The sequence below is a fragment of the Agarilytica rhodophyticola genome, assembly GCF_002157225.2.
GTDB classification, from domain to species: domain Bacteria; phylum Pseudomonadota; class Gammaproteobacteria; order Pseudomonadales; family Cellvibrionaceae; genus Agarilytica; species Agarilytica rhodophyticola.
In genome coordinates this window covers 2,745,514-2,803,184 of record NZ_CP020038.1, presented here as the reverse complement: position 1 = coordinate 2,803,184, position 57,671 = coordinate 2,745,514, and the positions used below count along the sequence as shown (strand labels likewise).

Here is a 57,671-nt window from a genome sequence, read left to right as displayed (position 1 = left end):
GGCTCACCTCCAGGATACGTAGGTTATGGTGAAGGAGGTGTACTGACAGAAGCGGTTAGACGTAAACCCTATAGCGTTGTACTGCTCGATGAAATGGAGAAGGCTCATCCAGGTGTGCAAGATGTTTTCTACAACCTGTTGGACAAGGGTACCATTAAAGATGGAGAGGGACGAGATATCGACTTTAAGAACACCGTTATCATTATGACCTCCAATGCCGGTGAAGAACATATCCGTGCAATGATTGCCGCTTCCGAAGAAAGGCCTGACCCTGAAACCTTGTTGGAAAACTTCCGTCCACAATTGCTGAAGTACTTCAAACCTGCATTTTTAGGCAGAACCACTATCATCCCCTACTACCCACTGGATGACGAAAATCTGCTCAAGATTTGCCAGATTAATATGAATAAAATCAGCAAACGGGTACGTGAGCACTACGACGCGGAATTCACCTACGATGAAGATGTGATGCTGCATATTGTTGCCCGTAGCCAAGAAGTGGATACCGGTGCCCGTAATATCGAAAATATTCTTACTCGCACCATGCTGCCCGCCCTCGCCTCCGAATGCCTATCAAAAATGGCAGAGGGAGACGATATTAATAAAGTCCATATTGGTGTTGATGAGGAAGGACAGTTTACCTATAGCGTGGCGTAATTCAGCCTAGTGTTATCAGGTAAAACCTGAAGATAGGCTACTTTTCTTGCTTTGTAGAAAGAAAAGTAGCCAGCAAGAGCGCCCCATCAAACAACACAAGCTGAAGAACACAAACCTGTCATTTTAGAAGTCTGTATCGCTGATAAGATACAGCATATAAGTCACTTTTTTTCCTAATCGGATAACAAATTCTCTACCCAGTTACTGCCGTGATACACAGCAATGAGATACAGTAGACGATATTGCCATGCGGTGGTAAATTATCGCCAGAATCGATGAATTAGGAGAGAATTCTGACGGAAAATGTTAGCAAAGTGATCAGCCCACAGAAAATCCTGTTTTCCCATATAAGGCAGGCAGCAGCTAACTTTTGAGCTAGGCCACTCAAATAAGACAAATTAAGTCAACGACTTAGGTAATTATATAAGTAAGTGGTTAGGTAAAGAAGCCGTTAGGTAAAAAGGCAGTTAAGTAAAGAAGTAAAAAGTGGCGAGCTTAATTGTGACTATGAATATCGATTTTAGAAATACCCTCTGTTAATGTGGAAATAGCACATTAACAATATTAATTAAACAAGGGAATATTGTTAGTGCACGTCTATTAATGGTCAAAACCAGTTAATAATATTATTAATTTTAATAGTAGAAGTGCCCAATAAAAACTTATCTCAAATATTATGGTATTACCTTAGGATGAGACTGTTGATGCATTATTACTGTTTTATTTTTTCTTGCTTTTTTTTGCTTATTAGCTCGGCGTCTGTAGCGAATCAAACAGCAAATACAAAGCAAGCGCTTTACACACAATATTCTGACACGGTAGAAAGCTACTACCGCGAAATTGCAGAAGCTCAGAAAAAACAAATCGCCAAACAAGACGATATCACTAAGCTCAAAACCTACTTTGTTCTCCTTAGAAATAGTGGTCACGAAGATACGGCGATTGCGGCATTAATTAACCATACATCACTAATACTCGACGAGATCGATTCTGACAGTAGCTTATATTTGCTCGATCTACTCTTCAGCTACAATATAAAACAAAGCGCCTTTGTTATTGCCCAGTACGCTATAGATAATGGTAGTCCATTTATCGCATCAAATGCCCGTTATTTATTAAGCTTATATTACTTTAAGCAAAATAATTTTGTAAAAACTTTCCAAAATCTAAGTGCTATTGAAACCAGTGATGCTCTTAGCCCAGAGAGACGAGACTACGCTACTTTAATGTTCGGTATAGCACTGCAAAAGACAAAAAAACATCGCCAAGCTATCGATATTTACCAGAGGGTACCTATCGATTCTGATTACTATATAGAAGCTCAGCTCAATATGGCAGTGGCGAATATTCGCCAAGGCTGGTGGACAGATGCACATATTGCGGTTAAAAATGCGATTGAGCACGCAGATACTAGAGACATGAAGGAAAGTCACAACCGCTCACTTATGGTATTAGCCTACTCACAATTGCAAAACGAGTTTTATCGCAATGCCAGAAATAGCTTCCGAGCACTTAGCCTTGACAGTGCTTACGTGAACCAAGCCTTACTTGGGATCGGTTTGTGTGCGATGTATCAAAAAGACTATAACGGCGCCCTAAATGCTTTCTCTCGTTTGCAAAAAGTAGACAGTGATGAGCTGGCTGTTTTAGAGTCTTACCTATTATTACCCTATACCTATGAGCGTATGGGAGAATTGGATGAAGCATCTTTACTCTATTCTCAAGCTATTGCCTATTATGGCAAGAAAAAGCTGTATTTGGAAAATCAGTTGGCAAAACAGCAAGCTACAGATTTTACTATCAGCCAGCAAACACTTAGGCAGGTTAGCACAGGCTTAATGGAACGTTACCAGCGTCTGCTCCGACTCAACACATCTGCGCGTAGTAGTAAATTGAAAAAGCGCATTCAATCGCTGACACGCACTTTTGAAAACACCATTATTAGCGAACTCAATTCTCAGACTGAAGAGAAAATAACAAAAGTTCAAAGTTATTTGAGCCAAACTCAATATGGTTTAGCCAAGCTTTATGACAATCAATAACATGTTGAAGGATCTATTTAACCCACGTACCAACGCGTATCTGCGGCCTAGCGTCCTTACTGGAATTCTTAAAGTTAACTCTCTTGGATTTAAGACTGTTGGATGTAGAGCTATTGGTATAGCTACAGTAATAACGACGATTACTGCATGTAGCCATATAGATCGCGAGCCACCAGCCCCCACTTTGGCTGACATCGATATATCGCAGCAAGATACTGCAAAAGGAAAGAGTGGTATTGAAAAAAAATCGCAACAGGAAATTAGAAAAGCCTATCGAACTTATGTTAAAAATGCACCAGCCCATGATAGTTCCCGACAAAAAGCTCTGACACGTCTTGCTCAATTAGAACTGGAGTTGAGTAATTCGTTATTGAAAGACGATCGTACATTTGCCAATCAATCTGCCGATGTCACACAGTCGCTAAACAGAACCATAAGCTTGTTAGAAACGACTCTCAAGGACTACCCTAAAGCAGAGGGTAATGACAAGGTGCTTTATCAGTTAGCGCAAGCCTATGAGCGGGCCGACCGTTATCAGCAATCCATCGCTACACTCAATGACCTTGTTACCCGTTATCCCAAATCGCCACTATACACTGAGGCACAATTCCGTCTCGGCGAAAGCGCCTTTGCCCAGGGTAACTATATTACGGCAGAAGATGCCTATACCGAGGTCATTCTTACCCCAGGAAGCGATAAGTTTTACACCAAATCCCTGTTTAAACGAGGATGGTCACGCTATAAGCAACAACTCTACACAGAAGCTACTGATGATTATATCGATGCGTTAACCTACCAAGAACTTGGCGAGTACGCATCCCTTAACGACGCTGACAAAGCCCAGTTAGATGAATACCTGCGAGCTATTGGTCTAGCTTTTTCTTATCAAAGCGGCGCAGGCAGAATAGGTGAGTATTTCGCACAACGGGATGAGTTTCGTTATCTTTACGAAATACACACATCTGTCAGCGACATCTTTTTAAAACAAGAGCGCTTTTCCGACGCGGCTACTGTTCTAGAGGAATACACCCAAGCAAACCGGCAATCGTTAAATACTCCTAAAGCTGAATTAAAAATTATTGCCGCCTGGCGCGAAGGTAAATTTACCTCACGCTTGTATAGCGCTATCGAGCGATTCTACAAGTATTACCAACCTAAAGCAGATTTTTGGCAACAACATAACGATGAAGCCACATATAAACTCGCTTATGAGAATTTGCGTACCTATATCACTCAAGTCAGCTCTTACTTTCACAAGCGTTATCAAGATAAAAATAAAAATGAAGATTTTAAGCAAGCGAGCTTGTGGTATAAGCGCTACCTTGAGCATTATAGCGCTCACGCCCATAAGGATAATATCTACTCTTTATATGGAGAGTTATTGTTAGCGGCTAAACAACAGCAAAATGCTTTAGAATATTTTTCATTAGCAGCCTATGATGGTAATTTAATTTTGGATAAAAAGGCGGCTTTTGCCACCATTAGCATTTCAAACCAATTATTTGAAAATACTAGGGATGAAAAAAGTAAACAACAGTGGCTAGATCAGCACCTTGTATTCGCAGAGCGGTTTGTCGAACTTTACCCCAAAGATAGTCTCACCAATAATATTGCGTTAAATGCATCTGAACACGCATTTAACGCTAAGCGTTACAACAAAGTCATTGATATTTCAAACTATATTGCCGACTCTGCGCAAGAAAAAATACATTTTAATGCGAATTCATTAAAAGCTCGTGCTTACCTAGAGCTCAAGCAATTTGGTGACGCTGAAGCGGTATACTTGGAGCTGGCAGACTCTCGCTACACTTCCAGAAAAGCGAGAAAGGATATTGATAATAGTCTAGGCCTAGCGATTTATCGACAAGCGGAACAAGCACAAAATAACAAGCAATTAGATTTAGCGCTGAATCATTTTGTTCGCATTAGTCGTGTCGCACCCAAGTCATCATTAGCGGCAACGGGCTTATATGATGCTATTGCACTGACTATTCAAAATGAGCGCTGGCAGCAATCTATTGCTTTAAGTGAAGAGTTTAAACGCCTATATCCTAAACACAAGCGCAACGCTGAGGTCACTCAAAAATTATCTGTGGCTTACTTAAAATCGGATCAAAAAGGCAAAGCAGCCCAAGAATTTGAGCGTATTGCAAAATTTGAAAATAACCTTGATGTAAAAATTGCAGCGCAATGGCAAGCAGCAGAGCTTTATGAAGCTAAAAATAATATTCAAGCAGCAATTCGTGCTTATCGTGATTATGCTCACAACTACAAAAAACCCTACGCACAAAATATGGAAGCAATGTACAAACTGTCGAGCCTTTACCAAAAAACAGGCGAGTCTCAGAAGCGTTATTTTTGGCAAAACAATATTCGCAAAGCAGATCAAAAAGCCACAAAAAGTAGTAAAACCGAGCGCACCACTTTTATAGCATCTAGTACCACTCTCGACCTCGCTCGACAAAAACAAAAAGAGTTTTCTCGCACAAAATTAGTCGAGCCGATTGCTAAAAACTTAAAACGTAAAAAATCTGCTATGCAAGAGTCCGTTAAATTATATGGTCAAGCCTCCGCCTATGGTATTCAAGATATAACAACTGAAGCTACTGCTAATATTGGCGATATTTATTTAGATTTTAGTGAAGCTTTACTGGAGTCGGAAAGGCCTAGCAACTTAAGTCAAGATGAGCTGGAGCAGTACGAGATTTTATTAGAGGATCAAGCATTTCCTTTTGAAGAAAAAGCCATTGAGTTCTATGAGGTAAATCTTGCAAGAACTAAAGATGGTACTTACGATAAATGGATACAGCAAAGCTTTGATAAGCTGGTTACTCTTTTCCCGGTAAGATATAGTCGAAAAGGCAAAATTCATGCACTCAAACCTTAACGCTTGTAGTCGTAAACCTGCAGTATATCGATGGGGACGCTTAGCTCTGGCTATAGGCGCTTGTCTATGCCTACTCAGCGCTTGTGAGACATCGACCAACACAGTAGGGCCGACTGTGACTACGGATACCCGTGCAGATGCAAGCGGCGATAATAATACTTCTACTCCAAACCAAGAACTCAGTGAATTAAGTAAAAGCCAATACCATACAGCATTTGAACAAATGCAAAAGCAAGAATACAAAGTGGCACAAAAGATACTGCGTAAGCTAGCGTCTCAGTATTCCCAAAATCTTGCTATTAAAACTAACCTAGCCACCGTCTATTTTAAACAAGGCAATATTAAAGAAGCTGAACAAATATGCCAGCAGGCCCTGAGTAAAGGCGCAAAAATAGAAGAGTTATATAATCTTTTAGGCTTAATTTCTGTTGAGAACAAGAAATTTCAAGATGCTGAAAACTATTATCGTAAGGCATTAAGCTTAAATAAAAACTACGCAGACGCCCATCATAACCTCGCGCTGCTCTATGATGTTTACTACCAAGATATTAATAACGCTTACCAGCACTACGCCAAATATTTATCCCTCGCACCGGAAGATGAGGAAGTAAAACAATGGCTTGAACAGCTGAAGTATTCTCTTGATCAGGAGTAGATTGTTATGTATACCAAGCTAATATTACTTGTATTATTTATTTCGTCATCGGCCTTTGCACAAGATAGGATAGAACTGGAAACGACAACCATTAAAGGTAATACTGAATTACCTAAAATCTTATATGTTGTCCCCTGGCAAGATACCTCTAAAACTAAAGATAACCAGCAAAAACTTACCTTGCACAGTCTTTTTGGCGATTTCTTTGAGCCCGTAACCCCAAAGGAACCAACAAGTCCTTAGATTCTGTTTCATAGCTGGCGAACGCCAGCGAGACAAAGAAAAATAACCGAAAGAACGAAATATATATGAAGTAAATGAGCATTTTGATGGTATTTTTAGCGCAGCATCGGCGAGTGCAGCAGATATGAAATAGCTTCTAGAGTTTTATGCTCCTGATTGACTGATATTACTCCTATAGCGTATCCCGGCCAATTCTTGCTATCGAGAATGTCTTCTTCTGTTCTATACAGCTATCGAGTTATAACCGCCACTTATAACTTAAAATCCAAATAACAGATATATCCCAAACTAAAACATCCGTTGTTTCCAATGACAACTGCTATTCTTAATAATGGGTAGAGGTCACCCCTAAAGTATCAGAGGTGGAACCTTTGAAAGGCATGATGTAGCGAGCGCCGGGAAAATGAAAAAAAATACCACATTGGATATTTGGACTAATACATGTGATACCTTATTTGCCAGCAAAGAGGAAAATAAATCCCAACTCTCCATACACCCCCTACATACCTGTGTTATTGAACAGGAAAGGCATTATATTCATGCACCGGACTTAGAACAAAAAGATCCTGTGTACTTTGCCAGACTGCAGCGGTTTGCCAGCAAACACAGAATAAAACTAAAAGCTGATCGTCGTATTGAGAACCAGAACAAAACCCATGGCAGAAGAAAAAAGCTCCTACCCATGATATTCTTGGCTCTCAGTGTTAATACCGATCTGGCAATGGCCCAGCAACAAGAGGAACAAAAGCAACAGGAACAAAAAGAGCCACAAGAAACCACAACACTCAATCTATTTTCCATTAACAACCCCTATGAACTTGAAGAGCAAACCATATCCAACCAGCGACTACAAGGAGATGAAAGGGTAGAACTATATGCGGATAAAACCACGATCGACGATATCAATAATATTTTGCTAACTCATTTAGTACCTCAGGAAGATGATCCTAAGTCAATGGTCGGAGATATTCAAGAGCTTGCGGCTTATTATGCAAGACACCCTGAAGCAGTTTCATTGATAAAGTCTATTGAAAACGAAGACTGGCAATTGAGATATGCGCCGTATACCTTTCAAACAGACGTCAATGGCTCGCAGCTTAAAATTGAGGATGTGGTGGTTTACTTCGATCCAAGATCCGCAGCAAAACTTAAGTTTTACGATAAGTGCTCCCATAAAAAGCCTTTTTGCGTAGCGTCACCCGCCGACGCCTTACTTCATGAATTATTACATGTACAAACGATTGTTAAAGATACTCACGCATTTATTGCTCAGGGAGGTATGGGCAAGTACCTATATCCAGCCGAGCATGAACGCTTAACCATATTAAAAGAGAATATTCTTTATAAATCGATGTCCATACGAGACAAACATCCGCGCCCTATTCGCAGCGAGCATACCGGTCGACACGTCCTTGTCTCATGCGTTACTTGTATAGAGTAGTGAAAGTATGAGGTCTGAATAGGCTGAACCAAACCTTAGCTCTGAATTTTTTCTGTATCTGCCACCAATAGATATATGCTTTCCCAACTTTTGCATGATGGGCACAACCAATGAACATAACTTCCATCAAACCCACATTTTGAACATTGATACTTTTTCACAGGTTTTAATAAGGTATCCAACACGGGCTTAAAATGAAGATATAGACTGTTCATTTTATTTTCTTCATTAGTAATAACTTCTACCAACTGCTGAGCAGCATCTACATCAACAAAGCGCGGAATTATATCCGCTAATAGTTGTATAAACTCTTTATATCCTTCATGCTTAACCATGGACTCTGCTAAACAATTGAGTGCAGATAAATCCTGATGATTTTCAAGATAAATTAACAACTCTTTTTTTAATTCGACAGGCGAATTTAATTGTTGATAACACTCGCATAAAGGCTGAATCATTTCCGAAGCAAAGTGCGGATTCTGTGTAGCAATTTTTTTAAGAGATACGATTGCAGCAGTATAATTGTTGTCATCCATATTGAGTTGCGCTTGCAATAAGCTAGCGCGAACGCAGTTTTTGTTGTAGCGCAGCGCTGCATTAATCCATTTACGTGTTTGTAGCCAATCTTTTGCATTCCTCGCCTGCTCGGCAAGCTCACAACAATAGTGTGCTTGAGCTTGTTTCCATTGATCAAGTCGACTAGAAAACTTATTTGTAGTTAATTGATCCGCTATATCGATAGCCTTAAGCCACTCGAGAGTATCTTGGTATATTTCCACAAGGGCAATGAGCACTGATTGCCGTAATTCAAGACTAATCCCTCCCTGCTCATTTAGCTCACATAACAAAATTTCCGCACGATCAAGTAGGCCAGAAGAAATATAGTCTTTTGCCAATTCAAATTGCACAAAGTGTAATTGTTGTTGAACGAGATTAGGGTGAGAAAGTAGGTTTTGGTGCACCTTGACCGCTCGGGCTATCTCGCCCTTTTTGCGCAAAAGATTGCCAAGGGAAAGGTGCACTTCAAGAGTATCGGCATTAACTGCCATGTGCGAAATAAAATGATCTACCGCTTCATCCGCCTGCTCATTAAGTAGATATGTGAGTCCTTCAATGTAACGCTCTTGCACCCAAGGAGATTGTGAAGATAGAAAAATTTTTCTATCTTCATTACGACCTAAAAAAAAACTACGGCTTAAAATAAGGCCCGTCGCTACCAATACAATAACAATCAGCAGCCAAATGCTGATCATTACTAAGTTTGTTCCTGCAAGCTCTTAAGTTTTTCAACTTCTTTACTCGCTTTTTTATAACGACGCTTATGACCATAGCTTTTACTACCGAACATAATCGTACTTGTTAACCAACCCAGTAATGCACCTAGCAATAACATTCCACACATCAGGTGCCCAAGGGCCAAATCTTTAAATGCAAAAATAATAAATGAAGCATTCACTTTGCCAGGGTTTTCGGCAAAAATCCAAAACCCAACGACCAACATAAGGCAAAGCCAAAGCGATAAAACAATACGTTTCGACCATTTTAACATGAGGTTTTTCCAGTATATTTTTTTTCAATTTCGGCCAGAATAAAAGTCGTCACTTCATCGATTGTCATGTTTGTGGAATCCACTTCAATTGCATCTTCAGCTGGCACTAGCGGTGCACTCTTACGCGAGCGATCGTTCTTATCTCGCGCTTCGATATCCGCAAGTACCGATGCGAAATCTGGCGTCTGGCCAAGCTCAAGCAATTGTTTACAACGACGTTGCGCTCGCTCGTGAGCGCTCGCAGTTAGAAATATTTTGACACCTGCATTAGGGAATACCACTGTCCCCATATCACGACCATCGGCGACCAAGCCCGGCGCCAGGCAAAAATCCCTTTGTCGCTGCAACAAAGCCTCACGCACTTTAGGATAAGCGGCTACTTTGGACGCAACCATTCCCACATTTTCAGTGCGAATAGCTTTCGACACATCACTGCCTTCTAATATAATTGAAGTGCTATCACCACTGACATTAAATTGCACATCCAGTTGTTGTGCACACATAGCCACTGCCGGCTGATCAGCAAGATCTATATTGTGATTGATACAGGCCAGTGCAGTTAAGCGATAAAGTGCTCCGCTATCGAGTAGTAAAAAGCCTGTTTTATTGGCAACACGTCGGCACACCGTGCCTTTACCTGCGCCGCTTGGGCCATCAATTGTAACTACCGGTATCATTAAAAACTTGTCATCCTCTATAAACGATTAATTGCTTGCGTAATATTTTTAACCGCATCGATTGGCGATGTCGCTTGTGTAATAGGACGTCCAATGACCAAGTAGTCGCTACCATTTTGTAAAGCTTTTTCCGGGGTCATAATACGCTGTTGGTCACCACGGTCGCTCCCTAAGGGCCTAATACCTGGTGTGATACAGGAAAAAGAATCACCACAGTGATGTTTAATCCGATTCGCTTCAAGTGCCGAGCAAACAACACCATCCAGTTCACAATCTGCAGCTAATGCCGCTAACTTAAGCACTTGGTTCTGAGCATTATCGACAATACCAATAGCTTGTAAGTCCTGATCATTCATGCTCGTCAGGACAGTAACAGCGATCAATAATGGTGCTTGCTGGTAGGATGCAAGAGCTTCCTTGGCAGCTTCCATCATAGCGATACCACCTGATGCGTGGACATTGACCATCCACACCCCCATCGAAGCTGCAGCCGAAATCGCTTTATTTACCGTATTAGGAATATCGTGAAATTTAAGATCTAGAAAAACGTGAAAACCATAATGGTGCAACTCGTCGATTAAACTAGGCCCAAATAAGGTAAACATTTCTTTACCTACTTTTAGGCGGCAGAGAGAAGGATCTAATTGTTTAACCAAATCGATGCAGGCATCTCGATGATCAAAATCCAAAGCAACTATTATTTTTGGGTCTGACATTTGAGAGTCAGCAGTTTTTGAGCGAGAGGGGGATGGATGTGGTGAAGAGGTCGACTTATGCACAAAAAATACTCTCCAGATCAGGCAATATCGATGTAATGTTGGCTATTATTCTACACCAAAGCAAAAGCATTGGCATAAACCATTTTGCAAACTAGGGTGGAGTGCCGATGACTCAAAAGATCTGCATAAAAACTAAAAATTCTAGCTAAATTGCATATTAGTACCGCTAATTTTGCTTTGATTCATTATCTGAGTTTTGCCTGCATACGCCTACCTTGAGCCCCTGAAAAATTTCAGGATAAATTTTTCAGGGCCTTACAATAGTTCGCAAACGAGTATACTACAGACTAATTAACTCTCTATTTTTATTCAAAATAGCTTCACCAATGCCTTTAACCTCCGTAAGCTCGTCAATATCTGCAAAACTTCCATGATTGTTGCGATACTCAACAATTGCAGCAGCTTTCTTCTCGCCAATTCCTTTTAGGCTCATCAAATCCTCAATGCTGGCTTGATTAATATTAACTAAGGTAATCACCTGCTCGGCAGCCACTTGTGGTGCCTTGCTCATATTTTCTTGCGCCATTGCCAGCGGAGAAACAGCTACGGCGGAGCCTAATGCAAGTGTTACTAGTGCTGGAAATAGATTGTTTTTAATACGTTGATGAAGAGTTTTAGTGATATTTTTCATGTTTCATTTCCTTTGAAGATAGTTACAAAAACGTCTGTCACACCATGTGAAGACAGGAGCTATAATAACCTTGCGTTGAAAAAGGCGACAGAGGAATATCACCATAATCCGCGTAGGACATATCTTACACAAAAAGAGCAATATTCGATCAAATGAATAAACCCTCACTCCTACTGAAAAGAAGTCTTGGCAGGATCTCTTTATTATTAAAGTAAAATAAGCCTGATGAAAATCAGCTAGAAGCGATAATCAGCATTAATACCAACACTGGTAAAAGAATCATTCTCGGTATCAACCAAAGTCTTTACCTCAAAATTTAAGTTCATACGCTCATCTAACCAGAGACCAAAACCTGCGCCATAAGACCACCCCGATTCACTGGCCTCAAACGCAGGAGTAGTGCCATCTTCAAAGCGCACACGGGTAGAGATAGTGGATTGCCCTAATAGTAAATACAATTTGGCAATTTCGTTGGAGAGTTCCGCTCGGTAGTAAACACTAGCATAGTTTTCGATATCAGATTCGGCCGAGTCTCTAGAGCGGGTAGTATTAGTCAGGGCAATACGCTCATCGCTAAGACTACCACCCCCACGTACTTCTATACCTAAATAGCTATTGTATTTGTAGCCGAGAATAATTTCTCCCGCTTTAAAGTTTACATCCTTGCTAAATGGATCTTGAATGCCTACGTTGATAATGGTGATGCCTCCGCCAACATAAACGCCTTTATCTTTAGATGCATAAACATTGGTAACAACAAAAATACTCAGTATGGCAATCAAAAATCTCTTCATATTCCACTTACTTTTTAATGATCTGACTCAAATCTTTACTTTCCCAATGAGGGAAATGCTTACGTATCAAAGCGTTTAATTCTAATTCAAACGCCGAGAAATCGCTGTGCGTTGTGTCGCTTTCATCCATTTCCCTCCGCTCGAGTACCTGCTCAACCATTCCGGCGGCCACGGTAATATTACTGATACGATCAATAACAATAAATGCCCCAGTTTCCCTGTTACTGCGATAAGGGTCAACCACTACTTGCTGCTCAAGCTCAAGCTCTACCACATCAATGTCATTAAGCTCCGCCTGATCAGCCGCTTGTTTCTCAAAAGTGTTAACATCCACTCTATGGTCGATCTTTTGTACCACTCCCGGTGTTGTTTTACTGGCAAATTTAAACCAGTACTGCTTGCTTGTTTGCAAAGGTGTTTCTGACATCCATACCATGTGAGCCTTGATATGTTTAGAAAAACTCACTTCAGCCTGTTGATGAACAATCATATCGCCGCGGCTAATATCAACTTCATCTTCCAATGTTAGGGTGATCGCCTGCCCAGGAAAAGCCTCCTGTAGCTGCCCATCATAGGTTTCGATGGATTTAACGCGGCTGGTTTTTTCAGACGGAAGGACTTTTATTTCATCTCCCACCTTAACAAGACCAGACGCTACGGTGCCACAAAAGCCGCGAAAATTTAGATGGGGCCGATTAACATACTGCACAGAAAAACGGAAATCAGTGAGATTTTTATCGTCGGAGATTTTCACCGTCTCTAAAATTTCCATCAAAGACTGGCCGTCATACCAAGGGGTATTTTCGCTTCGGTTAACCACATTGTCGCCATCTAGAGCAGACATGGGAACATAATAAGCCTCACCCTTGTGGTTAAGAGTTCGCAACAACTCGGCATAATCGTTTTTAATCTTATCGAAGGTGTCTTCTTTAAAGTCTACTAAATCCATTTTATTAATGGCGACCACAAGATGCTTAATTCCCAACAATGAAGCGATATAACTATGGCGACGGGTTTGTACCTGCACACCGTAACGTGCGTCGATAAGAATGACTGCCAAGTCACAAGTAGAAGCTCCGGTTGCCATATTGCGCGTATATTGCTCATGTCCTGGGGTATCAGCAATGATAAATTTACGCTTGGTAGTAGAAAAATAACGATACGCCACATCGATGGTTATGCCCTGCTCTCGCTCTGCTTGCAAACCATCAACCAGTAGCGCCAAGTCTACTTTTTCACCTGTGGTACCATGCTTAGTAGTATCAGACTTAACCGCTTCCAGTTGATCTTCGTAGATCATTTTGGAATCGTGGAGTAAACGGCCAATTAAGGTGGATTTGCCATCGTCAACACTGCCGCAGGTAAGAAAACGTAATAACTCTTTTCGTTCATGTTGCTTAAGATATTCATCGATATCAGTTTCTATTAAGTCTGATTGGTGAGACATTATTTTTCTCGCTCTCTCAACCGAGCACAACACTGCTCGCTATACTAAAGAATATGTGGATGTTTTAGGGTTGTTAAAAAAAACAGTGATAACTTAAAAGTAACCTTCTTGCTTTTTCTTCTCCATAGAACCTGAGCTATCGTGATCGATAACCCTACCCTGACGTTCCGATGTTTTAGTCAACAACATCTCTTGAATAATTTCTGGCAAAGTAGTCGCATTCGAATCGACGGCACCCGTTAAGGGATAACAACCAAGTGTTCTAAACCTCACCATCTTATCTTCAACCACATCCTCCTCAGTAAGGGGCATACGGTCATCATCTACCATAATCATCACACCATCACGCTCCACCACGGGTCGCGGTGCAGCAAAATATAAAGGAACAATGGGTATACTCTCCAGGTGAATATATTGCCAAATATCTAATTCGGTCCAGTTAGAGAGAGGAAAAACTCGAATACTTTCACCTTTATCCACTTTACCGTTGTATATATTCCACAACTCTGGACGCTGACTTTTCGGATCCCATCGATGATTTTTATCACGAAAAGAATACACTCTTTCTTTCGCTCGCGACTTTTCTTCATCGCGACGGGCACCACCAAAGGCTGCATCAAAACCGTATTTATTGAGTGCCTGTTTAAGTGCCTGGGTTTTCATAATGTCAGTATGCTTGGCACTGCCATGGGTGAAAGGGCCAACTCCCATGTCGATACCTTCTTGGTTCTTATGAACGATAAGGTCAAAGCCTTTATCTTTTGCCATCTGGTCTCGAAAGGTAATCATCTCTTTAAACTTCCATGTGGTATCCACATGCATCAAAGGGAATGGCAACTTACCCGGCGCAAATGCTTTTAGAGCAAGATGTAACATTACTGCGGAGTCTTTCCCAACGGAATAAAGCATGACTGGATTGTCAAATTCAGCCGCTACTTCACGAATAATATGAATACTCTCGGCTTCTAATTGCTTAAGGTGGGTCATTGTGTAATTTGATGCCATTGGATTTTTAACACCTAAGGATTATGGAAAAGAATATGATTTCGGGCTTTATAAAAAGATGTGATGCGCCCGCAGTAAGACCTAAAACGTCTTACGCGGGCTGAAGTATAGCGATTTCAACTATAAAACTTAAACATCAATAACGTCTAAGCTTATGCCAATTTGGCCTGCAAGATCTGTGAAGTTAGGGAACGAGGTAGCTACGTTGGCGCAGTTTTTAACTGTAATCTCACCCGTGGCCCTTAGAGCAGCGATAGTAAATGACATAGCAATACGGTGATCACCGAAGCTTTCAACTTCTCCACCAAGAATTTCACCACCGTGGATCACTGCGCCATCGGCAGTAGGCTCGCAAGAAATGCCTAAGGTGCTAAGGCCTTCGGCCATAGCTTGAATACGATCCGTTTCTTTTACTCTAAGTTCTTCCGCTCCGGTCAATACCGTAACACCATCAGCGCAGGCTGCGGCAACAAAAATGGCCGGGAACTCATCGATCGCCAGTGGCACTTGTTCTTCTGGAATCTCGACACCTTGAAGCGGCGCATAACGAATGCGGATATCGGCAACAGGCTCACCACCTACTTCACGCTGATTTTGCAACTCTATATCAGCCCCCATGAGGCGTAGGATATTGATTACTCCAATACGCGTCGGATTAATGCCCACGTGAGTCAGAGTGATATCTGAGTCAGGAGTAATAGCAGCAGCTACCATGAAGAATGTGGCTGAAGAGATATCCGCAGGAACCTCGATATCGCACGCTTTTAGTGTACCTCCTGACTGCAAGGACACAGTACTGCCTTCCCTTTTGAGCTGATAGCCAAACCCCTGCAACATTCTTTCAGTATGATCGCGGGTAGGTGCAGGCTCAGTGACAGTGGTTTCACCCTCGGCATACAAACCAGCCAGTAGCAAGCATGATTTAACCTGAGCGCTGGCCATGGGCAGGACATAATTAATACCATGAAGTTTTTGCCCACCGGCTATTTTTACCGGTGGTCGACCTGACTCATCGGTTTCGATACTTGCTCCCATATCACGCAAGGGGTTGGCAACACGATTCATTGGTCGTTTCGAGAGCGACTCGTCGCCGGTTAAGGTGGAATCAAAAGTTTGACCGGCGAGAAGCCCGGATAAAAGGCGCATTGATGTCCCGGAGTTGCCAACATATAGCGCACTTGAAGGTGCTTTAAGGCCATGCAAACCCACACCGTGAACGGTAACACGACCATTGTCAGGGCCCTCAATAACAACACCCAGGTCACGAAAAGTTTGCAAGGTTGCCAATGCATCTTCACCTTCAAGAAAGCCTTGAATGTTGGTGACACCCTCTGCTAAAGAGCCCAACATGATAGACCGATGAGAGATAGACTTATCCCCTGGAACACGTATCGTACCGCGGGCATTTCCGCCTGGAGATACTTTATAGGTAATCTGTTTTTCTTCTATATTTTTCATTTTTGAGCTGTATGATTGATTCATTAACATGAGAGTGAAGCGATCACGCGCTGCTTTCGCACGAGTAAACACTCCGGTAAGTTGTGTTGCATCTTCATTTTCAATAGTGGTTTTTAAACGACTTAAATTCCTACTAAAAAGGTCGATAGAACTTAGGATAGCCTCCTTGTTGGCTAGCATAATATCTCGCCACATCACAGCATCACTAGAAGCGATACGAGTGAAGTCCCTAAAACCTCCCGCGGCATAGCGAAAGATATTTTCGTTATGAGTGTCATTGGCTAAGGTATCTACCAAAGAAAAGGCAATAACATGGGGCAAGTGGCTAGTGGCAGCCAAAATAACATCATGCTGATCGATATCCATCTCTATAACGTTAGCATCAACCGCTTGCCATACATTACGAACTTTCGTTACGTGTCGACGAGCTACCTCGTCGGAAGCATAATCCTTAAAGGGCGTCAAAATAACACGGTGATTCTCATACAGGCTCGCATCAGCAGCATCGACTCCGCTCTTTTCTCCACCGGCAATAGGATGTCCAAGTACGACATTAACAGGTTCAGCCCCGAAGACATCCAGTACATCTCGATAAACACTACCTTTAACACTGGCGCCATCAGTAATGGTCACATTATCAGCAACACAGGATTTGATTTGTATCAGAACAGACTTAATGGCAAGCGTTGGAACAGCAATAAAAACGAGGTCATCTTCGCCTAACTCATGGCAAATATCACTTATTTGAGTGTAGGCTCTATCGACAACGCCTCGCTCCTCAGCCCGTGAGCAGGTCTCTTGAGTTTGAGCAATACCGATGATTTCTTCACATTGCCCTCGTTTTCTCAGTGCAGCTGCTAAGCTGCCGCCAATTAAGCCGATTCCAACGACAACTAGTTTTTTAATAAGCATTATGTTATCGGCATACGCCCAGAGTATTTAAAAATTTAATTGTTAATAGTATCTCAACACAAAATGATACTTTATATCATAAACACGCATAAAAGATACTTCATATCCTCATCTAGAAGTATATAGAAACGCCAATGTAATTAATCACAATAAATAATCAACGCTATAACAGGCAGTCATTAACAAAATTTATTGACTAATGCCTACTCAAAAAAAACAGGCTATTTAAAAAAGCGCTCTATGTGAGAAAGCGCATCCTGCGCTTATTTCATGCATGACAAGAACATACTAAAGAACACCAATAGGGTAAGAGCCGAGAATTTTTAAATCCGCCACTCGTTCTCTAATTTGACTTAAAGCAGAAGCAATGTTCTCGTTGCTCACGTGTCCGTACATGTCAATGAAAAACACATAATTCCATGTACCTGATGCAGAGGGTCGAGTCTCTACGCGGGTAAGATCAACATTATATGTATGAAATGGCTCAAGCAAATTATGAAGTGCGCCAGGCTCATTCTTAGTGGAGACAACAATCGAAGTTTTATCATCGCCACTTGCACCCACGTCATCACGCCCAATAATTAAAAAGCGTGTTGAATTATCTGGACGATCTTCGATATTTTTTGAATGACTGGTAAGTCCATAAACATTGGCCGCAATTTCACCAGCAATAGCTGCAGAATTCCATTCGCCTTTTATACGTTTAGCCGCTTCGGAATTACTGCTCACAGCAATACGCTCTGCATTAGGGTAATGTTCGTCCAACCATTTGCGACATTGTGCCAACGACTGAGAATGAGAGTAAATGCGAGTAATATTTTCTAGTTTAGTCACATCAGACACTAATAAATGCTGATGAATTCGCAGCACCACTTCACCACAGATTTTCGCATTGCTATCTATAAAATTATCCAGAGTGTGGGTGACAACCCCTTCTGTAGAATTTTCTACCGGCACTACACCGTAGTGAACAGCACCGGAAGCTACTTCGCGAAAAACTGCATCGATGGCCGACATTGATTCAGTAACAGCAGAGTGACCAAAATGTTTTAAAGCTGCCGCTTGAGTAAATGTGCCCTCAGGGCCTAGATAAGCGACACGAATAGGGTTTTCCAAGGCCAAACAGGCGGACATTAATTCACGAAATAAACGCCCCATTTCTTCATTTTTTAAAGGGCCTTGATTGCGCTCCATTGCCCGGTGAAGGACTTGAGCTTCACGCTCAGGTCTATAAAATGTCGACATTTTTTCTTGCGAAAAAGAACTTTTAACAGTGGCAACATCGAGAGCACATTGTGCACGAGCACTTATTAACTCTCCTATCTGCGCATCAATGTTGTCGATTTTATCTCTTAGCTCAGCCAATAGCTGGGCTTCATTTTTCTCTGGTTTTGCTTGTTGCGAATCATCAGGCATGTTGGGGCTTTCCATTTAACCATTTTAAGCATTTAACCATTTAGCATCTAACTTTTACCACGTACTACGATCCTTATTGAATGTCTTTCCAAATCGCTTGTTTAAGTACTACAAAAAGCAACTCATCATTTGCGACTCAACCCTACACTCAGTAAAAATCATCTTAAGTAAGTCATATGATAAACACATTAAATTGCGTTAAAAGTTGCACTAAAAATAGGTGCGAAAATAAAGGCAGTGACAAACACTGCCTTTGAGATATTACTCATCATCTTGTCCATCAGCAACATCATCATCAGGCACGTCATCTGTGCCATCATTATTGTCACCTTGATTTTCAATTACTGCACCATTGCCGTCTTCTGCGCCATCTTCTGAGCTTGTTGTTTGTTCACCATTGCGGTTTTCATCAAAGTTTTCTTCAATGCGCTCAATACCAACAATGTGCTCCCCTGCTTTCACTTTAATCAGCCTTACACCTTGGGTATTGCGCCCCAGAACAGAAACTTCATCCACGCGGGTACGAACCAATGTGCCCTGATCGGAAATAAGCATAATTTCTTCACCGTCGAGCACTTGCACTGCCCCCACTAGCTTGCCATTTCTATCACTAGTTTGCATTGCGATAACACCTTGAGAACCGCGTCCTTTGGTCGGAAAATCATTGACATCTGTGCGCTTACCAAAGCCATTCTCACTAACGGTTAACACCTTGCCATTAGCAGCCGGAACCACCATCGAAATCACGGAATGGCCTTCTTGTAATTTAATACCGCGAACACCTCGAGAAACACGCCCCATGGAACGCACTTGCTGCTCCTCAAAACGCGCCGCCTTGCCATTGGAAGAAAACAGTACGATATCTTGCTCGCCATCGGTAATAGTAGTACCCACCAGATGATCCCCTTCGACCAATTCAATCGCGCGCAAGCCAACAGATCGCGGACGGGAGAATTGTGTCAGTGGTGTTTTCTTAACCGTGCCGTTGGCTGTTGCCATAAAGATATAGTGGTCTTCATCAAATTCACGCACAGGCAACATTGAGGTAATACGCTCACCCTCTTCCAGTGGTAATAAATTGACCACCGGACGGCCTCGAGATTGTCTTCCAGCAACAGGTATTTGATACACCTTCAACCAAAATACTTTACCTGCATTGGTAAAACATAAAATATAGTCATGAGTACAAGCAATCAGTAAGTGCTCGACAAAATCTTCATCTTTAACAGAAGTTGCCGCCTTACCCATACCTCCTCGACGTTGCGCTTGGTAGGCATCGAGGGGCTGACTCTTAGCGTAGCCGCCGTGAGAAATAGTGACGACACGATCTTCTTCAGTAATAAGATCTTCAACAGTAAGATCTTCTTGCGAATTACGAATTTCAGTGCGGCGCTCATCGCCATATTCTTCAAGAATTTTTTCAAGTTCTTCGCGAATAACTTCCATCAAACGCTCTGAATTACCGAGGATATTTAAATATTCTCGAATAAGCGCTAAACGCTCTTCATACTCTTTAAGGATTTTATCGTGTTCCATGCCAGTAAGACGATGCAAGCGTAATTCTAAAATCGCTTGTACTTGCACAGGAGACAGATAATATTTTCCGTCATCTCTAACACCAAAACTCGCATCCAGATCGTCAGGCTTACAGCCATTTGGGCCTGCGCGCGTCAACAACTCGGCAATATCGCCCATATCCCAACCACGGGATAAAAGCGCCTCTTTTGCTTCTGCCGGTGTAGATGAGGCTTTAATCAATTCAATAACATGATCAATATTAGCAATAGCAACTGCATAGCCTTCTAAAACATGACCACGTTCGCGAGCCTTACGCAGCAAATAAATCGTGCGCCTGGTAACAACTTCTCGGCGGTGCTTAATAAAATGCTCGAGTATTTGTTTTAAGTTGAGCAGTTTAGGTTGGCCATCAACCAAGGCCACCATGTTGATGCCAAATACATTTTGCATCTGGGTTTGGGCATAAAGATTATTGAGCACCACATCGCCCACTTCACCGCGCTTAAGCTCGATGGCTATGCGCAAGCCATCTTTATCAGACTCATCGCGAATTTCTGAAATCCCTTCAAGTTTTTTATCCTTGACTAGCTCTGCTATTTTCTCAATTAAGCGTGCTTTATTTACTTGATAAGGCAGTTCATCAACAATAATAGATTCGCGATTGGTTTTTTCGTTGACCACAACTTCCGCTTTTGCACGCACATAAAGACGGCCACGACCTGTACGATATGCTTGCAAGATACCGGCCCGACCATTAATGATGCCGGCCGTTGGGAAATCAGGGCCTGGGATGATATCCATCAACTCGTCGATATCAGCCTCGGGGGAATCGATAATATGAATACACCCTTTGACAATCTCACTGAGATTGTGAGGAGGAATATTCGTGGCCATTCCCACCGCGATGCCAGAAGAACCATTGACCAATAAACTAGGAACGCGCGCAGGCAAGACATCGGGAATGCGCTCGGTATCATCGTAGTTGGGAATGAAGTCAACGGTTTCCTTGTCGAGATCCGCGAGCAACTCGTGGGCAATTTTTGCCATACGCACTTCGGTGTATCGCATCGCTGCTGCACTATCGCCATCGACAGAACCGAAGTTGCCCTGCCCATCTACCAGCATGTAACGCATGGAAAAGGGCTGCGCCATCCTGACGATGGTATCGTATACCGCAGAATCGCCGTGAGGGTGATATTTACCTATCACATCTCCAACCACACGGGCAGATTTTTTATAGGGTTTATTCCAGTCATTGTTAAGCTCATTCATAGCGTATAAAACGCGTCTGTGCACTGGCTTAAGGCCATCTCGCACATCGGGTAACGCCCTGCCAACAATAACGCTCATGGCGTAATCGAGATAGGATTTTTTAATTTCGTCTTCGATACTTACCGGAAGGATTTCTTTTGCAATCTCACCCATGCAACTATGGTGTTCCTGTGTCGTTGTAATTTTGATTTATCGTTCTGTGACAGCTCGGCGAAGCAGTAGTTGAAAGTAGCAAGAATGACAATTAAGTCACTCGGTTATTTTGCCCCTATCATTTTGTCAAAGCGCCAGAGTTGTACATCCCAAACACAAGCTATTGTGCTTGCTTTACAAGCAACTTTGTGATGGGTAGGCCAAAGGCCTGCATACGCATACTAAAACGCCAAATACTACCATAAAATCAGTGGTATAGGCAGTTTATAGGGCCACTAACTTTATCCTTTTTAGATTTTAATTTGGCGTTATACTGGCGCTTATTCATCAGTCTTACCAGCAAGAGCAAAAACAAAACAATTCGAACATATTATGAGCCAAAAAACTGAAATCGACCTCATCGTTAGCGCTTCTTGGGTGATTCCTGTTGTTCCCAGAAATTGTGTTTTAGAAAATTATTCTGTGGCGATTGATCAGGAGCGAATAGTCGCCATAGAGCCGTCAGGTGAATTACACAAGAGCTATCAACCTAAGCAGCATCTAAACCTTGAAGGACATGCCATTATCCCAGGCTTAATTAATGCCCACGGTCACGCAGCTATGTCGCTTATGCGCGGTTATGCTGATGATAAGCCCTTGATGGAATGGCTTGAGCAACATATATGGCCGGCAGAGCAGAAGTGGGTATCGGAGCAATTTATTATTGATGGTGTGCAACTGGCTATGGCAGAAATGATTGCTACTGGCACTACCTGCTTTTCCGATATGTATTTTTATCCGGAGCACACAGCTGCAGAGGCAAACAAAGCCGGTATGCGTGCACAGGTAAATTTCCCCGTACTAGACTTTCCGACTATGTGGGCAAGTGGCCCTGATGAATACATTAGTAAAGGACTTCAATTAGCTGAGGATTATGCTTGCGAGCCGCGTATTAATATCGGCTTTGGTCCACACGCCCCCTATACAGTGGCTGATGAGCCGCTGCAAAAAATCGCCGAATTCGCCAAGGCTAAGCAGGCACCAGTGCAGATTCATTTGCACGAAACCGCTTACGAAGTCTCTGCTGCCATAGAATCAACCGGTCGTCGGCCAAGTCAGAGGTTACATGACTTAGGGGTGTTATCAGAGCGCACTCAATGTGTTCACATGACACAAGTTGATGATGAGGATATTGTACTCTTACAGCAATCAGGCGCGCATGTTGTGCACTGCCCCGAGTCGAATTTAAAACTCGCAAGCGGCCTGTGTCCAACTGAAAAATTAATACAAGCAGGCATTAATGTTTGCCTAGGCACAGATGGCGCAGCGAGTAATAACGACTTAGATTTGTTTGCTGAAATGCGCAGTGCTGCCCTAATTGGAAAAATTACCGCTAACGACGCCGCCGCTATTGATGCGATGACTGCATTGGAAATGGCTACGATTAATGGTGCTAAAGCAATGGCCATCGATACGTTGGTCGGCTCTATCGAGGTCAATAAACAAGCTGACTTAGTGGCGATCGACCTATCGGGCATCGAACATCAACCTATGTATGCCCCCATTAGCCAATTGGTGTACACCCAAGTGGGACATAAAGTATCTCATGTTTGGGTGAACGGCGAACTGCTATTCAAAAATGGGCAGCATCAAACACTCGACATCGAATCTCTTCGTATAAAGGCGATAGAATGGCAACAAAAACTTAAAGCCCGCTAGCTTAGACTGTATGGCTTAAGTTTTATCATGACGACGGATTTTATTATGACAGCACACACAGAAAACGTAGATCCTAACGAAATCGCAAAGTTTGAACGCATGGCGAATCGCTGGTGGGATACAGAAGGCGAATTTAAGCCCTTGCATGATATCAACCCAATTCGCTCCAACTATATCGACCAAAGAGCTTCAGTAGCGGATAAAAGCCTACTAGATATTGGTTGTGGCGGCGGTATTTTATGTGAAGCCATGGCACAACGCGGCGCTTTGGTAAGCGGTATCGATATGGGTAAGGCGCCTCTTGAAATTGCTAATTTGCACAAGCTTGAAAGCGGTCTTGAAATCGATTATCAACAAAGTACGGCCGAAGAGCTTGCTGAAAAAAAAGCCTCCGCCTTTGATATTGTGACTTGTTTAGAAATGTTGGAACATGTACCCAACCCGCAGGCTATTGTGGAGTCTTGCGCTAAGTTAGCCAAGCCTGGTGGTGATATTTTTTTCTCGACAATAAATCGCAACCCCAAATCTTACGCCATGACTATTTTGGGTGCTGAATACCTGCTTAAGCTGCTACCTAAAGGCACCCACGAGTACAAAAATTTTATCCGCCCTTCAGAGCTCAGCATGTGGCTGCGTAATGCAGGGCTAGAAATCATGGATATTAGTGGAATTAGCTACAACCCTTTAAGTCGTAGTTTTTATTTAAATCCTAATGATGTGGATGTTAACTACTTAGTCCATGCAAAAGCCAATTGTTAACAATCAAAAATAAGAGAAACCACGGTAACTTTATGTCTTTACGCGCTGTTTTTTTTGATCTGGATGGTACACTTCTGGATACTGCACCGGATCTTGCAAATGCTTTAAACCGTTTGTTGATATCGGAAAGCCAAGCTCCCTTAACAGAACAACAAGTGCGAGAAGTGGTTTCCGCCGGAGCATATGCGATGTTAAAGCTGGCTTTTAATGTGGAACGAGATGATCCTCAGACGGCAAGCTTACGGCAACGGCTTTTAGATTTTTATTTGCAAGACCTGAGCACGCATACGCGAGCTTTTGATGGTATAGAGACTTTAATTGAAAATTTACACCAAGCCGATATTGATTGGGGAATTGTCACAAACAAACCTGAAGCCTATGCCACGCCATTAATGGAGCGCTTCACATTTGCTCGTCGTCCTCTTTGTGTACTCTGTCCCGAACATGTTACCCACCCCAAACCTCATGGTGAACCTCTTGAACTTGCATGTCAGCATGCCAAGTGTGCGGTGAATGAAGCTATTTATATCGGTGACCATCAACGAGATATTCAATCCGGTATTAATGCCGGCATGAAAACTATCGCAGTCAATTATGGCTACATACCCAACGGCGAGACAGCCCATCAATGGCAAGCAGATTATGTCGCCGAAACGGGCCACGATATTTGGCCTATTATTGAAACTTTTATCACACGCTAACTGTTAGCGTCTGCCAAAACTTAGGTAAAGAAAATGTTCGATAAGGAATTTTTTAATAATTATTCCCCAGCTAAAGACTTATTGAAAGATAAGGTGATTTTAATTACAGGCGCCGGTGCAGGTATAGGTAAAGCTGCTGCTTTAACATTTGCACAATACGGCGCAACCGTTATTTTGCTTGGCCGCACTCTACAAAAATTAGAAGAAGTATACGATGAAATCGAGCGTCAAGGACTGGCTCAACCTGCCATATTCCCTATGAATTTAGAAAGCGCAAGCGATCACGATTATCAGGCTATGCATGACAGTATTAACGAAGAGTTTGGTCGCCTGGATGGCCTATTGCACAATGCCAGCGAACTAGGCCCAAGAACGCCTCTGACAAACTACCCCTCAGAGCAGTGGCAAAAATTGTTGCAGGTAAATTTAACCGCACCTTTTATCATGACCAAATCCCTTGTTCCACTATTGAGCAAGTCACAAAATGCCAGTATCGTTTTCACAGGCTCATCTGTTGGGATAAAAGGAAGAGCTTTCTGGGGCGCTTACGCGGTGACTAAGGCTGGCTGTGAGAATATGGTAGAAATACTCGCCGACGAATTTGATGGCACTAATAATATTCGCGTAAATTCCATCAATCCAGGTGGTACTCGCACACGTATGCGCGCCAGTGCTTATCCTGCTGAAAATCCAAGTTCTGTACCTCCCGCAGAAGATATAATGAAGCCTTATTTATTTTTGTTAGGTGATGATAGCAAAGATGTTAATGGCACTCAGCTTAATGCCCAACCCAAAAATTAGTTATTATTAAGTTTGAAAGCAAATATGTATTGAGTTGATAGATTCTGTCCCGCTAATTAAGACGGGACGATATCAATCTTATTATTTTTATATCGCTATTTATTTTGAGCGCTCTTATCTTTTTTCATATTTTGCTTTTCCATTTGACTATCTTTCATTAATTCCTTGTCGTTTGAACTTACCGTCTCATCTAAATCTTTAGTAGTGACTGTGTTATCAACCGTCATAGATGGCTTTTGCGCTGAAGATATGTCGACAGAATCTTGCTTAGCCAATGCAGCTTGAATAGGCGTCATTTTTTCTACTGGCTTTTGCTCAGGCTTACCTTTAAATAGCCATTTTTTTAATGAGGGCAGGCGCCATGCTGAGCGATTTTTTCTGAGTTTAGATTTTTCTTGGCTCTGCAAGCGATGAGTAACAATTTTTTGTAGGTGCTTACGCATTCCTAGCTGAGCTCGAGGATATTTATCAATCCAGGATTTTCGTACAATATTTTCGTCAAAAGCTACATGATAATATTCAACATCATCTTTACGACCGGCGGCATTAAAAAAAAAGAGAGCATGACCTGAACGAATTTGCGAACGAGTAAAACGATAGGTGTAGACCTCAAACAAGGTTAAAGGTGTTGTTACCTCGCCCATATTCTTGGCCATACTTTTATCCATCATAGCTTTTTCCATTACAGCTTTGTCCATCATACCACTGTGCATGCGATTATTCATGGGCATAGAGTCTTCATTATGAGCAGCGTCTGTGTAGGTTTCGACTCTATCAATAGTATAAGGCTGTCCAAAACGAGCAACTATCCATGCTTTATCAGTTTTATTTTTCTTAACTTTCTTTAATAGCTTATTGGGAATAAGGCCTTCATCATCTTGATAAGTGATTCTCTCACTGACAGAACATCCACTGAAACAACACAGACAGAAGCTGATAAAAATAATCCGCCTCAATGTAAAGCTGCTACTATACACGGGCACAACCATCAGAGTGATGTTGATGTAATAAGCGCATTAAGTTTATTTCGGATGCCGATAACCCGCTGTTAGCAGCAATTGCTCGGCTATCCATTCCTTGCGCAATAAGCTTTTGTGCTTGCGTGTAAGAAAAATCCACGTCGCTGACCTTCATTTCATTTTGAGCATGACGCAAATTGGAAACTTTTTTCTCTAGTGTTAGCATTTTCTGCCCCATGCCTAAAGAGCCAGATGTCATAATATTAACAGTAGATTCAATTTTTTTTATTTGGCTCTGACAGGCATGTCGATATTGATTCAACATAACAAAACAGGCAGTTAATCCAAGCACAATGCCAGCACTAACACAGATTAATAAAATAATGATAAATTCCATTGTTGAGATATCCATTTCTTACACCTTCGATATCACTTTTGCCACAGCCACATGTATCATCAGTAATACAGTGAGGATGTGGGATTAATGTTTCTATTTAATGTATTTTGGTATTAATATAGATTTGTCGATTTGGTTTCGCTCAGACAAACCCGTATCACATCGATCATTTAAAACATTGCCATTTCGGCCCATTCTTCATCTGTCAATAATTTATCCAGTTCAATTAAAATCAACAGTTCATCATTTTTGTGGCAGACACCCTGGATGAATTTGGCACTTTCATCATTGCCCAAGCTCGGCGCGGTTTCCATCTCTGACTGTCTTAGATAAACCACCTCTGCGACGCTGTCTACAAGGATGCCAATAACATGATCTTCAGCTTCAATTACCACAATACGACTGTTATCCGTCACCTCAGCACTGGGCAGCATGAAGCGCGTGCGAATATCTACCACTGTCACCACTTTGCCACGTAGATTAATAATGCCCAACACGTAGTCAGGAGCGCCAGGTACGGGTGCTATCTCCGAATAGCGCAGAACTTCTTGCACCTGCATGACATTGATGCCATATTTTTCACCCGCAAGTTTGAAGGTCACCCACTGCAACATGGGATCTTCACCTGCCTTCTTACTTTTTAAATTAACTGTCATGAATGCCTTCCAAGAATCGCTATAAAATCAAATAAACCATTATTAGTGTCCGTAACAGCACATAGGTTTATCGTCAAAATTTAGTCGCTATATTCTTTAATATAGTTAATTGCAGCATCTGTGCCAGTGGTTATGAAGGTTTTTCAGTAGCGCAGTACTCATAGAGCTTCAGGCGTCTCTATTTTTGTCACACTGTTCAAGTAGTAACGCCATTTGTGGAATGTCAATTAGTGCGCACATATGAGACTTTACGGTGCCAGCCAACCAAGGCCGCTTGGTTCTCTGATTTCGCCACTTAACATCATTAGGTGAGAGTTTGATCGGCTGATTAACGGCATCTACCGCCAAGCCCCATGGCATGCCATCAATGGTAACCACATATTTTGCTTTGTCCTCATCTCCGTCCTTGTGCCGTTCGGGCATAACAAAAAGTGAGGTGTTAACAGTACGAATGTCTCCCACATGTGAAGGTAAGATTCCCATAAACCATTTTGATTGGCCAGTAAGGCTGGTCAGCTTATCATCTATTGGCACAATTTGCCCTAGGGCCACCAAAGGAACAGCTAAGGATAAGCCCGACACCTCAAACAACAGCACTTCAAAATCCTCTTGTGCCCATGAGGGACGAACAGCAATCTGTGCTTGCTTAACATTACTCGATATCTTATCGTCAAGAAGATGATCCTTTTTAGTGGGTATATCAGTGTTGGCATTACTTTGATCTAGCGTTTTCTCCTCAGTTGTTAATGCATGGTCGACGGCGGGCGCTTCAACTTCTATAGACGTCGGCATCAACTCTGTCATAGTTTGCCGATCAAGAAGCTGTTGTAATTTTTCACGCCTATCGCTTTCTAAAAGCGTTTGTGTAGGATGCTCACACTGACGTTGCTTCTCTTTAATAGTATGATTTGCCGGCGGCGGCTTAACACCATCGTTTGCCGGCGGCAACATCGCTTTTTTTAATTCAGCTCTTTTTTGCTCTAGGGTAAGGGTGTTTTGTTGTTGCTCAGGCGATGATGCTGGTGGCGAAGTATCTGCTTTTTTTGCGATGACATGATCTGTTATATAGCCGTCAACATCTTTTTCTTTTGTCACGGGACGGCGTTGACTATCATTATCATGTTGCCCAGCAGCGTTGCTGTCCTTACTATTAATATGGCTTCTTTTCTCTAAATCTACCTCAGGTATCTTTTTAGTATCAGCCTCTTTCTTCACAGGCGAAGGCACACACTTAAGCCTTGGACGTGATTTATTTTCAGTGACGACAATAGGTGAATGACGTTTTTGCTTCGTAGCTAAGGAAGACTGCGATGATTCATCTTCTCTGTCTTCGCCAAGGAGGTCATTAAAGTATACCTGCAAAACATCGTCTATCGGTCGATCTACCACATCAAGCTCCCTGATGCTGCATCGCTAGCGTGTTTCTCGCACGCTGGTTAAGGTAGTTATATAAGCTACGGTAAGCTTCAACCCCACGGCCAGCACTGTCGTACTGACTAGGAGGAAGCCCTTCCCTGCTGGCATCACGAAATTTAGTATCAATCGGGATTTTACCTGGCCAAACGGCTTCACCGTAACCATTGCGAATAGCCCTTAGGCTGCCAACAGAAGCTTGTGTGCGACGATCATACATAGTCGGCACAATAATGTAATCGAGTGTTTGTTTACGTGAATGGCTCAACATATTCAGGGTATGTAAAATACGCTCAAGCCCTTTTATCGCTAAAAACTCCGTCTGTACAGGAATAATAAGTTCTTCACAGGCCACCAAGGCATTTACCATCAGCACGCCCAGTTGTGGCGGACAATCGATAATGACGAGATCAAAGTCGTAAGCAACGAAAGAAAGCACCTTACTTATTACCAACCCCATTCCATCTCCGATACCCTGCCGTTCAAGTGTTGCTAAAGGTGTAGTGGCAGGTAACAGGCTTATATCCTGGTGAGGAGTAGAAAGAATAAGACCACTAATAATACTGTGCGACAGTTTTTTTCTCTCGGTAAATAAAGTATATACACCCTGGCTTAAACTATCGGGGTCATGCCGAAAGTAGGAAGTTAGCGAGCCGTGAGGGTCTAGGTCTATAAGCAAGACGCGCAGGCCAGACTCAGCAGCAATACCACCTAAAGCTACGGTCGTCGTGGTCTTGCCAACACCACCTTTTTGATTTGAGACTGTCCACACTTGCACGCGATTTACCTATTGAGTGCTTATCCTATTAACACAATAAATTACTACCAAGACACTTGGGAAGAATACACACCATTACCATACTCGCGGTGAATACATCCATGTACGCTCTGCGTTGGTCTGCCTTCAAGCGGCATCAAGATACCGTCAGCAGCATCAAGATACCTTCAAGCGGCAATGAGGTCTTGCCTCCGAAGGTCTGGTATTGATGTGTTCTCTTTATTTCTGCCACATTAGTATATAGCGTCCCTCATCTAGACCTATATCTATGGGCCACCTTCACACCCCAAAGCCTTGCTATCATTTTAGAATCTACTTTCAATTATAGAACTCCAGATAAGCTGGGGATACCAATAAAAATTTTAATTAAGTGCATATGCTCTTAAAGACTAAGCATATACTCTTAGTTAGAACCTGTTTTCATGTCTTTTCTTCTCTTGTTATCGGCGTTTACGCGACTTGCTGTAGACAAAGATTAAAAAAGACATCTGGCAAAATAATAACAGCGGCAAGCTTTTTCCTCAGAACAACTAATATATCAAGCTGTTACGCAGTTTTTTAAATAAAAAGAACTTAAAGGTTTTTATTTATAATAAAAAGTACTATCCACTATTATTAAGTTCCATTGCAATAATTGTTAAGCATTTCTTAGACCAATTGTGACTTTATTCTACAGGAGGATTATTACGAGGAAGATTAGGGTCGCGGCTAAAGAGCAATCCACCGCCTTTTAACCTTACAGGTTTAACAGCATTTTCTGAGGCAGTTGGACGCGGTCTAGGTGTGACACTTTCACGCCTTTCAGAGGGTAGTTCAAGTGTGATTTTTTTCTGAGCTCCACCTTTATCAGTATCATCATGTTGTGCATTAACATAATGCTCTAACGGCAAGATATTAGTGGTTGCGGCATCACGTCCCACCCTTAATACCACACGACGATTTTGTATACGGCCCTGGGCAGTATCGTTACTTACGATGGGTCGGTACTCGCCGTAACCCACCGCCGACAAACGCTCAGGATTTATCCCCTGAAAAGACATAAGATTAACGACGGAAACCGCTCTTGCTGATGATAATGCCCAATTATTTTGAAAACGCGTATTACTTATAGGTAAATTATCTGTATGACCGGCAATAGCAATGGCATTGTCATAGGGAACTAATATATCAGCCACAGATGTCAAAAGCTTTTTGGCATCTTTAGCTAACTCTGCATTGCCACTAGTAAATAGGATATTAGCATTCAATGTTATTTCTACCCACTCCTCATTGGCAAAAACACTTACCGCATCATCATCAATAAGGGAGGATAGTGATTCTTTTAGCCGCTCTGATAATTCGGTTAATTCAGCTAAATTACTATTGTTGTTAAAGCCTTCAATATCATTTGAGTCAGTGTCTTTTATACCACTATCAACAATATTAGAAAATGTAGACTCTAATGTATCCGACAATACTTTATACTTATTTTCATTAACTTGTGAAATAGAATACATCACCACAAAGAAACCAAATAATAAGGTGATAAAATCAGCGTAAGATATCAACCATCGCTCATGATTAACTTTGGTCTCAATTGGGCTGCGGCGAATCATTAATAGGCACCTCTAATGCAAATACCCACTCAACTTCATTTCGATAGATTTGGGGTTTTCACCATCAGCAATAGCAATAATGCCCTCGATAATTAACTCACGATACTGGGATTGCTGTTTAATACAAGCTCTGAGTTTATTAGCTATTGGCAATAAAAAAAGATTAGCTAAAGCAACACCGTAAATAGTGGCAACAAATGCTACTGCTATACCGGGTCCAAGCTGTGAAGGATCGGCTAAATGACGCATCACATGGATTAAACCCATAACAGCACCGATAATACCAATAGTCGGCGCATAGCCTCCCATGCTTTCATAAAATTGTACCGCGTCGTTATCTCTCTGCTCGGCAACAATAAGATCGGTTTCCATAACATGGCGAATAACATCGGGCTCACTACCATCAACTAATAGCTGCAAGCCTTTGCGTGAAAAACGATCCTTTTCCTTCTCTGAAATATTTTCTAAGCCCAATAGGCCATCTCGCCTAGCAGCAATGGCCCATGACACAACATGTTTAATGCCTTGCTTAAACTTTTGATGAGGAGGCTTTACGATCCATTTAAATAAGGATAACGCTCGTTTTAAACCGCTAACAGGTGTTTGTAGTATCGCCGCACCAAGGGTCCCGCCAAAAACAATAATCGCCGCAGGGCCATTTACCAGGGAAGACCATGAGCCCCCCTCTAGGAAATTTCCACCAAGAAGTGCAGCAAAACCAATAATAACACCAATAAAACTCAACACATCCACAGTTGTATATTCCGCCCGCGAGGAAGTAATATAGGGAACCTTTTGTTAATTAAGACGACTTAATTACAAAATTCTCGTGCGAAAATTAATTCCGCTGTACGTTAAGAGATGACAGACGAGTATGTCGACAAGGCATATTCGTCAGCTGGGTTAACATTTATTATAGAAGTTTAATTGAAAAATAACATGTTAAAGGAACCTCTGATTAACCACGAATGATTTCTGCGTGAGTCTAAAATGTGTTTAGGCAAGGCGGGCTTCGCCGCTAATGGCCGTAGCCCTTAGCAAGAAGTCCAACACAGCATAAACACATTTTAGCCACGCCCTACGGGGCTTGCAGGCGTTACCGATCTCTGTGTTGCCTCTTTTGCCAAGGTCTAGACATTGCCTGCAAGAGGCGCCTTGATCTCGGCAACGCCTGTAAGCCAGAAACTATACGAGGTTAATCAGAGGTTCCTAAACACTATCCACTATTTTCTGGGCAATATCTTTCAAGGGCAAAATGCAACTGGAAATATTAGACTTCGCCACCGCCGCCGGCATTCCGTATACAACGCAGCTGTCTTCATCTTGACTCCATATAGTTGAGCCTTTATCTTTTAACAAGCGCGCCCCTTCACAACCATCAGATCCCATACCGGTCAACACAATTCCCAGCACAGCGCTGCCATAGGCAATTGCCGCAGATGCAAAGGTAATATCAACACAAGGCTTATAGTTAACACGATTATCACCGGCGACAATTTTAATAGAGTTACCAGAACGATCGACCATCAATTGCTTACCTCCTGGCGCTACTAATACATGACCTTTTTTTAACATATCGCCATTTTCAGCTTCTTTGACCGTGAGTGGAGTCGACCTGTCAAGACGCTCAGCAAAGGCACGAGTAAAATTCTCCGGCATGTGTTGAATAATAAGAATCGGTATTGAAACCTTACCTTTTAAGCCTGTGACAATATCAGCTACTGCTACCGGCCCTCCTGTTGATGCACCTATTGCTATGAGTTTAATTTTACCTTTTAAACGCTTGCTATCATTTCTTACAATAGATCGTGTGGAGGTATCAACAAGAGGCGGTGTTCTTGGAGCAGTAATAAAAGAAGACGAACGACTAGGGGATTTTTTATACCCTCTTTGCGCAAAAACAATGAGCTTTTCGTGAAATTTTTTCTTAAAAATTGCCGAGTTTGATGACACTTCAGCAAAATTTTTATTCATAAAGTCAACGGCACCAGCATCTAGAGCGTCGAGAGTAATTTTAGCACCTTCGTAAGTCATTGAGGAAAACATAATTATCGGTGTCGGTATTTCTGCCATAATAGCTTTAACCGCAGATATGCCGTCTAAAAAAGGCATTTCGTAGTCCATCGATATTACATCAGGTTTTAGCTTTGCCGTCATATCAATCGCTTCTTGTCCGTTAGTGGCAACACCAACCACGTTCAGATCTTTGTGCTCATTGATAATATCTTTCAATCTCATTTGAAAAAAATGAGAGTCATCGACGACTAAAACACTGTATGGCACCATTTCTCCTAGGTTTAACAGTTAAGGAGTTTATCTATATGATTACTACCTATCTACTTAGAACCTATTAACAAGCCTTAAGCGGCACTGCCAACATATTCTTTTAACATACTTGGTACATCCAAAATAAGTGCTATGGTACCGTCTCCAGTAATGGTTGCTCCGGCCATTCCAGGAGTTCCCTGCAACATACGTCCAAGAGGTTTAATCACAACTTCTTCTTGACCAATAAGCTGGTCGACGACAAAACCTACTCGTTGAGTTCCAACCGAAACAATAACAACATGTCCTTCCATATCCTCAACTTGCTGTATGAAATTATTTTTCACCAACCAATTTTTCAAGTAAAACATGGGGATGGCCTTCTCACGAATGGTGATACATTCTTGCCCATCGACAATATTACTTTTCGCCAGATCCATATTAAAAATTTCGTTGACACTCACCAAGGGTAACGCAAATGTTTGATTCCCAAGCTGAATCATTAAGGTGGGCATAATTGCCAATGTCAGTGGCACTTTAATAACAAAGCGTGTGCCCTCACCTATTTTAGAACTAATCTCAATTGAGCCATTAAGCTGGGTAATTTTAGTTTTCACAACGTCCATGCCAACACCGCGACCGGAGACATCGGAAATTTCAGTTTTGGTAGAAAAGCCTGGAGCAAAAATTAAATTATAGGCCTCTACATCTGTCAGACGAGCGGCGGCATCCGAATCTAAAACACCTTTTTCTACAGCTTTATTGCGCAATGCATCCGGATCCATACCTGCACCGTCGTCGGTAATCGATAGTAAGATATGGTCACCTTCTTGTTCTGCAGCAAGCACCACTTTACCTTCTCGCGGCTTGCCTTTTTCTTCCCGGATAGTAGGTAACTCAATACCGTGATCCACAGAGTTTCTCACCAAGTGGACTAGAGGATCTGCCAATGCCTCAACGAGGTTTTTATCCAGATCCGTTTCTTCACCTTGCAACTCTAAACTAATTTCTTTTTTAAGATTACGGGCCAAGTCTCTTACAACTCTCGGAAAGCGTCCAAAGACTTTTTTGATCGGCTGCATACGTGTTTTCATGACGGCCGATTGTAGATCTCCAGTGACCACATCTAAGTTGGCAACCGCTTTTTGCATTGGTTCATCAGGACTCTCAAGTCCTAGTCGAACAAGTCGATTACGCACCAATACTAACTCACCGACCATATTCATAATATCGTCTAGGCGCTGGGTATCGACCCTAACGGTCGTTTCTGCTGGCGCTGCATTATTTTGCCCGCCTCCAGCTGGCTCCCGCTTGGGTGGTTCAGGCTTGGCCGCGGGCTCAGGAGGTTTGGCAGCCTTAGGGGGCGCTGCAACTATTTTATCTTTCTTAGCAGCAGCATCGGGCTTTGATTTGGCCGCAGGTTTAGGCTTAGCAGCAGTTTCAGGGCCTTTGCCTTTACCATGTAGCTGATCTAATAAGTCTTCGAATTCGGAGTCTGTAATAAGGTTATCGTCGCCAGATTGCTTACCAGCACCATTATTATCAGCAGAAGGCGCACTTTCAGTTTCACTCGCAGAGGGTGCAGAAGGCGCTTTACCGCTGCCATGTAACTTATCAAGTAAATCTTCAAATTCATCTTCAGTAATATCTTTATTACCATCAGCAGATGATGAGGTAGCAGGTTTATCCGCTTGAGAGGCACCTGGGCTGCCACTGCCGTGTAATTTATCGAGTAGAGCCTCGAACTCATCTTCTGAAATATCGTCGTTATCAGAATCGGCCGTTTGCGAGCTGGCTTGCGCATTTGCTCCTTCTTTTTCATCGATAGCATCGAGATATTCTTCGAATTCATCATCAGTGATATTAATTTTATCATCACTAGCAGGCTCTGCTTGCGAGCCTGCCTCAGGAGCAGGTGGCGCAGATTCCTCGTCACCGCCACCGTCATCACCATTGAGATCTTCTAAGGATACTAGACGCTCTAACTGCTTAATCAATGCCGGGTCTGCTGGTGAAGGTTCTTCACGATTGGTAATCTGTGAGAATTGGTTCGTTACCGTATCCAGCGCTTGTAACACCACATCCATTAATTCTGGTGTTACCGCCCGTTTGCCATTGCGTAAAATATCGAATAGGTTTTCTGTGATATGACAACAGTCTACCATCGCGTTCAACTGCAAAAATCCTGCACCACCTTTAACTGTGTGAAACCCGCGAAATATTGCGTTAAGTAGATCGATATCATCTGGTCGTTGTTCAAGATCGACAAGTTGCTCGGAAAGCAACTCGATTATTTCCCCCGCTTCAACTAAGAAGTCTTGAAGGATCTCTTCATCATCGCCAAAACTCATTCAGCGCTCCTCAAAACCCTAAACTAGAAAGCAAATCATCAACTTCATCTTGGCTGGACGCAACGTCCGACAACTTATCCGCATGAATTTGCGGCCCAACCCCCTCGCCAGCAGCTCGACTGTGCACATTTTCTGGCTCTAGCTTTTCGTTATCAGCAAGGCCCGTCACTTCTTCTACCTGGCATGCAATTCTCATCAGGTTAACAAGCTCTTTTTCAACATCACTTACCAGGCCAATAACTTTTTTCAATACCTGACCTGTCAAATCCTGAAAGCCTTGCTCAAGAATAATGTCTTGTAAATGTTTATTAAGTTCTTCGGTACCATCTCCCATCTTATCTAGAAATCCATCGATGCGGTCGTACAATACCTTAAATTCATCTTTATCTATTTCGCGACGCTTTAAACGCTTCCACTCTTCTTTTAATTTTGCCGACTCCTCACCTAGGTTCATTGCAATAGGAGCAGCAGCTTCTACCTTATCCATGGTTTTATCGGCAGCATCTTGAGTTAAGTTCATCACGTACTGTAAGCGGTCAGATGCATCGCTAATTTCAACATCGCTGCCTGAACCCGATGGCTGATCAAGTTCGGAGTCGACATGAAAGTTTACGATAGCGTCGTGTAAGCCTCGTGTAAGCTGTCCGACTGAGCGAAAAATATGGCTGTTACGTGCTTCAACGAGGTTGTGAATCAGCTCCGAAGCCTCGTCGTAATTATCTGCTTGTAGCTTTTCAACCAGCTGATTTGCACAATCTTGAAGACTAGCTACAAACTGCTGATCATCTTGCAATGGTTCAGTGTTTTCCATTAAGCAACCTATATGTAGTAGTTGTTAACCATCGACTCGTTCAAAAATCTTGTCGATTTTCTCTTTCAACACCTGAGCAGTAAAAGGTTTCACAACATACCCATTTACCCCAGCTTGTGCCGCCTCAATAATTTGGTCACGTTTGGCTTCCGCTGTTACCATAAGCACAGGCAACGACACGAGCTTGCCGTCAGCTCGTACCTCTTTGAGCAATTCTATCCCGGTCATGCCAGGCATATTCCAGTCGGTGACTAGAAAATCGAAATCTCCACCCCGCAACATAGGCAAAGCAGTTGAGCCATCATCTGCTTCCTGAGTATTAGTAAAGCCAAGGTCTCGCAACAAGTTTTTGATGATGCGACGCATTGTCGAAAAGTCATCAACAATGAGAATTTTCATATTTTTATCCAACACAACCTCCAAATTTCTGCTACCAGGATTTTGTCGAACAGTTCTACAATAAATGACTGCTCGTATAGGCCAGATCCCTTTACAAAAAACCAACGGCTTAGCAGACATTGATTTGCAGTTCAACGCTGTTCCTCATATCAAGTCTAGCTGCTTGTAGCCAGTCATCCAGTTTTTTAATTTGGAAATGACTTTTAGTTCCTATATAAACATCTCTCAACTTCTTATTACCCCAAAAGTTTGCACATCATTGGCGTAATATTTAAAATTTTGGGAAAGGGTTTTAATGCAGTTAAATACCTTGAAGGGAGATATGCTGATGTGTGATGATGCTATGATATCCAGTCTTTTAGTCTCGCCCGTAGACGAGCCGCAGCTTGGCTGTGTATCTGACTAATACGAGATTCTGAAACTTCAAGCACCATGCCTATTTCTTTCAAATTTAGCTCTTGTTCGTAGTATAAAGACAATACCAGCTTTTCTCGCTCGGGCAGCCCATCTATCGCCATCACTAGCGCTTCTCGCATAGCTCGCTGATGAACCTTTTCTGAGGGACCGTCAAGGGCTTCATTGTCAGAGTGCAGGATTTTACTTTCATCCTCTTCATAGGCTTCGTCAAAGCTAAACAAACGCGTAGACACGCTATCTTTGGCTATTTCATAGTACTCGTCTAAAGAGACATGCATTTCTTCGGCAATTTCAGTATCACTAGCATCACGTCCCGTTCGCTTTTCAATTGAATTAATGGCGTCTGCAACGCGTCGACTGTTACGATGCACAGAGCGCGGCGCCCAGTCCCCTCGCCTCATCTCATCCACAATCGCACCGCGAATACGAATACCTGCGTAGGTCTCAAAACTGGCGCCCTTACTACCATCATACTTCTGTGACGCTTCAATTAAGCCAATCATTCCAGCTTGTATTAAATCATCCACTTGTACCGACGAAGGCATTCGAGCCATCATGTGGTGGGCAATACGTTTTACCAGTGGCGCATACTCCTCAACCTGGATATTCGACGACCTGCTTTTGGTCTGCTCGTATACCATTAAGTTTTCAGCTGTATACCCTGTCATTAATACGCCTCAACTACATGCCGCTAGCATTCGAAGTTTGTAAAAGCCGCTCAATAAAGAACTCTAAGTGCCCACGAGGCAGCGTTTGCACTGGCCAGTCATCAACTTTTTGGGCAAGGGTTTTAATTGCACTTGCCGCCTTACTGCGGGGCGCAAACTGAATGATAGGCTGACGTTTCTGAATAGCCTTGCGGACATTTTCATCAAAGGGAATATTGCCCATGTACTGCAAAGAAGCATCGATAAAACGCTCACAAACGGTATTCAGTTTAGAAAATAGGTTTATACCTTCCTGATTACTGCGCGTCATATTAGCAACGACACGAAAGCGAAAGATATCGTATTCAGCATTGAGCAATTTTATTAATGCATATGCGTCTGTAATCGATGAGGGCTCGTCACAGACAACGACGATCACCTCCTGCGCGGCACTAACAAAACTTACTACGGTATCGGATATACCAGCGGCAGTATCGATAATCAGAGCATCTAACTGATCACTGAGTTCGCTGAAAGCATGGATTAGCGCAGCATGCTCCTGAGGAGTTAAACTCGCCATTTGCTGAATACCCGACGATGCAGGCACTACTTTTATGCCTCCAGGGCCATTGATCATAACATCTCGTAAACTATGGCTACCATCTAACACATCAGCAATCGTATGTTGAGCTTGTAAACCGAGTAAGACATCGACATTAGCTAAACCCAAGTCAGCATCCATAAGCACGACACGACGACGTAATTGCGCCAAAGCAATACTTAAATTAACAGATAAATTAGTTTTACCAACGCCACCTTTACCACCAGTAACAGCGATAACTTTGATTGGGTGATGTAATGTCATATACGGCTCACAATAGAATGTATTTTCTATAACTATTTAAACTATCATTTTATAAAAAATGTATTTTCAACTATTAAAATCACTTTTTTAGATCTTGATAATTTTTATCTTTTAATGTTTATAATAAAATATATTTAGATAATGCTGATGCAGTTTCATCGTTTGGGTATGGCGCCCCACACAACAAAAAAAACGCAAACTGATTTCTTAATTTTAGCAAAACTCGCCACTTTTTCTCCCTCGTCTTTATAGCTTTCCTCTGTATGGATAAGGTCAAGCAGAATGTTCGCCAGATAATGCCTGGGTTTTAACAACTTTAATTGCCTTTGCCACTAACCCATGGGCGCTAGCTTGCGTAATATCTTTTGGAATATTCTGTCCATCGGTAGTGTAAGCAATGGGAAGATTCTCTTTAATAACAACACTTAATGCTTCACCGATACTTGCCGACTCATCAAGTTTTGTTAACACACAGGCGTATAAGCCACGGGAACCTTTATGAGCATGAAGTGATGCTTTCATGGTGGCAGTTTGACTGTTACATGACACAACTAATACACGATGGATACTCGGGCTTGATTCTAATTGTGCAAGTTGAGATTTTAAAAGTGGATCACCTAGACGAAAACCTGCTGTATCAATCAGTATGAGTGGGAACTGCCGTAAAGATGCTAATACCGAGAGTAAGCTATTTTCCGAATCCACGACTTTAACAGGAACATTAAGAATCTTTCCCATAGTACGTAGTTGGTCAAATGCGCCCACTCGATAAGTATCGGTAGTAACAAGAGCCACTTTGCCCGCACCGTGACGCAACACATATTGTGCCGCAAGCTTAGCAATAGTAGTGGTCTTGCCGACACCAGTCTGCCCTAAAAAAGCGTAGATACCAGGGCGATCCAGAATACTTTGTTGACAGATCGGCAAACGCTTAGATAACAAGCCCACACATTCTCGCCACGCTTGGTTTGCCCTTAATTGATGTCCAATTCCTGCTACCAGTTCATCCACTAATTCTTCACTCAAACCTAACTTGCTTAAATGTTTTGTCACTACAGTAAAATGGTTGGGCAATGTCACTTGTTGCGGGGCGTAAACCGTTGTTAGTTGTTGGCGGTTATCTGACATTTGCCAGAGTTGCTGCTCTAACAACATACGCATATCTGCAATATCATTTTTTAACGACTCTAATTGTTGTTTTTCTTCTTGGGTCACAGTGCTTAGAGTTTCAGAGAAGCTTTCACGTCCGTTAACAGACGCTGTACTATTTGTCAGCGGCTCAAACGACAGTGTTGGTTTTGTCGCACTTTGAGCATGAAGATTTTGATTAATATCTACCTGCTGTTGGGCCTGCTGCTGAGCTTTTCTTTTTGCAGCAAACATTTTCTCGCGCGCTATTTCTATCTCTTTTGCTAGTTGCTCAGGCGACTTAGATGAGAACTGTTCAGCATTATGCTCAGTGGTACCGCCATAAAATGCCGCAGCTTTTTCTATACCAGCTTGCTCTTGCCATGCTTCGTCACTGGAGAAAGCAGTGTCAACGTCTGCGTCAAATTTCTGACCAAACTGGCGACGAGATTCGATTCCTCTGGTAGGTAAATCTGGCTCTAAGGATGTGACAATTTCTACACCTTTACTCAAGCGCTTACTGGATAGAATAACAGCTTCAGGCCCTAACTCTTGCTGCACTAATTCCAGTGCTCGAGTCATTGTTGGAGCAACAAATCGCTTAACAAGTTTATTTGTATTATCTGTCTTCATCCATATACTCCCACGTTGTTCATGTAGGCCCAGTTATTGGGTATTAGCTTATTGAGTGTCAACGCGATGGTTTAGTATTTAAAACTTCGTCACCAACACTTGCTTCAATGGTAATTTGCTTGTTGTCCGGCACTTCGTTATATGCCAATACATGCATATCTCGAATATTGAATTGCACAAACTGATATAACAAATGACGTATTGGTGCGGATACTAACAACACAATTACTTTACCCTTGATTTCTTGTTGCTTAGCCGCATTTACCAAAGCATTATTTAATCGCTCTGCCAACTGCGGTTCGATAAATGCATTTTCACCCGCGCCAGCTTTTTGTGCTTGCTGTACTGACTGAAGCAACAACTGTTCCAGCGCGGAATCCAAAGTAATAACTGGTAAGTTATTTTCTTGTCCTACAATGTTCTGAACAATCTGACGGGAAAGTGCGGCACGAGCAATCGCGGTAAGAGTATTAATATCAGAGTTTTTACTTGCATTAGCTGCCAACGCTTCGGCAATAGTGCGCATGTCACGAATGGGAACTTGTTCTTTTAACAATGACTGTAAGGTTTTAAGTAACTGATTAATACCAATAGTATTGGGTATTAACTCTTCCACCAACTTAGGCGATTTTTCCGCGAGTAAATCCAACCATTTTTGCACTTCTTCATGGCCGAGTAACTCATGGGTATGTGCCTGAATAATTTGGTTAAGATGGGTAGCAACAACAGTACTGGGATCAACCACAGTATAACCTAGGGTTTGTGCCTGATCTTTCTTACTCTCATCAATCCATACCGCTTCCAAACCAAACGCAGGATCAACAGTCTTAACACCATCGAGCTTACCAAATACCTGCCCTGGATTAATCGCTAAAAATTTATCGGGAAAAACCTCTCCTTCTCCCACCATCACCCCCATCAAAGTAATGCCATAAGCGCTTGGGAGCAGGTCTAGGTTATCGCGGATATGGACGGCTGGAATAAGAAAACCCAGATCCTGCGACAGTTTTTTACGAACGCCCTTAATGCGCCCTAATAGCTCGCCATTTTGTGATTTATCTACCAAAGGGATAAGACGGTAACCGACCTCCAGACCAATGATGTCAACTGGCTGAACATCATTCCAACTCACTTCACTTTGCTCCGCAGGCGCTGGACTCGCGTGGTTTTCAAGTGCTGGTGCAGGGCTGACATTGCCACCAATGTCTTTAGCATGTGGTTCGCCACCTATTTTTTTACCAACAAAGCCTCCTTCTTCAACCACCTCTACTTGCTTACGGTAATGGATGTAGTAAGCCAAAAAAGCACAGATAATTGCTAATCCTAAGAAAGGAATATGGGGCATTCCTGGAATAATCCCCATTAAAAATAAGATCGCAGCGGCTACCGCTAGAGCTTTCGGAGATTCAAACATCTGCGAAAGTACTTGGCGATTCATATCTTCAGAGCTGTTAACACGGGTTACCATAATTGCCGCCGCGACAGACAGCAAAAGGGAAGGAATTTGAGCTACTAATCCATCACCAATAGTTAACAGCACGTATTTTTGCGTAGCATCGGCAAACTCGAGGTCGTGCTGCGCCATACCCACAGCAAGTCCACCGACAATATTGATAATAAGAATTAAAATACCGGCAATAGAGTCACCGCGCACAAATTTACTTGCGCCATCCATAGCACCGTAAAAATCAGCTTCTGCCGCCACATCAGCGCGGCGAGTTCTGGCTTCATCTTGATCGATAATACCAGCATTGAGGTCGGCATCTATAGCCATCTGCTTGCCAGGCATGGCATCCAGAGTAAAACGCGCACTCACCTCTGAAATCCGCCCAGCACCTTTAGTTACGACAACAAAGTTGATAATAATGAGGATAATAAACACCACTAGACCTACCGCATAATTACCACCAATCACAACTTCACCAAAAGCTTGTATAACCTTGCCAGCAGCGTCACCACCTTCATGCCCACGCAGTAACACCACCCTGGTGGAGGCAACGTTTAAAGCCAAACGCAGTAAGGTAGCAATTAGCAAAATGGTAGGAAATACAGCAAAATCTAGTGGACGCAAGGCGTACACAGCTACTAAAAGAACAACTATAGATAAAGCAATATTAAAAGAAAAAAATGCATCCAACATGAAAGGAGGCAGAGGTAACATCATCATACCAAGCAGCATTAATAGCAGTATTGGTACACTCAAATTACCTCGGCTTAAACCTTTAACATTTTGCCAAGCATTGTCTGCGGACATGCTTGCAGGTAAGGATTTTAAATGTTGGAAAAAAGGTTCAGCCATATCTTTCTCTGTAAAAGTCATTTTATTGACGCATACGGGCGGTATTCCCTACTTTTACAAAACCTATCGCAAAATCTATACCTGACTTTTTATTTATTATGACCAAAGGCTTCCTGCCTTTGGGTCATAAGTCATCGCCAAATGCTTTACGCAAAAGTGTGATTTTGCTGGCATTGGACGATTCGCATTGGCCTAAGGCCAATGAGCAAGCCATCCCTGGCTTGCATTTTTATTTATTATGACGAAAAGCTTCATGCTCCTACCTCAACCGCAACTCAAGTTATCGCGATGTTATTGATTGCTGATATGAAAAAACGAATAGTTAAGTGCAACTAATTGGGTGCGACAAAAGTCTATAAATTGAGGTAAACTACGACAACAAGAGATAGATATAACAGGCTATATAATATATATCTATGTCAGCACAGGGTTACGCTCAAAAAAATTATAAACCTGGAGGTGATAGCCATGTCTTATGTAAAATTCACACCGGTGGTGAGTTTGTTACTGCTGATGGCGACTCAAGTGGTAGCGGTAAACATCGAAGAGCCTCTACCCGATCAAAATCAAAATATTATCGTGGAAGATGTCGATGTATTGGCATTAAATAGTGAAATTAAAACGCTCCTCGATGAAAAAATTAAAGTTCTCCCCAGCAAAAGACAACGCCTCCTAGCTCTACACACTCTCCTCTATGATCCCGCCCAATACAATATTCGATATAATGCATATTTCACAGCGTCAGCCATAGAAACATTCTATAACGGTTCTGGCAACTGTATTTCATTGGCCAATTTATTTATCGCTACCGCACGATATGTAGGAATAAGGGCCCGTTATCAAACAGTAAACCTTGAGCGTCAATGGCGCCGACGCGACGGCTTTTATGAAGTGCCAGGGCACGTTAATGTGGTGGTCAGTTTACCTCGGGCGAAAGTTCTGGTGGAGTTCAACCAAGCTTATTTTGACCAGATTGGCGATAGCAAAGTGGTATCAAAAATGATTACAGATGCCCAAGCAAAAGCTGAATATTATAATAACTTGGGAGTCGCCTACCTCAATCAGAAAAAATACTCTATGGCCGTCGCCTACTTTAAAAAATCGATCAAAACACATAAAAAACTTGATTTTGTATGGTCGAATTTAGGCGTGGCATACAAACGTTTGGGTGATTTCAAAGCTGCAGAAGAAGCCTACTTAGCAGCATTGAAATACAACTCCAAGAATAGATCCGCTATCGGTAATATTTATATCCTCTATTCAGAGTTAGGGGATGAAACCAAGTCTCAGGCATATGCCAAAAGAGCCGAAAAATATGCACGCAAGAACCCTTACTACTTGGAAAAATTAGCCAACACTGAGCTAGAAGCCAAACGATATGACAAGGCCGTGGCTTTATTTAAGGCTGCAATTAAAATTCACAAATTAGAACCAGATTTTTACCACGGCTTAGCTGTCGCGTACTATTATGAGAATGATATAGAGAATTCTAAAAAAGCACTTAGGAAGTCTATGGAATTAGCTGAGTCAGAAGAATACAAACTTCGCTATCAACGCAAGTTAAATGCGTTAGCAGGTGCGCACTGATGTGTTATTAGAACGCCAAAAAGGACAAAAAAAGGACATTTAAGCTAAAAAAAAGACAGCAAAAACACCTATTTATGCTTTGAGAGTTTTGTCAGATAAGAGTTTACGTTAAACTTAGAAAATATAGTCTGCTCGAAAATAACTGTTTGTTCTCAGTTGCAAACGGGGCAAATACATCTGGAGAAACTTTTACATGGGAAAACCTGAAATCAGTCTTTATTATCATCCCACCACAACGGTTTATATAGACGATAATAGAGATTTTCTAAATTCATTAACCCTAAAGTCAGAACCAGCTGTATTCAAGCTTTTCAGCGATCCTCATGAAGGTCTTGCCTATGTGGAATCGCAGTTCAAACTTAGCGAAAACTTTAGTAAAGGCGAACCACTTTCTCCTGATATTAATACGCCTAGTAAATTGGTTTTACCTCAAAATCAAATCTGCAGAAAGCTAGATACGTTGAACCGCTTTGCCGAACCATCGGTAATAGTTGTGGATTTCAGTATGCCACAGCTTAACGGTCTCGATCTGTGTTCACAGATATCAAGCCCTAATGCAAAAAAGATACTGCTAACCGGCGTTGCTAACGAAAAGCAAGCAATACATGCATTGAATTGTGATTTGATAGACTTCTATATTGGTAAAAGTGAAGAAGAGCTGACCACTCGACTAACATCAATTGTTAGCACGTTAAATAACCGTTATTTTACCGATTTAATGCCACTTTCCAGCCACGATGCCAAACAGCAAATCCCCTTCCTCTACGATTCGGATTTTGCCGACTATTTTGAGCAATTATGCGAGGATCTGGGCGCAATTGAGTACTATTACGTTACTAATCCTGGGGGATTTTTACTGATCGATAAATTTGGGACAATTAGTCGCCTTATCGTTTTGACGCAGGATGAGTATCGTAATTCAATCAAGGAAGTACAAGAAAAGGGAGCTTCTAGCGATTGCATAAGCACCCTTGAAGAACACAGTCATGTGCCATTCTTTCAAAATGAAGATGGTGTTTTTGATGAAAAAAGACTCGAAGCGTGGAGCCAAAATATCTATCCGATTCAACGTATTAATGGCAACCAGGAATACGTCTGCGCATTACTTGAGAAAAGGTTTAAAAGCTTGACCTGCTATCAGGACTATATAGAAATGCCCTCTAACAGGCTGCATTAAGCTTTAATCACTTTAATATAGGCGCAACCAAGCATGGCCAAAAGTCATATAGTTTTTGATCCCGATAGTGATATCGACACGGTATCGGCCACATTCGCGCATAATATTTCAACGCCTTTAACAATTGCTCAACTCAATGCCGACCTACTCAAGCAATATTTTGAGGCGATCATGCAAACGCTAGAGACAAAGAATTGTGAGGCGATACCTGAGCATTTACGGCCTGCGATAGAAAAAGCCCCCGAGCTGATCTATAGCAATTTAGAAAGTATCCAACGTACATTAGTCCAGTACAAAAGTTATCTCAACGCTCAGCACAACAAGGCGAATGACAAAGGTGCAGCAAAACAAGAGTCTGTCGCCTTACCCCGCGAAGGTAACTACCGGATTCTGTTAGTAGACGACGAAGATATCCACCATGATATTGGTGAAGCTGCTCTGGGCTCCAGCCACACGATCACCCATGCACTTAGCGGTCGCCTGGCACTTAAAGAGTGCCAATCGTCCACATTTGATATCATTTTAATGGATATACAAATGCCAGAGCTAGCAGGCCCTCAGACAGTTGAACAACTTAGAAGCTTTATCAATAAAAATACTTTAATTATTGGTTTAAGCAATATGCCAATCCATTCTCAACGTGAAGAATTAATACGGTGTGGATTTAACGGTTTTCTCGACAAACCACTAAAACGCGACTCATTTAATGATTTAATAGCGTCTTTGACGAATTGATGCAGTTATTGTGCATGCATCCAATACAAGAGCTACTTATTTAAGCTAAAACATTAAAATAGAAAGATATACGTTAAGAAGATTGTGAAACCACTACCCATATTAAGTACATTAGCCACCACGCTCATCGCTATTAGTGACATTAGTTACGCCAACGATGAGCTAAAGCTAGAAGAACTAATTGTTACAGCACAAAAGCGCAATGAAAACCTGCTTCAGGTACCAGTTTCAGTTCAACTCTTTGACAGTAAGTTTCTTGAAAGTTCAAATATTAGAGGCCTAGGCGACATAGAGTTTGCAACCCCCTCCTTAAATTTTGGTCAGGGAGGAAGAAAGACACGAGGAGAAATTGCTATACGAGGTGTGGGTGACTTCTCACGTAATATTGGCGTTGACTCGCGTGTCGTAGTTTATATAGACGATGTACCTCTTGGTCGCTCTTCAGCCTTTGATTCAAGTTTAAGTGATATTAAACAAATCGAAGTATTAAAAGGCCCTCAAGGAACCTTATTTGGCGCCAATACTATCGCCGGTGCAGTTAATATTATTACAGCAGCACCTAAGGAAGAATTTAGCAACACAATCCGTGTAGAAGCAGGCAATTTCAATCATCATCGTTTAACGCTGCAATCAGATATACCCATTAACGAAAAAGTGCTCACCAGCATTCAATTAAATACAATTGAAACTGATGGTTTTATTGAAAACATTACACTTAATCGCAAGTTACAAGGGACCAATTTAGATTCTTCAAGACTAAAGGTACAGTTGTTACCCAATGATAAGTTGACATTAACCGCCAACTTCGATTGGCTGCAAGATCAAGCGAATCGACTTAATGCAGTAGCGATTGCGGATGATCCCACTTTTCGAGGTTTTAGTCTCACACCAAACCCAAGACAGGTAGCCCATAATGCGCCAGAGTTTGAGCGCCGTAAAATCTGGGGAGGATCACTTAACTCTTCCTATGATTTCGATTCCAACTTTCAGTTTATATCTATAACGGCTTATCGACGGAGTGAGTACCAGGAGTTAAGCGAAGAAGACTATTCTCCTCTACCCGCAATTTTTACAGTATTTGATGAGGCATTTGAGCAGTGGACACAGGAATTTAGGCTTGTATCCGACCGTTACGAGAAGTTCGACTTCGTTATTGGCTCATTCATTTCATATCAAGAAATTGAAACTCAACGCGGCTCGACACAGTTAGAAGCAACAGGTGGTTTGTCATCTGTTCAAACACCAGGAATGTTGGAAAATCAATCGCTATCTTTATATGCTCATGGTAACTACCGCATTACACCAATAATAGAACTTACGGCAGGGGCAAGGCTACAAAGCGAGAAAAAAGATCTCACGTACTCCATCCAAGATACAACCGGGCTTTTTACTAATGGCAGTATTGTAGACGATGAAACGTTTACGACTTTTTTACCTAAAATTGGTATTAATTTTCATTTAAGCGAAAATGGTTTACTTTATTCCAGTATTTCTAGGGGCGCGAAAAGCGGTGGCTGGAATGCCGACTTTGTCACCTCACTGGAAGATATAAATTTTGATCAAGAGTTTGCAACAAGCTATGAGCTGGGCTACAAGGCCGAATTCTTGGATCGCAGATTGAGAGTTGACACAACGGCTTTCCTAACCAAGTTTAATGACTTCCAGGTTTTTCAGTTTGCTCTAGCAGATGGAGCTACCACTCTATTGTTAACCAATGCAGGTGAAGCAACTACCCAAGGTATTGAACTTGACACTCGCCTCAGTGTGAATAGGTATGTGGACTTCTCATTCAATGCTACATTCCTAAATGCACAGTTTGACGAGTTTAAAAATGGCAATCGTGCGGGCGACGATTTCTCGGGCAATGATTTACCAAATTCACCTGAACTTAAGGTCTATTCTGCGATAGATGTTCTCTACCCAGTTATGGGAAATAGTGAACTGAGCTTTCATTTAGACTACAGCTACTCTGATGATTACTTCTCTAATCCTGATAACTCAGATGCATTCGCATTAGATAGTTTTTATACCTTAAACGCTAATCTTGGCTTAAATCTGGGGGATCAGTGGACTTTCTCATTATGGGGCAAAAACCTTACAGATGAGCTTTATTTAAGAAGTCGTGGACTATCTTTTGCGCAGATTCCTAGAGGCTTCTATGAAGCCCCTAGAACTTATGGCTTAACAATAAAATATACTCAGTAGATGATAAGAAAGGTTGTTATCAGTCTCTAACCTGCAAGCGGCTTGTTGACGTGGTCTTTTTTATTTGTATATGAAGACTTAATAGAAGCTACATTATCGTTGTAGACAGCTATTGACAGGGGAAATTTAAAAATAAACTCACTTCCGGCACCTTCGATACTGCGAACATCGATTTGCGCATGATGTTCGTCAGCAATGCGCTTAATAGCCTGCATACCAATGCCACTGCCAAGCTCTTTGTTGCTACTTACATCGTCCCATAGTTTCGCAATCAGTTCTTTAGACATTCCCGCCCCTGTATCGGTGATTGACAAACACACATGATTTTCTGTCTGCCAAGTAGAAATTGTTAAAACCAGACTCTCACCATAACGACGCGCTTCCATCGCGTTTTTTACAAGATTAATAACGAGAATTTTCAGATCATCCGCATCCCCCATTATTTTCGGAATATCTGAAAAAGCATAATGAATATCATCGATACCTTGGCTAAACAAAAATACACTATCCTTTACCACATCAGGTAAAGACAGAGGCTGCACCTTACGTTTGCGCTCGCCTTTCAATATCCCAGCCATAGTAGCAATCAAACGAGAGCCCCGCTCAACTTGCTCTAATACAATGTTTTTTTGCTTTTCCTTGTCATAGATATCGTTAGACAAAACCCCATCGATAATAGCCAGAGGCGCTTTGATATCGTGATGATAATGGTTCATTACACCAAGCATTGATAGTGTTTTCTTGGCTTGCCCTAGCTGCGTTTGCATTTCTTCCAAGCGATCAATTCTATGAAAATGCTGCCCTAGCTCCACCTGTAACCATTCAAACAAGCGAATATCGTCGTAACGATAGTAGGAATGTCCAAATAGTGGGCCCATCATCACAATCGCCATCACATGACTGTCATGCTTAACGCAAAAACTCAGCATAGCTTGCTTTTTATTAAGTGCCGGCTGAATTTCAGTTTGCGCCTCGTCGGTCATGATAAAGCCATTAAAACCCGAGCAGCACAACACAAATGAATCATCACCATCAATAATAGAAACTCTATTATCAGCTTTAAACGCCCCAACGGTTGAAGTTGTGGTATTAGCATCTGGCTTCACCAGCAAAACAGAATAATTATTAATCTTAACAACCTGAAGAAGATAGTAATCTAACGTATTAACAAGAGCGTCTAAATTGACACACTCATTGAGCGCATGTTGCAGCTTTAACAGAGTTTCATCAAAATCATAACTATCACTGGCAAAAAGACGTCGCGTATTAGGCAATACAAACTGAAGAACTCTGGGATAAAGCTCCAACGCAAAAACCATACACATTATAAAAACAATAATTTTGCCAGACGACTCGTTAATAGGTTCGAGAAAAGACGTGAATTTGAAACAGCACCAGACGGTAATACCGAGCAATAGTCCTCTTGCAATACTAACACCCAACGCAGAGCGCAAGTCCATAAGGTGATGCTGGAGGGTAGAATAAAATAATAGGCCAACAAATAGTATATGCGCTAGCGAACTCATATACTTGGACAAATAAAAGTGGTGAGGCATAAAAAAGATATTAGACATGCCGGCAATAAAGCTTACACTAATAGTGATCAACAACCACTTAACCCGCTGTTTCTCCCTGTTTGTAGCAGAGCGATAGCAAATAATAGATAAACCTATAGCACCGGCAAAGCTCCACAAAAAGCACGCAATAAAGGCATAGTAAATAGCGTCAATTTTGGGCAAGTAACCTGAATCTGTCGCTGTCAGAACCGAGGGAAAAACAAACACATTAGTGATACACAGCAACAAGCTAAAAGCAAATGCTGGAATAATAATAACATTGAGAAAGAACTGAGAGCGCCCCCCTACCAGACGCCATGTAAGCAAGGCGAAGCAAGGCGGAATCAAAAACATTCCCCATCGCAAAACCCCGAATACCACACTCAAAATATCTATATTATTAAGAGAGCTAAGTGCATATAGCTCTAGCGACCACGCACTTGCGCTAAATAAAATGTAAGCAAGAGCCTTGGCTGCAAGATTATCTCGTTTTCGAATGGCAATGATACCTAATACAATATCCACCAACGCTGTAATTAGGTACTGGTTCATTAATGAAATTGTCCACACTTAGATTGCGCTAGTCGCTTAGAACGTGACATTATAAGCTTTCTCGCTCGCTCCACATCTGTGCATGCCATTAATACTGTTTCGAAGTTAAGATGTGGATACGCCTTTACATCTGAAATGGTTTTACAGTAGAACATTTTATAAAAGTTAACATGCTCAGGGCGAACAGCAATAACAACATTTTGCACATTGTACTTGTAGGTTTCCTCAACAATAGATGAAAACAGCATCAGTCTCGCATGCTTGCCGCCATACCTCTGAAAACGGGGATCTACAACAAATTTATTGACTTCGACAAAAGGAACGTCCAGCCCAATATTTTGAGCTAACTCTTGTTTGAAGATCTCCATACAGGGAATAGGTATATTCTCTTTAGGATCATATCTGCACGCACGTATAGATGCCATAGCCTTACCATTTCGATACATTAGGTATGATGTGCAATTGGGCAGAGCATCATAACTATCTATAAATTTTTCAGAGTTATTCCTATTTATATATCCTTCGCTGCTATAACTTCGATACCGCATCGAGTATACCCTGTCTAGCATTGGTCCTGTTGCGGCAAGCATATTATAATCAATTTGCTGTACATTCGGATATTGCTGTATGGATTTCAGTAACATCTTAATACCCCTAAAGCTATTTTTATTTTAAATTGGCGCCAGTGATTTATTGAGAAGAGCAAAAAATTGTCGTCTGCACCCTAGTGAACAGGGTCATGTTCGGATATACTTCCCGAAATCTTCAAAATCCATCCATTTTCATATAAAGAAAAGACTTAATATTCCAAAACCTTCTTTAATGGAGTGCATCAGATACATCACATGAGCTTCTAGTAGTTAGCTAGCTGTTCCCGAGTACATTTAAAAATGAACTCTTTCTGATAAAAACACACTAGAGCTACTTCAAAAATGGTTTTCGCGCCAAAATATCGAATTTATGAAGCCAGCCACTTATTCCTTGTAAGGTATTTCCTTATAAGAGATAGGGCTAGATTGGAGTTCATACCTGCAGAAATCGATCAAAACATTACAATCACTGCTGACATATAAAACAACACAAATCATATCAATATATTGACAAAAGAATAGGCGTGCCAAAAATAAAACTTTGTATCCCTATTTGAAATTCTCCAAAAAGCCTCAAAATAAGGTAGATTGTTTATTCTTTTCGTTAGAATATGTTTCATTATTGGATATAAGCGGTCAGTTTTTATGAGGTATTTGAGGGCATGACATCCACAGCAAGGTCGCCACAGGAAAAGTCACCACAAGACACCAAGGTTATTATTGGTATGTCTGGCGGTGTTGATTCTTCAGTCTCGGCGCTTCTACTCAAGCAGCAAGGCTATCAAGTAGAAGGCTTGTTTATGAAAAACTGGGACGAAGACGATGGTACAGAGTACTGCACAGCAGCAACAGATCTTATGGATGCGGCCGCTGTATGCCAAAAACTAGGCATACATCTTCATACAGCAAACTTCGCTAAGCAGTACTGGGACAACGTATTTGAGGACTTTTTACAAGAATACAAAGCGGGGCGTACACCAAACCCCGATATCTTGTGCAATAGAGAAATAAAATTTAAGGTATTTCTGGAATACGCTGATAGTCTAGGGGCAGATTTTATTGCCACCGGGCATTATACACAGACCCGCAAGGCTGAAGATCAAACGTTACTTTGTAAAGGTTTGGATGAAAATAAAGACCAAAGTTACTTCTTACATGCTGTAGGTAGCAAAGAGTTCTCCCGAACGCTTTTCCCTATTGGCCAGTTGGAAAAAACGAAAGTAAGAGAAATTGCACAAGCCAATAACCTAGTGACACACAACAAAAAAGATAGTACAGGCATCTGTTTCATTGGAGAGCGCCGTTTTAAAGATTTTTTGCAAACCTATTTACCAGCACAACCGGGCGATATTGTCACTGAAGAAGGCAAGGTTATTGGAGAACATCAAGGTTTGATGTATCACACTATTGGCCAACGTCAAGGCCTTGGTATTGGTGGGGTTAATGGTGCGAAAGAAGAAGCCTGGTACGTAGCGCGTAAAAACCTGGACAATAACACTTTACTGGTTGTTCAAGGAGGCCAAAACCCGCTTCTGTTTGCTAAGGTTTTGATTGCAAATCAAATGCACTGGATCAACCAAACACCACAAGATGGTTTGCGTTGTATGGCGAAAACCCGTTATCGCCAAGCAGATCAGGCTTGCCAACTGCACTATTTAGATAATGGGGATGTACGTGTGGAATTCGACACCCCACAAAGAGCAATAACGCCAGGGCAATCGGTTGTATTCTATACAAGTGATATTTGCCTAGGTGGCGGTATTATCCAGAAAGCTGAAGAAATTTAATCTTAAGGTTTTATTTTGGAAAAAACGTGGAGAAATATTGCGATAGCTCTAGCTGGCGCAGCACAAGCAATAAATTTAGTAGAACAATTAGCAAAAACGGGCTATCTCAGGAGTGAGGAATTTGAAATAGCGGTAGATAGCTTATTTGAACAAAACCCAGAAAATACTGAATCTGTATTCGGATCAGTCCAGCAATTGCGGCTCGGCTTACAAATATTGCTTAGCTTATTAGAGTCCCATAGAGATCCCAAAAACGCGGATGCGCTGCGCTATATGCTGGGTGTTATTCACATTCAAAAACGTTTAGCCAAGCGCAATGATGTGATGAACATCATTGGGTCTCGCTTACAAAAAGCACAATACCAAGTACAGCACTTCGGCAAAACCCACGAAAATGTTGTGTCGAACATCGCTGACATATACACCGATACAATAAGTAAGTTTCAATACCGCATTCAGGTCACGGGAGAATATAGCTATTTACAACAGCCAAGACTTGCGGCACAAGTGCGCGTGTTACTGCTTGCGGCTATCCGAGCCATTACCCTTTGGCGACAAATTGGTGGTAGTCGATGGCAGCTATTATTTTATCGCAATAAAATAATCGAAGAGTGTAAGATTTTGGTTGAGGAAACACGCATTCATTGAATTATTTAAACAGTAGACATGCTCACGAAAATCATGGTCGGCATGCCTACTTTACAATATAAGAATATCCTTTGTTAGCTACTCTTGCGGCAAAAACCCTTCAATAGAAAGATAACGCTCCCCAGTATCATAGTTAAAGCCTAACACTTGAGCGCCGTCAGGTAGAGAAGGCAATACCTGCTGAATCGCAGCCAGCGTTGCACCAGAGGAAATACCGACCAACATCCCCTCTTCCGCTGCGCATCTTCTCGCCATATTTTTTGCATCATCTCCATCGACCTTAATAACGCCATCAAGTAGCTCGGTATCAAGGTTTTTAGGGATAAATCCCGCGCCAATACCTTGAATAGGATGCGGACTAGGTGAACCTCCCGATATTACAGGTGACGCTTCAGGCTCTACAGCAAAAACTTTGAGATTCGGCCATTGCTTCTTCAAAACCCTCGCACAAGCGGTAATATGTCCTCCGGTTCCAACACCCGTAACAATAGCATCTAAGCCGTCGGAAAAATCGTTAAGGATTTCTTGGGTGGTATGCTGAACATGTGCATCAATATTGGCGGGGTTTTCAAATTGTTGTGGCATCCAGGCATCGGGAGTCGATTCTAACAATTCCTGCGCCTTGGCAATGGCGCCCCCCATACCTTTTTCTTTTGGTGTTAGCTCGAAAGTAGCGCCGTAGGCAAGCATTAAACGTCGACGTTCTATCGACATGCTTTCGGGCATCACCAGCAGTAAACGATAGCCTTTCACCGCAGCCACCATAGCTAAACCAACGCCGGTATTACCTGAAGTAGGCTCAATAATAGTGGCGCCAGGCTTTAGAGAACCCTCTCTTTCTGCCGCTTCTATCATCTCCAAAGCGATCCGGTCTTTAATAGACCCTCCAGGATTTGAGCGCTCACTCTTAATCCACACGGATTGTTTAGCGCCAAATAAGCGCTGGACTTTGATATGAGGAGTGTTGCCTATTGTCTCTAAAATCGTCTGTGCTTTCATAATGTTTTACCTGCTAGCGGAAAGGCTATACTTCGTACATAAAAGAGCAAATCATAAGGCAAAACTAACAATCAGACCACAACAATAAGTTAACATTTTTATCCAAACATTTTAGAATATACCTACCTTTATATGCCCGCTTGTTAGCAAATCGCTATTACACCCCACCAGCACAATGAACAAGCGCAATTTATATTAATACCCGATGTACAGACTTATCCTAAAAAGACAATTTCTCGCTTTTTATTAATAAGCACCATATACAGTCAAAGGCTATACATATCTATATCTAAAGATATTTGTAACAAAATACTTTTAGTGCCTTAAACACAGCAACAGAAAATAGCAAGTTAGATTTTTTTATTAACAAAAAAAATTTTTTAGTTTTTATAAGCTTGCAGTTTTAACTTCTATAGACTCATTGTTTTAACAAACTTATACCAGGAAAATGAAGTATTACCTACATCCATCTAACACAACAATCCAAACATAGCGCGATATAAAAAACAAACAATACAAATAAAAATGTCGCATATCCGCTGGCACAACTATATTTATTTTATTAATAAAATAAATATAGATGACATTTATAAAACTTAACAAAAAATAATTTTATATTTTTCAAAGCAGACAATATTAAAAACCCTCACACCACTTAAAAAGCAATTTTAACTAGACGGGATTTATACAAAAAAAAATAATATATTAGAGACACAATAATGGTAATTAGATCTCACTCCAAATAAATAAATATATTAAATTTAATAAAATTGTTTATTATTATTTGCTCACACACAACAATAATCGTAGTAAAGAAATGAATATAAAAAACACTTGCTTTTCAGCCATTCTCGGTACGTCTTTATTTTTTAGTCAATCTAGCTTCGCAGATATCACTCAAGGAGTCGTCATACCAGGTGAATCACTACCAATAGGAATATCTGTAGGTGATACTAGGGCAGAAGTCGAATCCGTACTCGCGACTATGCCTGAGTTTGATTTAAATGATCCGAACAATACTTTCTGTGATGTCAGAAATACTTGTTTTTATTTTGCAGAAATTAGTGCAGATAATTCTGAGATATTAAAGATCAGTTATCTAGGTGACACAGCAACTAGACTTACTTGGACTTTTGGAGACTGGACCGTAAATGGGGTATCACTGAATGACATCGCCGAAGAAACATTTACAGAATCGGATCTAGTTGCAGCTTTCCCATCAGCACGATTGGCTCGAATCGTCGATTTTCGAGGTGTTAGAAGAGTCATTTTGTCGAGCCCTAACGAAGGCATCAGTATCGGCGATGACTCATTATTGGGTACTCTTACAGGTACGATACAATAAAAACTCTAGCGCCAAAAACCTAACTGTGAGGCATATTTAAAAGTTATTAACTATCTTTTAAATAAAAAAAGTGTTGTCAGAAATGATAACACTTTTTAACCCGCATATTTTCAAACAGTAAAAGTTATTTGTATTGTCTTCCACCTAGTTTTAAAACGTACACTTTTTTATGAGATTTTCACAAAGAACCTCACGATAAATCCATATGTCTTCCCAACCAGCAAAGAGCCAATTTACACGCAACGTTAGTATGTGCATAAGTGTCAAAATTGGGCTAGAATTCGCACCTATTTTATAATCATCGAACAATTCGAGACCAGACAGCTCATGGATTTAACATCACTTTCAGCGGTATCCCCCATCGATGGGCGATATGGCAATAAAACCAAATCATTAGGTAGTATTTTTAGTGAATTTGGTCTAATTCGTTTTCGTGTTGAAGTAGAAATACGTTGGCTACAAAAATTGGCCGAGCACCCAGAAATTCATGAGGTTCCGGCATTCAGTGAGCAAGCACAAAAAACACTCAACAGTATTGTTGATAACTTTGATGAGCTACACGCGCAAAATATCAAAGATATAGAAGCCACCACCAATCATGATGTTAAAGCGGTTGAATACTTTATAAAGCAACAGTTTAAAGGCCACAAAGAGCTAGAGCATGTATCAGAGTTTGTGCACTTCGCCTGCACCTCTGAGGACATCAACAACTTATCTCACGGTCTGATGCTAAAACATGGGCGTGATACTGTATTACTGCCCATGATAGAAGAGATTATCAACGCGATTGCGACATTGGCTAAACAATATGCCGATGTACCAATGCTGTCACGAACCCACGGACAAACCGCATCACCGACCACTGTTGGCAAAGAATTAGCTAACGTGGCTGCGCGCATGCAACGGCAGAAAAAGCAGATTCAAGATGTTGCTATTCTCGGCAAAATAAACGGCGCTGTTGGCAACTATAACGCTCATCTTAGTGCCTATCCTAAGGTCGATTGGCAAACCAATGCAAAAAGCTTTATTGATGGTTTGGGCCTGCAATTAAACGCTTATACCACTCAAATAGAACCACACGATTACATCGCGGAGCTGTTTGATGCTATATGCCGCTTTAATACTATTTTGTTGGATTTTGATCGCGATATATGGAGTTATATTTCTCTGGGTTACTTCAAGCAAAAAACCATTGCTGGCGAAATTGGCTCCTCTACCATGCCACACAAAGTCAACCCGATTGATTTTGAAAACTCCGAAGGCAACCTCGGATTAGCTAATGCCGTTTTTAACCATTTATCCGCGAAATTACCTATTTCTCGCTGGCAAAGAGATCTTACCGACTCCACAGTGCTTCGTAACATGGGGGTTGGTTTCGGCTA

Annotated in this window: 47 protein-coding genes (2 of these 47 only partly in view); 18 read left to right on the top strand and 29 right to left on the bottom strand. The window is 41.8% G+C overall.

All coding sequences use genetic code 11. The features are described 5' to 3' along the window. The 6 genes from tssH to BVC89_RS11895 form a co-directional block, all read left to right on the top strand. Positions 1 to 657, top strand: the end of a protein-coding gene (gene tssH, locus BVC89_RS11920) for a type VI secretion system ATPase TssH (protein ID WP_086931399.1). 2,037 nt of this gene lie to the left of the window's left edge; the window shows 657 of its 2,694 coding nt (coding positions 2,038-2,694); its start codon lies beyond the left edge, outside the window; its stop codon occupies positions 655 to 657. A gap of 704 nt (positions 658 to 1,361) precedes the next feature. After that, positions 1,362 to 2,699, top strand: a complete 1,338-nt coding sequence (locus BVC89_RS11915) for a tetratricopeptide repeat protein (protein ID WP_086931398.1) — start codon at positions 1,362 to 1,364, stop codon at positions 2,697 to 2,699. Continuing rightward, positions 2,686 to 5,586, top strand: coding sequence for a tetratricopeptide repeat protein (locus tag BVC89_RS11910; protein WP_086931397.1), 2,901 nt, complete (start codon positions 2,686 to 2,688; stop codon positions 5,584 to 5,586). The genes BVC89_RS11915 and BVC89_RS11910 overlap by 14 nt, the downstream gene beginning before the upstream one ends. After that, complete coding sequence (locus BVC89_RS11905) at positions 5,570 to 6,241, top strand: tetratricopeptide repeat protein (protein ID WP_086931396.1); 672 nt, start codon at positions 5,570 to 5,572, stop codon at positions 6,239 to 6,241. The genes BVC89_RS11910 and BVC89_RS11905 overlap by 17 nt, the downstream gene beginning before the upstream one ends. Before the next feature lie 6 nt (positions 6,242 to 6,247). Continuing rightward, complete coding sequence (locus BVC89_RS11900; RefSeq protein ID WP_086931395.1) at positions 6,248 to 6,484, top strand: hypothetical protein; 237 nt, start codon at positions 6,248 to 6,250, stop codon at positions 6,482 to 6,484. A gap of 403 nt (positions 6,485 to 6,887) precedes the next feature. Next, positions 6,888 to 7,925: a hypothetical protein gene (locus tag BVC89_RS11895; RefSeq protein WP_086931394.1), complete on the top strand. Its 1,038-nt coding sequence runs from the start codon at positions 6,888 to 6,890 to the stop codon at positions 7,923 to 7,925. 35 nt (positions 7,926 to 7,960) lie between these two features. Here BVC89_RS11895 and lapB read toward each other — a convergent pair whose 3' ends face one another. From lapB to gyrA, 11 genes are all read right to left on the bottom strand, one after another. After that, positions 7,961 to 9,178, bottom strand: coding sequence for a lipopolysaccharide assembly protein LapB (lapB, locus tag BVC89_RS11890; RefSeq protein ID WP_086931393.1), 1,218 nt, complete (start codon positions 9,176 to 9,178; stop codon positions 7,961 to 7,963). Between the two features lie 2 nt (positions 9,179 to 9,180). Then, positions 9,181 to 9,474: a lipopolysaccharide assembly protein LapA domain-containing protein gene (locus tag BVC89_RS11885; RefSeq protein ID WP_086931392.1), complete on the bottom strand. Its 294-nt coding sequence runs from the start codon at positions 9,472 to 9,474 to the stop codon at positions 9,181 to 9,183. After that, on the bottom strand, positions 9,468 to 10,151 hold the full coding sequence (gene cmk, locus BVC89_RS11880; RefSeq protein WP_086931391.1) for a (d)CMP kinase: 684 nt from the start codon (positions 10,149 to 10,151) through the stop codon (positions 9,468 to 9,470). The genes BVC89_RS11885 and cmk overlap by 7 nt, the downstream gene beginning before the upstream one ends. A gap of 17 nt (positions 10,152 to 10,168) precedes the next feature. Further along, complete coding sequence (gene pyrF / locus BVC89_RS11875) at positions 10,169 to 10,867, bottom strand: orotidine-5'-phosphate decarboxylase (RefSeq protein WP_086934602.1); 699 nt, start codon at positions 10,865 to 10,867, stop codon at positions 10,169 to 10,171. Between the two features lie 343 nt (positions 10,868 to 11,210). Then, the gene (locus BVC89_RS11870) at positions 11,211 to 11,561 is read right to left on the bottom strand and encodes a ComEA family DNA-binding protein (RefSeq protein WP_245929382.1); all 351 of its coding nucleotides are present in this window, start codon (positions 11,559 to 11,561) and stop codon (positions 11,211 to 11,213) included. A 236-nt stretch (positions 11,562 to 11,797) separates the two neighbouring features. Beyond that, positions 11,798 to 12,355: a porin family protein gene (locus BVC89_RS11865; RefSeq protein WP_086931390.1), complete on the bottom strand. Its 558-nt coding sequence runs from the start codon at positions 12,353 to 12,355 to the stop codon at positions 11,798 to 11,800. A 7-nt stretch (positions 12,356 to 12,362) separates the two neighbouring features. Continuing rightward, complete coding sequence (cysN, locus tag BVC89_RS11860) at positions 12,363 to 13,802, bottom strand: sulfate adenylyltransferase subunit CysN (RefSeq protein WP_086931389.1); 1,440 nt, start codon at positions 13,800 to 13,802, stop codon at positions 12,363 to 12,365. 93 nt (positions 13,803 to 13,895) lie between these two features. Beyond that, positions 13,896 to 14,807, bottom strand: a complete 912-nt coding sequence (cysD, locus tag BVC89_RS11855) for a sulfate adenylyltransferase subunit CysD (RefSeq protein ID WP_086931388.1) — start codon at positions 14,805 to 14,807, stop codon at positions 13,896 to 13,898. Positions 14,808 to 14,936: 129 nt separating this feature from the next. After that, positions 14,937 to 17,180 carry a bifunctional prephenate dehydrogenase/3-phosphoshikimate 1-carboxyvinyltransferase gene (locus BVC89_RS11850; RefSeq protein ID WP_425428391.1) on the bottom strand — a complete coding sequence of 748 codons (2,244 nt, stop codon included), beginning with the start codon at positions 17,178 to 17,180 and terminating at the stop codon, positions 14,937 to 14,939. A gap of 285 nt (positions 17,181 to 17,465) precedes the next feature. Beyond that, on the bottom strand, positions 17,466 to 18,593 hold the full coding sequence (gene pheA, locus BVC89_RS11845) for a prephenate dehydratase (protein WP_086931386.1): 1,128 nt from the start codon (positions 18,591 to 18,593) through the stop codon (positions 17,466 to 17,468). A 261-nt stretch (positions 18,594 to 18,854) separates the two neighbouring features. After that, complete coding sequence (gene gyrA / locus BVC89_RS11840; protein WP_086931385.1) at positions 18,855 to 21,536, bottom strand: DNA gyrase subunit A; 2,682 nt, start codon at positions 21,534 to 21,536, stop codon at positions 18,855 to 18,857. Positions 21,537 to 21,908: 372 nt separating this feature from the next. Here gyrA and BVC89_RS11835 point away from each other — a divergent pair, with 372 nt between their 5' ends. From BVC89_RS11835 to BVC89_RS11820, 4 genes are read left to right on the top strand one after another with little or no spacing between them, the layout of a single operon-like run. Further along, positions 21,909 to 23,234, top strand: a complete 1,326-nt coding sequence (locus BVC89_RS11835) for a TRZ/ATZ family hydrolase (protein ID WP_086931384.1) — start codon at positions 21,909 to 21,911, stop codon at positions 23,232 to 23,234. Positions 23,235 to 23,279: 45 nt separating this feature from the next. Then, the gene (gene ubiG, locus BVC89_RS11830; protein ID WP_216825131.1) at positions 23,280 to 23,993 is read left to right on the top strand and encodes a bifunctional 2-polyprenyl-6-hydroxyphenol methylase/3-demethylubiquinol 3-O-methyltransferase UbiG; all 714 of its coding nucleotides are present in this window, start codon (positions 23,280 to 23,282) and stop codon (positions 23,991 to 23,993) included. A 32-nt stretch (positions 23,994 to 24,025) separates the two neighbouring features. After that, a complete protein-coding gene (locus tag BVC89_RS11825; RefSeq protein ID WP_086931382.1) occupies positions 24,026 to 24,694 on the top strand; it encodes an HAD family hydrolase in 669 nt (222 codons plus the stop codon). A 33-nt stretch (positions 24,695 to 24,727) separates the two neighbouring features. Continuing rightward, on the top strand, positions 24,728 to 25,495 hold the full coding sequence (locus BVC89_RS11820; RefSeq protein WP_086931381.1) for a YciK family oxidoreductase: 768 nt from the start codon (positions 24,728 to 24,730) through the stop codon (positions 25,493 to 25,495). Positions 25,496 to 25,590: 95 nt separating this feature from the next. On the opposite strand, the gene BVC89_RS11815 is transcribed toward BVC89_RS11820, so the two are convergent. The 15 genes from BVC89_RS11815 to flhA form a co-directional block, all read right to left on the bottom strand. Continuing rightward, entirely contained in the window at positions 25,591 to 26,451 is an 861-nt protein-coding gene (locus tag BVC89_RS11815; protein ID WP_158657888.1) for a hypothetical protein, read from the bottom strand. 13 nt (positions 26,452 to 26,464) lie between these two features. Continuing rightward, positions 26,465 to 26,866: a DUF2802 domain-containing protein gene (locus BVC89_RS11810; protein WP_086931379.1), complete on the bottom strand. Its 402-nt coding sequence runs from the start codon at positions 26,864 to 26,866 to the stop codon at positions 26,465 to 26,467. 155 nt (positions 26,867 to 27,021) lie between these two features. Beyond that, a complete protein-coding gene (locus BVC89_RS11805) occupies positions 27,022 to 27,507 on the bottom strand; it encodes a chemotaxis protein CheW (RefSeq protein ID WP_086931378.1) in 486 nt (161 codons plus the stop codon). A 168-nt stretch (positions 27,508 to 27,675) separates the two neighbouring features. Further along, positions 27,676 to 28,896: a chemotaxis protein CheW gene (locus tag BVC89_RS30335; protein WP_245929381.1), complete on the bottom strand. Its 1,221-nt coding sequence runs from the start codon at positions 28,894 to 28,896 to the stop codon at positions 27,676 to 27,678. Between the two features lies 1 nt (position 28,897). Beyond that, complete coding sequence (locus BVC89_RS11795) at positions 28,898 to 29,698, bottom strand: ParA family protein (RefSeq protein WP_086931377.1); 801 nt, start codon at positions 29,696 to 29,698, stop codon at positions 28,898 to 28,900. Between the two features lie 665 nt (positions 29,699 to 30,363). Next, the gene (locus tag BVC89_RS11790) at positions 30,364 to 31,293 is read right to left on the bottom strand and encodes a flagellar motor protein MotB (RefSeq protein WP_086931376.1); all 930 of its coding nucleotides are present in this window, start codon (positions 31,291 to 31,293) and stop codon (positions 30,364 to 30,366) included. 12 nt (positions 31,294 to 31,305) lie between these two features. Beyond that, entirely contained in the window at positions 31,306 to 32,046 is a 741-nt protein-coding gene (locus tag BVC89_RS11785; protein WP_086931375.1) for a flagellar motor protein, read from the bottom strand. Positions 32,047 to 32,502: 456 nt separating this feature from the next. Next, positions 32,503 to 33,576 (bottom strand): protein-glutamate methylesterase/protein-glutamine glutaminase, encoded by a 1,074-nt coding sequence (locus tag BVC89_RS11780; RefSeq protein WP_086934599.1) that lies wholly within the window; start codon positions 33,574 to 33,576, stop codon positions 32,503 to 32,505. Positions 33,577 to 33,653: 77 nt separating this feature from the next. Continuing rightward, complete coding sequence (locus BVC89_RS11775) at positions 33,654 to 35,909, bottom strand: chemotaxis protein CheA (protein ID WP_086931374.1); 2,256 nt, start codon at positions 35,907 to 35,909, stop codon at positions 33,654 to 33,656. A 10-nt stretch (positions 35,910 to 35,919) separates the two neighbouring features. Next, positions 35,920 to 36,720 (bottom strand): protein phosphatase CheZ, encoded by an 801-nt coding sequence (locus BVC89_RS11770; protein ID WP_086931373.1) that lies wholly within the window; start codon positions 36,718 to 36,720, stop codon positions 35,920 to 35,922. A gap of 24 nt (positions 36,721 to 36,744) precedes the next feature. Next, complete coding sequence (gene cheY, locus BVC89_RS11765) at positions 36,745 to 37,131, bottom strand: chemotaxis response regulator CheY (protein ID WP_086934598.1); 387 nt, start codon at positions 37,129 to 37,131, stop codon at positions 36,745 to 36,747. Between the two features lie 329 nt (positions 37,132 to 37,460). Beyond that, entirely contained in the window at positions 37,461 to 38,177 is a 717-nt protein-coding gene (locus BVC89_RS11760) for an RNA polymerase sigma factor FliA (protein WP_086934597.1), read from the bottom strand. Positions 38,178 to 38,217: 40 nt separating this feature from the next. After that, positions 38,218 to 39,048, bottom strand: a complete 831-nt coding sequence (locus BVC89_RS11755) for a MinD/ParA family ATP-binding protein (protein WP_086931372.1) — start codon at positions 39,046 to 39,048, stop codon at positions 38,218 to 38,220. 273 nt (positions 39,049 to 39,321) lie between these two features. Next, entirely contained in the window at positions 39,322 to 40,809 is a 1,488-nt protein-coding gene (gene flhF / locus BVC89_RS11750; RefSeq protein ID WP_086931371.1) for a flagellar biosynthesis GTPase FlhF, read from the bottom strand. A gap of 58 nt (positions 40,810 to 40,867) precedes the next feature. Then, positions 40,868 to 43,108 carry a flagellar biosynthesis protein FlhA gene (gene flhA / locus BVC89_RS11745; protein WP_086934596.1) on the bottom strand — a complete coding sequence of 747 codons (2,241 nt, stop codon included), beginning with the start codon at positions 43,106 to 43,108 and terminating at the stop codon, positions 40,868 to 40,870. 468 nt (positions 43,109 to 43,576) lie between these two features. Between flhA and BVC89_RS11740 the strand changes: the two genes are divergently transcribed. The 4 genes from BVC89_RS11740 to BVC89_RS11725 all read left to right on the top strand — a co-directional run bounded on the left by BVC89_RS11740 (position 43,577) and on the right by BVC89_RS11725 (position 48,812). Continuing rightward, complete coding sequence (locus tag BVC89_RS11740; RefSeq protein ID WP_086931370.1) at positions 43,577 to 44,695, top strand: transglutaminase-like domain-containing protein; 1,119 nt, start codon at positions 43,577 to 43,579, stop codon at positions 44,693 to 44,695. Between the two features lie 193 nt (positions 44,696 to 44,888). Then, positions 44,889 to 45,872 carry a response regulator gene (locus tag BVC89_RS11735; RefSeq protein WP_086931369.1) on the top strand — a complete coding sequence of 328 codons (984 nt, stop codon included), beginning with the start codon at positions 44,889 to 44,891 and terminating at the stop codon, positions 45,870 to 45,872. Between the two features lie 33 nt (positions 45,873 to 45,905). Continuing rightward, positions 45,906 to 46,607 carry a response regulator gene (locus BVC89_RS11730; protein ID WP_086931368.1) on the top strand — a complete coding sequence of 234 codons (702 nt, stop codon included), beginning with the start codon at positions 45,906 to 45,908 and terminating at the stop codon, positions 46,605 to 46,607. Positions 46,608 to 46,691: 84 nt separating this feature from the next. After that, on the top strand, positions 46,692 to 48,812 hold the full coding sequence (locus BVC89_RS11725; RefSeq protein WP_158657887.1) for a TonB-dependent receptor: 2,121 nt from the start codon (positions 46,692 to 46,694) through the stop codon (positions 48,810 to 48,812). A gap of 26 nt (positions 48,813 to 48,838) precedes the next feature. Here the strand turns inward: BVC89_RS11725 and BVC89_RS11720 are convergent, their stop codons facing one another. Next, a complete protein-coding gene (locus BVC89_RS11720; RefSeq protein ID WP_086931366.1) occupies positions 48,839 to 50,920 on the bottom strand; it encodes a sensor histidine kinase in 2,082 nt (693 codons plus the stop codon). Further along, positions 50,920 to 51,564: an N-acyl amino acid synthase FeeM domain-containing protein gene (locus tag BVC89_RS11715; protein WP_086931365.1), complete on the bottom strand. Its 645-nt coding sequence runs from the start codon at positions 51,562 to 51,564 to the stop codon at positions 50,920 to 50,922. Before BVC89_RS11715 ends, BVC89_RS11720 begins: the two co-directional genes overlap by 1 nt. 608 nt (positions 51,565 to 52,172) lie before the next feature. On the opposite strand from BVC89_RS11715, the gene mnmA reads away from it, so the two are divergent. After that, complete coding sequence (gene mnmA, locus BVC89_RS11710) at positions 52,173 to 53,297, top strand: tRNA 2-thiouridine(34) synthase MnmA (protein WP_086931364.1); 1,125 nt, start codon at positions 52,173 to 52,175, stop codon at positions 53,295 to 53,297. Positions 53,298 to 53,312: 15 nt separating this feature from the next. Then, on the top strand, positions 53,313 to 53,945 hold the full coding sequence (hflD, locus tag BVC89_RS11705) for a high frequency lysogenization protein HflD (protein ID WP_086931363.1): 633 nt from the start codon (positions 53,313 to 53,315) through the stop codon (positions 53,943 to 53,945). A gap of 78 nt (positions 53,946 to 54,023) precedes the next feature. On the opposite strand, the gene cysK is transcribed toward hflD, so the two are convergent. Then, a complete protein-coding gene (cysK, locus tag BVC89_RS11700; RefSeq protein ID WP_086931362.1) occupies positions 54,024 to 54,944 on the bottom strand; it encodes a cysteine synthase A in 921 nt (306 codons plus the stop codon). Positions 54,945 to 55,761: 817 nt separating this feature from the next. Between cysK and BVC89_RS11695 the strand changes: the two genes are divergently transcribed. Together BVC89_RS11695 and purB are read left to right on the top strand one after the other, a co-directional pair. Continuing rightward, positions 55,762 to 56,289 (top strand): hypothetical protein, encoded by a 528-nt coding sequence (locus BVC89_RS11695; protein ID WP_086931361.1) that lies wholly within the window; start codon positions 55,762 to 55,764, stop codon positions 56,287 to 56,289. A 327-nt stretch (positions 56,290 to 56,616) separates the two neighbouring features. After that, a protein-coding gene (gene purB / locus BVC89_RS11690; RefSeq protein ID WP_086934595.1) for an adenylosuccinate lyase crosses the window boundary here: on the top strand, positions 56,617 to 57,671 show its 5' portion. It continues 328 nt past the right edge of the window; the window shows 1,055 of its 1,383 coding nt (coding positions 1-1,055); the start codon lies at positions 56,617 to 56,619; its stop codon lies beyond the right edge, outside the window.

What these genes read in the sequence shown, in the direction of transcription:
- BVC89_RS11915 (WP_086931398.1), top strand. Translation starts at nt 1,362, where the DNA reads ATGCATTATTACTGTTTTATTTTTTCTTGCTTTTTTTTGCTTATTAGC.
- BVC89_RS11910 (WP_086931397.1), top strand. Translation starts at nt 2,686, where the DNA reads ATGACAATCAATAACATGTTGAAGGATCTATTTAACCCACGTACCAAC.
- BVC89_RS11905 (WP_086931396.1), top strand. Translation starts at nt 5,570, where the DNA reads ATGCACTCAAACCTTAACGCTTGTAGTCGTAAACCTGCAGTATATCGA.
- BVC89_RS11900 (WP_086931395.1), top strand. Translation starts at nt 6,248, where the DNA reads ATGTATACCAAGCTAATATTACTTGTATTATTTATTTCGTCATCGGCC.
- BVC89_RS11895 (WP_086931394.1), top strand. Translation starts at nt 6,888, where the DNA reads ATGAAAAAAAATACCACATTGGATATTTGGACTAATACATGTGATACC.
- lapB (WP_086931393.1), bottom strand. Translation starts at nt 9,178, where the DNA reads ATGATCAGCATTTGGCTGCTGATTGTTATTGTATTGGTAGCGACGGGC.
- BVC89_RS11885 (WP_086931392.1), bottom strand. Translation starts at nt 9,474, where the DNA reads ATGTTAAAATGGTCGAAACGTATTGTTTTATCGCTTTGGCTTTGCCTT.
- cmk (WP_086931391.1), bottom strand. Translation starts at nt 10,151, where the DNA reads ATGATACCGGTAGTTACAATTGATGGCCCAAGCGGCGCAGGTAAAGGC.
- pyrF (WP_086934602.1), bottom strand. Translation starts at nt 10,867, where the DNA reads ATGTCAGACCCAAAAATAATAGTTGCTTTGGATTTTGATCATCGAGAT.
- BVC89_RS11870 (WP_245929382.1), bottom strand. Translation starts at nt 11,561, where the DNA reads ATGAAAAATATCACTAAAACTCTTCATCAACGTATTAAAAACAATCTA.
- BVC89_RS11865 (WP_086931390.1), bottom strand. Translation starts at nt 12,355, where the DNA reads ATGAAGAGATTTTTGATTGCCATACTGAGTATTTTTGTTGTTACCAAT.
- cysN (WP_086931389.1), bottom strand. Translation starts at nt 13,802, where the DNA reads ATGTCTCACCAATCAGACTTAATAGAAACTGATATCGATGAATATCTT.
- cysD (WP_086931388.1), bottom strand. Translation starts at nt 14,807, where the DNA reads ATGGCATCAAATTACACAATGACCCACCTTAAGCAATTAGAAGCCGAG.
- pheA (WP_086931386.1), bottom strand. Translation starts at nt 18,593, where the DNA reads ATGCCTGATGATTCGCAACAAGCAAAACCAGAGAAAAATGAAGCCCAG.
- gyrA (WP_086931385.1), bottom strand. Translation starts at nt 21,536, where the DNA reads ATGGGTGAGATTGCAAAAGAAATCCTTCCGGTAAGTATCGAAGACGAA.
- BVC89_RS11835 (WP_086931384.1), top strand. Translation starts at nt 21,909, where the DNA reads ATGAGCCAAAAAACTGAAATCGACCTCATCGTTAGCGCTTCTTGGGTG.
- ubiG (WP_216825131.1), top strand. Translation starts at nt 23,280, where the DNA reads ATGACAGCACACACAGAAAACGTAGATCCTAACGAAATCGCAAAGTTT.
- BVC89_RS11825 (WP_086931382.1), top strand. Translation starts at nt 24,026, where the DNA reads ATGTCTTTACGCGCTGTTTTTTTTGATCTGGATGGTACACTTCTGGAT.
- BVC89_RS11820 (WP_086931381.1), top strand. Translation starts at nt 24,728, where the DNA reads ATGTTCGATAAGGAATTTTTTAATAATTATTCCCCAGCTAAAGACTTA.
- BVC89_RS11810 (WP_086931379.1), bottom strand. Translation starts at nt 26,866, where the DNA reads ATGGATATCTCAACAATGGAATTTATCATTATTTTATTAATCTGTGTT.
- BVC89_RS11805 (WP_086931378.1), bottom strand. Translation starts at nt 27,507, where the DNA reads ATGACAGTTAATTTAAAAAGTAAGAAGGCAGGTGAAGATCCCATGTTG.
- BVC89_RS11790 (WP_086931376.1), bottom strand. Translation starts at nt 31,293, where the DNA reads ATGATTCGCCGCAGCCCAATTGAGACCAAAGTTAATCATGAGCGATGG.
- BVC89_RS11775 (WP_086931374.1), bottom strand. Translation starts at nt 35,909, where the DNA reads ATGAGTTTTGGCGATGATGAAGAGATCCTTCAAGACTTCTTAGTTGAA.
- BVC89_RS11770 (WP_086931373.1), bottom strand. Translation starts at nt 36,720, where the DNA reads ATGGAAAACACTGAACCATTGCAAGATGATCAGCAGTTTGTAGCTAGT.
- BVC89_RS11760 (WP_086934597.1), bottom strand. Translation starts at nt 38,177, where the DNA reads ATGGTATACGAGCAGACCAAAAGCAGGTCGTCGAATATCCAGGTTGAG.
- BVC89_RS11755 (WP_086931372.1), bottom strand. Translation starts at nt 39,048, where the DNA reads ATGACATTACATCACCCAATCAAAGTTATCGCTGTTACTGGTGGTAAA.
- flhF (WP_086931371.1), bottom strand. Translation starts at nt 40,809, where the DNA reads ATGAAGACAGATAATACAAATAAACTTGTTAAGCGATTTGTTGCTCCA.
- flhA (WP_086934596.1), bottom strand. Translation starts at nt 43,108, where the DNA reads ATGGCTGAACCTTTTTTCCAACATTTAAAATCCTTACCTGCAAGCATG.
- BVC89_RS11740 (WP_086931370.1), top strand. Translation starts at nt 43,577, where the DNA reads ATGTCTTATGTAAAATTCACACCGGTGGTGAGTTTGTTACTGCTGATG.
- BVC89_RS11735 (WP_086931369.1), top strand. Translation starts at nt 44,889, where the DNA reads ATGGGAAAACCTGAAATCAGTCTTTATTATCATCCCACCACAACGGTT.
- BVC89_RS11730 (WP_086931368.1), top strand. Translation starts at nt 45,906, where the DNA reads ATGGCCAAAAGTCATATAGTTTTTGATCCCGATAGTGATATCGACACG.
- BVC89_RS11720 (WP_086931366.1), bottom strand. Translation starts at nt 50,920, where the DNA reads ATGAACCAGTACCTAATTACAGCGTTGGTGGATATTGTATTAGGTATC.
- BVC89_RS11715 (WP_086931365.1), bottom strand. Translation starts at nt 51,564, where the DNA reads ATGTTACTGAAATCCATACAGCAATATCCGAATGTACAGCAAATTGAT.
- mnmA (WP_086931364.1), top strand. Translation starts at nt 52,173, where the DNA reads ATGACATCCACAGCAAGGTCGCCACAGGAAAAGTCACCACAAGACACC.
- cysK (WP_086931362.1), bottom strand. Translation starts at nt 54,944, where the DNA reads ATGAAAGCACAGACGATTTTAGAGACAATAGGCAACACTCCTCATATC.
- BVC89_RS11695 (WP_086931361.1), top strand. Translation starts at nt 55,762, where the DNA reads ATGAATATAAAAAACACTTGCTTTTCAGCCATTCTCGGTACGTCTTTA.